The following is a 56876-nucleotide window of genomic DNA, read 5'->3' on the forward strand; positions in this document are numbered from 1 at the left end:
AATGTCACTGACATCCATAAATTGATCCAAAGGAATTCTCAACCAGACCAAAAAGCCTGGACGAGGATAAAATTTGGCATTTGACAAGTGCACGCTGTTGAGTTCTCAAGGAACGGACGCTCCTGCCTTCCAGCCTCTCGGCCTTCTCTGCAGGGCAACCTGTTCATCTTACCCCCTCGATGGGAGCACAGTCAAATCGCAGCGGGCGTTCTTTCGAGACGCACACAGCCTTCGACTGCTCCGTGGTGGAGGAGGCGAACCCTTCCTTCGACCCGGAGGTCGTGCCGCGCCGATGCGAGGCTGGAAGGATCTTGTTCTCCGCTTGAGGGGGGCGGGACTCTCAGTCCCGCGCTCTTCCCTGTGGGGCGAACAAGTAATACTTTACGTGCGATCCCCCCATCCGTCGAATCCAGCCCGCACCCCGGGCGTGTCGCACCCCACAACCCGCAGAAAACCGCGGAAGAAGGCCGATGGCTGCTCGGGCATGCGGCTCGATCACGACAGGGACGCCACGAAGGATTCGGCCCCCGGCCGCTGGCGGGCGCGCGCGCGACGGGCTATCGTCCGCGCATGTCCTCCGATCCGCACGCGGGCCTCGCCCTGCTCTCCCGGCTGTGGGGAGAGCTTGAGCGACACCCTCGTGAGCTCGCGTCCATTGCCGCGGCGCGGCATCCGGTGCCCCTGCCTGCCCGCACCGACGTCGCAGGCCTCGCCTGGGCGAGCGTGGCCGCCGCATCGCTGGCCGCCGCACGCGCGGCGGGCGCCGCGAGCGTGGAGCTCGATCCGGATCGCATCGCCGTCGCCTACGCGAGCGAGAAGCACGGGCAGGTGGACGGGGCTGCCCCGACGGCGTTCGCGCCGCTGTCGGGCTTCTTCCGCACCGCAGACGGATGGGTGCGCACGCACGGCAACTATCCGCACCACGCGCGTGCCCTGCGTTGCGCGCTCGGCCTCGCACCCGACGCCGGGCGCGAGGCCGTCGCCGACGCACTGGGCACACGCGGCGCCGCAGAGGCGTCGGAGGCGATCGTCGCTGCCGGCGGGATCTGCGCCCCGGTCGCGCGCGAAGACGCCGTCGCCGACCGGGTGCTGCGCACGAATCCGCTGGTCACGATCACGCGCCTCGGCCCCGCCGACGCCGGCAGGTGGAGTCCGGACGCCCTCGATGCGCCGCTGCGCGGCATCCGTGTGCTCGATCTCACCCGCGTGATCGCCGGCTCGGTCTGCACCCGCACACTGGCCCTGCTCGGAGCCGACGTGCTGCGTATCGACCCGCCCGCGATGCCTGAGCCGCGATGGCAGCACCTCGACACCGGGCACGGCAAGCGCTCGGCCCTGCTCGATCTGGACGACGCCGCGGATCGACTGCGCTTGGACGAACTGCTGGCCACCGCCGACGCCGTGGTGCTGGGCTACCGCCCGGCGGGGCTCGCGCGCCTCGGCCTGTCTCCCGCCTCGCTCGCCGCTCGCAAGCCGGGCATCGTCGTCGCGCAGCTGTCGGCATGGGGCGCGGACTGGCCGGCCCGTCGCGGATTCGACAGCGTCGTGCAGGCGGCGAGCGGCATCTCGTGGATCGAGTCCGCCGACGGCCAGGCACCCGGCGTGCTGCCCGCGCAGGCCCTCGACCACAGCGCGGGCTACCTGCTGGCGACCGCCGTGATCACGCTGCTCGAGCGTCGGCGAGCCGAGGGCGGATCGTGGCTGGCGCACACGTCGCTGCGCCGCGTCGCGGCAGAGCTATGCGGGATGCCGCGCACGTCCGAGCCGGCACCCGCGGCATCCGTGGCCGCACCGGCGCGGCACCTGCAGACGTTCCGTGTCGCCGGGGCCCGGGTCACCACCGCCGCCCCGGCCGTGGCCTATGCAGGCGGGCCGACCGTGTTCGCGTCGCCTCGGCCGTGGGGGCAGGACGCACCCGCCTGGCTCTGACGCGCCCGGGCTCTCCCGGCGCGACCGCTATCGGACAGCCTCGCCTATCGCACCCGGGCGCGGCCTCGCACCGCCCGCACGACCTGCACCCCCACGCACAGCCCGAGCGTCGCCGCGCCCCACACCGCACAGGCCGGCGGGAGCACCGCATAGGCCAGATGCTGCGGTGTGAACGCGGGCGTGAAGCCGCCCGCGGCCGCATAGCCGAGGGCCAGCGCGACCACGAGGACCACCGGCAGCGCGGGCATCCACGCCACACGCACCCCTGCGGGGAGGAGTCGGTCGACGTGCGAACGCGAACGCCGACGCAGCCACAGCACCGCCCACACCGCGACGATCGCCAGACCCAGCACACTCGAGCCGTGCTGCAGCCACCGGTAGCCGTCGAGCAACCCCCACCGTTGGCTGAGCAGCGGCAGTGCCGCGACGCCCCAACGGCCATCGTGCGTGAACAGGTCCCACACGATGTGCGAGACGACGCCGAGCGCGAGGGAGACCGCCAGCAGCGCGATCGCGACCCCGCGCGACCGGCGCCCCGGCCCGTCGCTGCGCCCGCCGAACGTCTCGCCCGCGGCCGCCGCGGCGCCGGCATCCCACTCCCCCGGCAGCCGCGCTGCCAGCCACCCCGGCGAGAGCTCGCGCACGGCCGGGCGCACGGCGCACCGCCACACGAGCAGCAGCGCGAGCGCGAGCAGCATCGTCACCGGCAGCCATGCGAGGTCGTGGGTCCAGCCGTAGCGGATCGGCGTCCCGCGCACGAACAGCGGCAGGTCCGGCGTCATCGCGCCCACCGCGATCGCCGCCGGAACGAGCGGCGTGCGCAGGAACGGGAGCGCAACGACCGCGTGGCTCGGCGTGAACGGCATGAGCGCCTCGTCCCGCCCGCTACCGGCTCAACGACCGGCGCGGACGAACAGTCCCGCGAGCGTCTTCTTTCCGCGACGGAGCACCGACACCCCGCCCGGCAGCGCGCCCGTCACCAGCGCGCCCTCGTCCTCGACGCGCACGCCGTCGAGCGACACGCCGCCCTGGGCGATCGCACGCCGGCCCTCGGACAGCGACGAGACGAGGCCTGTCTCGACGAGCGCCTGCACGACGGTCGTGGAGACAGGCACCTCCGCATGCGGCAGCTCGACAAGCGCGCTGCGCAGCACGTCCGAGTCGAGCGATGTGAGGTCGCCCTGTCCGAAGAGGGCGTCGGATGCCGCGATCACCGCGGCCGTGGCATCCGGTCCGTGCACGAAAGCGGTCACCTCGAGGGCGAGCCTGCGCTGGGCCTCGCGGCGGAACGGCTCGGCGGCGACCAGGCGCTCGTACTGGTCGATCTCGTCGCGCGTGAGGAAGGTGAAGACCTTCAGGCGATCGACGACGTCGGCGTCGTCCTGGTTGAGCCAGAACTGGTAGAAGGCGTAGGGGCTGCACATCGCCGCATCCAGCCAGATCGCGTTGCCCTCGCTCTTGCCGAACTTGGTGCCGTCGCTGTTGGTGATCAGCGGCGTGCCGATGGCGTGCACGTGGACGCCCTCAACCCGGTGGATGAGATCGGTGCCGCTGGTGAGGTTGCCCCACTGGTCGCTGCCGCCTGTCTGCAGCACGCAGTCGTACGCGCGGTACAGCTCCAGGTAGTCCAGGCCCTGCAGGATCTGGTAGCTGAACTCGGTGTAACTGATGCCCGCCTCGGAGTTCAGGCGCGCGGCGACCGCATCTTTCTTCAGCATCGTGCCGACACGGTAGTGCTTGCCGATCTCGCGCAGGAAGTCGATCGCCGACATCGGCGCGGTCCAGTCGAGGTTGTTCACGATGCGCGCGGCGTTCTCGCCCTCGAAGCTGAGGAAGCGCTCGACCTGTGCGCGCAGGTACCCGACCCACTCGGCGACGGTCTCTTTCGTGTTGAGCGTGCGCTCGGCGCTCGGGCGCGGATCGCCGATGAGGCCGGTCGATCCTCCGACGAGCCCGAGCGGCTTGTGCCCGGCCAGCTGCAGGCGCCGCAGCAGCAGCAGCTGCACGAGATTGCCGAGGTGAAGGCTCGGCGCGGTGGGGTCGAACCCGCAGTAGTACGTGATCGGGGCTCCGCCGAGAAGGGCGCGCAGCGCCTGCTGGTCGGTGGACACATGCACGAGGCCACGCCAGACGATCTCGTCCCACACGTTCTCGAACGAGGGGTCGTTTGCCGGGGTGGTCGCGCTCACGACGGGCGTAGACACGCGTCTCAGGCTATCAGCGCGAGACAGAGGGGCCGGATGCCGCGACCGGCCGCACTCCGTCGCGGTGGCGCATTACCGTGCCTACCTGGATGGACTGCGTGAGCCGGCTGTGATCCGGATGGTGAATCGCTGGGAGATCACTGGATAATCCGCTGTGGTCTGACAACAGGTGTTAGATAAAGGTGTGCCCCACCCCGAGGGGCATCCCGTGGACCAGTCGCCCACCGAAGGCGACCCGGTACCCCTCCGGAGAGCGACCCGTCGCCGTAGCGGTTCGTCGAACCCCGGAAGCGCCCCGTCGCACTCCTCTGACGACCCGTCGTCACCGAAACGACGCCACGTCGGACGCACCTGATCGCGCGTCACTCCCGTGCGCAGCCACTTGGAGGTGCATTGTGCGCACCCAGAAGAAGAGGTCCCTGAGGGGACTGGTCGCTGCCGTCGCAGCGATCGGCGTCCTGCTGTCAGGCGGTATCGCCCAGACAGCGTATGCCGACGATCCACCACCGACCGATACGAGCTGGACGATCACCGCGTTCCAGTACCGCGCCACCGTCTCAGGCGGTCTGCCGACAGCCTCGGCCCCGGCCCCCGACGTGACGCAAGGGTATCCCGCCGCTCCGCCCGTCGGGTATCAGGCGACCTCGCCGACGGCGTCGCTCGTCGAAGCCGTCGGCGACGAGTCCGGCCAGACGCTGCAGCTGTACTGCATCGATCTCAAGACGGGCACGACGACCGGCAACATGTACCAGCTCGGAACGTGGGGCGACGCCGACGTCCCGAACTCCGCCTATATCGCGCAGCTGCTCGGGAACTACTTCCCGAACGCCGGCAGCCCCTCAGATGTGCCGGCAGTCCAGGCCGCGATCTGGTTCTTCAGCGACGGGTTCATCCTCGACGACTCGAACCCCGTCCTGCGGGCGAAGGTCGCCGCGATCGTTCAGGACGTCCTCGACCGGGGCCCTGCCCCCGAGCCGACTCCCCCGTCGATCGCGATCCAGGCCCCCGGGTCTACGACCATGTTCGCGGACCAGGCCGTCGGGCCCTTCGTTCCCGTGGCCAACGGTGACGTCACCGTCACCGTGGTCGGCGGGACCATGTGGACCGCCGACGGCGGCACCCAGATCGCCGACGGGACGACGGTGCCTGCGGGCACCGCGATCTATCTGCGGGCCGATCCCGGCCAGACCTCGAGCACCCTCACCGCGGTCGGCAGCGCGACCATCGCGGGCGGCACCGCGTTCCTGTTCACAAAGGGCGCGGGCGCCGCGCAGAAGCTGATCCTCGGCAGGAACGCCACGCTCACCGCGAGCGCGGAAGCCACCGCGACGTTCGTCCCGTTCGGCTCACTCGTCGTGGACAAGACGATCGCCGGTGAAGGCGCGGGACTGCAGGGCGAGGTCGTGCTCCACGTCTCGTACCCCGGATTCGAGCAGGACTTCGTGATCCCCGCGGGCACCGCCGGACCCACCACGATGCTGATCGAACGCGTCCCGCTGGGGACGGTCGTGACCATCACCGAACCGGCCGACGGCAGCAGCGTCGGGCTGAGCGTCGAGGTCACCGGTCTCCGACAGGTGCTGGTCGACACCGCCGAGGGCGCACACGCCGACGTGGTGAACACCTACACCCGCCAGTACGGCTCGCTCGTCGTCGACAAGACGTTCACCGGCGACGGCGCGGGACTGCAGGGCGAGGTCGTGCTCCACGTCTCGTACCCCGGGTACGACCGGGACATCGTGATCCCCGCCCGCACCACCGCAGCCGTCTCGACGCTGATCGAGAACGTGCCGCTGGGAACTGCGGTGACCATCACCGAACCGGCCGACGGCAGCAGCGTCGGGCTGAGCGTCGAGGTCACCGGTCTCGGACAGGTGCTGGTCGACACCGCCGAAGGCGCACACGCCGACGTGGTGAACACCTACACCCGCCAGTACGGCTCGCTCGTCGTCGACAAGACGTTCACCGGCGACGGCGCGGGACTGCAGGGCGAGGTCGTGCTCCACGTCTCGTACCCCGGGTACGACCGGGACATCGTGATCCCCGCCCGCACCACCGCAGCCGTCTCGACGCTGATCGAGAACGTGCCGCTGGGTACGCAGGTCACCGTGACCGAGTCCGCGAACGGCGCCCGCGACGGGCTGACCGTGAAGGTCACCGGCCTCGGCCAGACCTTGGTCGTCGCCCCCGAGGGCGCGCGCGTGAACGTCGTGAACACCTACGACACGCCCAAGCCGGGCACACTGTCCTGGACCGGCCTGGACGCCTTCGCGATCGGCGTCCCCGCCGCTCTCGCGGCAGCGCTGCTCGCCGCCGGCGCCATCGTGCTGGCCGTCAGGCGCAAGAAGGCCTGAACCGCGCGCCCGATCGCCGGATGCCCCGACCGGGCGTCCGGCGATCGGGGCTGCCCGGGCGTGGTCGAAGGTCATGTCGTCGGCTCGTGCGAGACTGACCGACATGCCCCTCGCGATTCCCGCCGACGTCGTCGCCGCGATCCTGTCGATCTTCCTCTTCCTGGCGCTGTGCGGCGCGCTGGCCCTCGTCACGCTCAGCCTGCGCCGGCCCCCGACGATGTCGCTTGCGATCGCGACCGGACTGATCGTGCTGTCGCTGGCCGTGGTGGCGGTGTCGCCGGTGAACGTGCCGACCCTGATGGGCTTCATCCTGGCTCTGCTGGGCATCGCGCTGGCGGTGCTCGGCGGAAACCCGCTCACCCGTCGGGTGCTCGAGATCGCCGCCCACGGCCGGGTGCGTGAGACACCCGACGGCGGGATCATCCTGAACGCCGCGACCGGCGACGAGCCGGGGCCCGCGCTGATGCGCGGCGGAACCGTGATCGGCTACCTCGAGCGACTGGCGTCGGTCGTGGCGATCCTCGCCGGCTATCCCGAGGCGATCGCCGTGATCGTCGCCGTGAAGGGAATCGGCCGCTTCTCGGAACTGGCGACCCCCGAAGCGCGCGAGAGGTTCATCATCGGCACCTTCGGGAGCCTGCTGTGGGCGTGCGTCGTCGGTGGGCTGGTGCGTCTGGCGATCTGGTGACGACCGAGACGGCGCCGGGTCAGCCTGTCATGGCGAGCAGCCGGTAGCCCTCGACCACGGCAGACCCGCCCGCGCTCGCGAGCGCCTGCGACACCGCGGACTGGGTGACGCCTTCGTCCTCGGCGAGGGCGCGCTGCGTGAGGCCCAGGCACCGCCCGTAGGCCAGGCGCCGTGTGCGCTCCGGCATGTTCGTGACGAGCTCGTCGCGCGCGAGCAGGTACGCGTTCGCCCGTCGCACGGCACCGGGGTCGAGGTCGCCGTCGACGGATGCCGCCACCCACGTCCGCAGGCCGGGAGCGCTGCGCCGCTGCATCCGTTCCACGGTCTCGATCGCGTCGCGCGCCGCCCACCAGCCGGGACCTTCGGAGATGTCGCCGGTCGCCGAGGGGATGGTCCCGACCGCTCCGATGCCGAGCCCGAATCGGCAGTCCAGGGGCGCCGGCAGCGCGAGCCGGAAGAGCAGGATCGCGGCGAGGGCGTGATCGAGCGTGCCGTAGACGCCCTGCAGCTCGTCGCCGACGATCGGGTGCAGCGCGGTCGTGGGCGTGGGCCCGGCATCGGTGATGGCGGCGACCGTGTCATCGAGCGCGCGCTGAGCGGCGACGCGGTCGGCGATACCGCGCGAGCCGATGATGTCGACGATCACCGCAACGGGCATGGGAACAGTGTATCGCTGATTTTTACTGAATATCAGCAGATCACTGATGTTCTGAAACGATAAGCCGAAGGCCGATCCGGCCGCTCACAGACCCAGCGCGTGAGCGGCCGTCTGCGCGCGCGCGATGAGCTCGGTGCGCTGCTCGGCGACACGGACGGGCGCGGTTCCTCCCGCGCCGTCGCGGCTAGCGACCGAACCCTCGGCCGTCAGCACGTCTCGCACCTCGGGGGTCAGGTGCGGCGACACCGCGGCGAAGTCCTCATCGCCGGCCTCGTGCAGTTCGATCCCACGGTCTTCGCACAGCTTCACGAGGGCGCCGGACACCTCGTGCGCCTCGCGGAACGGGATGCCGCGCTTGACGAGCCAGTCCGCGACATCCGTCGCCAGCGAGAAGCCCTGCGGCGCGAGCGCCGCCATCCGCTCCGTGTCGAAGCGCAGCGTCGCGATCATGCCCGCCACCGCAGGCAGCACGATCTCGAGCGTGCGGACCGAGTCGAACACCGGTTCCTTGTCCTCCTGCAGATCGCGGTTGTAGGCCAGCGGGAGTCCCTTGAGCGTTGCCAGCAGGCCAGCGAGGTTGCCGATGAGCCGCCCGGACTTGCCGCGCGCGAGCTCGGCGATGTCGGGGTTCTTCTTCTGCGGCATGATGCTCGAGCCGGTCGAGTACGCGTCGTCGAGTCGCACGAACCCGAACTCGCGCGTGTTCCAGATGATCAGGTCTTCCGACAGCCGCGAGACGTCGACGCCGATCATCGCAGCGATGAACGCGAACTCGGCCACGACGTCGCGTGCCGACGTGCCGTCGATCGAGTTCTCGGACGGCCGGGCGAGCCCCAGTTCGGCGGCGACGAGCTGCGGGTCGAGCCCGAGGCTGGAACCGGCGAGCGCTCCCCCGCCGTAGGGCGAGACCGATGCCCGCGCCGACCAGTCCCGCAGGCGCTCGATCTCGCGCACGAGCGGCCACGCGTGAGCCTGCAGATGGTGCGCGAGCAGGATCGGCTGCGCGTGCTGCAGGTGCGTGCGGCCGGGCATGATCGCGTCGGGGTGCGCCTCGGCCTGCGCGACCAGCGCGTCGATGATCCGCAGCAGGTCGCGCGCGATCGTGCGGGAGTGGTCCAGGAGGTACATCCGCACGAGCGTCGCGATCTGGTCGTTGCGGCTGCGCCCGGCGCGCAGCTTCCCGCCGAGCTCTGGCCCGACCTCGGCGATCAGCGCCGCCTCAAGCGCTCCGTGCACGTCCTCGTCGCCGGGAGCGGCCACGAGCGAGCCGTCCGAGATGCGCCGGGCCAGCGCGTCGAGCCCCGCGTGCATGCGGATGGCCTCGTCGTCGGTCAGATAGCCCGCGGCGGCGAGCGCCTTGGCGTGAGCGTGCGAGCCCGCGATGTCGTACAGCGCGAGCGCCCAATCGAAGTGGGTCGAGACGCTCAGAGCCGCCAGCTCAGGCGACGGCCCTCCCGCGAATCGCGCACCCCACAGCGCGCCCTTGTTCGTTCCGTCCTGCTTCTCGCCGCTCACCGCTCCAGCCTACCCAGCGACCCCCGAGCGTTCGGGCAGGTGAGGGTACCCTAAGCTGTCGGGCGTGACCCGAATCCCGACACCCGCCCCGAAGACCGGCGCCACGGCATCCCCCCGCTTCTTCTCGACCCGGACCCTGCTCACCCTCGCCGCAATCGGCGTGGCCGGCGCCATCGTGGTCACGCCGTCGGCGTGGCTGGCCCGGGGTCTGTGGGTGGCCGCGCCCATGCTGTACGGACTCGCGGTGGTGCCCTACGTGATCCCGGGGGTCATCGCTCAGTCCCTCGTGCGGCGCGGCGGCGCCGCCCTCCTCGTGGGGGTCGTGGCCGGAGTCGTCGCGATCCCGTTCACGGGAGGCATCGGAACGCTCACGCTCTTGCTGTTCGTGGCGGTGTTCCAGGAGTTGACGTACCTGATCACGCGCTGGCGCCGCTGGACGACGGCCCTGGCCTACCTGGCCGCCGCCGTGCTCACCGTCGCCTACGCCGCCTATTGGGCCGTCACCCTCAACGCCGAGGTGTTTCCCGGCTGGGTCAAGGCCGGCGCGATCGCCCTGCTCGCGGTGACGATCTTCGCCTCCACGACCCTCGGCCTGGTGATCTCGTCAGGGCTGCGCCGCGCGGGCGTCGGGCGCTGACGGTTCGCGCACGATGCGCGAGGCCCGATCGAACACCCACTCGAGCGGACCTCGCCCGATCAGCAGCGCCCACGCGGAGCATCCGACGATCGTCCACAGCGTCAGCGGGATGAACGGCTCCAGGTCCCGGAATCCCGTGAGGTCATCGGGCCGACCGAGCACCGCGGTCGCGACCCACGCCCACACCAGCAGCTGAACCGTGTAGGCGGTGAGCGGCATCGCGCCGACAGCGCGCAGCGGCAGCACGACCCACACGAGCACGGTGCGGCACACGAGCATGCTCGCCGCGATCACCGCGATCGCGAACCCGCCCGACCCGATCACCTCCAGCAGCCCGCTCGAGTGGGGCCGCGCAGTCCAGACCGCACCCCAGAACGAGAAGACCTCGGATGCCTCGTCCGCGCCGGTCGCGGCATCCGCACCGTAGCCGGCCACCGCGAGCACCGCACCCGACGCCAGCGCGATCAGCTGCACGCGCGTGCGCCGCAGGCCCGCGCGCGCGAGCCCCAGGCCGGCCACGACGAAGGCGATCCACACCGGGAACGGGTAGTGCCAACCGAGCACCGTCGCCACGGCCCGGCCCTCGTCGGTGCGCCAGAACGGCGCCGCGTCCAGCCACACCTGGATGAACGGCATGACGAGCGCGAGCGCACCGGCGAGCGGAAAGAGCACGCGCGCATCGAGCGCGGTCAGCGGCAGCGCGAGGAGGAACAGAATGCCGTAGGCGGGCAGGATCACGTAGACCGGGACCCCCGTCGCCCACAGCAGCAGACCCAGCACCCACAGAAGCAGCGCGCGGACGGCCAGACGCCCGCGGGCAGTGGCCATCGCCTCACGCGCGAGCGGCCGGGTGCCGCCGGTGACCAGGCCGATCGACACGCCGGCGAGCGTCGCGAAGAGGATCGACGAACGCCCGTTCACGATGTCGATCCAGGTGGCGGGAGTCCCCCAGTCGAAGGGTCCGCTGTCGGGCAGCAGGTGCGCGGCGAACATGCCGAGCACCGCGAGCCCCCGCGCGAGGTCGACTCCGGCCAGGCGCGCGGGACCGTTCAGGCGCCGCCAGTGCGTCGCGAGCGGGCGCGCGCCGGGACGCGCGGTGCGTTTGGTCTGGCTTGCCTCGCTCAACGACAGGGTCTTCCGCTCACCTTCGCCCCGCTGCGCGCCCGGGTCAGTCCTGCTGGCTCAGCAGCCAGACCAGCAGCGCCTTCTGCGCGTGGAGCCGGTTCTCGGCCTCGTCCCACACGACGCTCTGCGGACCGTCGATGACTTCGGCGTCGACCTCGTAGCCGCGGTCGGCAGGCAGGCAGTGGATGAAGATCGCCTCGCCCGCAGCCAGTGACATGATCTCGCTCGTCACCTTGTAGCCGCCGAGGTCGCGCAGACGTGCGAGCTTCTCCTCCTCCTTGCCCATCGACACCCACGTGTCGGTGACGATGACATCTGCACCGGCCGCGGCCTCGTTGGCGTCGGTGTACAGCGTGACCGACCCCCCGGTCCCGACGGCAAGGCGGTCCGCGTCGGCGATCACGTCCTCGCGCGGGGCGTAGTCCTCGGGCGAGGCGACGCGCACGTGCATCCCGGCGGTGACCCCGGCGAGCACGTAGGAGTGGGCCATGTTCGATCGGCCGTCGCCGAAGAACGTGAGGGTGAGTCCCTTCAACTCGCCCTTGTGCTCGCGGATGGTGAGCAGGTCGGCGAGCAGCTGGCACGGGTGGAAGTCGTCGCTCAGCGCGTTGACCACCGGCACGCGCGTGCCCCGCGCCATCTCCTCGAGCCCCGCCTGCGCATAGGTGCGCCACACGATCGCCGCGACCTGGCGCTCGAGCACACGGGCCGTGTCGGCCGGGGTCTCCTTGCCGCCGAGCTGGCTGTTGGCCGTCGAGATGATCAGCGGCGAGCCGCCCAGGTCGGCGATGCCGACAGCGAACGAGACGCGCGTGCGGGTCGAGGACTTGTCGAAGATCACGGCGACCGTCTGCGGGCCGGCGAGCGGCTTGCGGGCCCAGCGGTCCTTCTTCAGCTCGATCGCGAGGTCGAGGATCTCGCGCTGCTCGGCCTGCGTCAGGTCGTCGTCGCGCAGCAGGTGGCGGGTCATGCGCGGGCTCCTTCGGACTCGGCCGGCTCGTGCGCATTCAGCAGCACGGCGGACTCGACGGTGGCCAGCGCCGCGGCGAACTTCTGCGCGAACTCGTCGATCTCTTCGTCACCGATGTTCAGCGGCGGGGCGATGCGGATCGTGTCGTCGTTCACGGCGTTGACGATCAGGCCGTGCTGCTGGGCGGCTGCGGCCACGGACGCCGACACCGGATGCTTCAGCCCGATGCCGATGAGAAGGCCCTGGCCGCGGCATCCGGTCACAAGCGGCGACCCGATCGCCTCGATCGCCGCGCGCAGCTGCGGGCCGCGCTCGGCGGCGTTCTGCACGAGACCGGCGGACTCGATCTCGGCGAGCACTGCCGCAGCCACCGCCGTGCCGAGCGCGTTTCCGCCGAAGGTCGACCCGTGCGTGCCCGGGTAGAACAGCTCGCTGGCCGCGCCGAAGGTGATGAGGCCGCCGATCGGGAACCCGCCGCCGATGCCTTTGGCGACAGTGATCGCGTCGGGGGTGATGCCCTCGTGCTGGAACGCGAACCACGCCCCCGTGCGCCCGGCGCCGGTCTGGATCTCGTCGAGGATCAGCAGCGCGCCGTGCTTCTCGGTGAGTGCGCGCGCCGCGGCGAGGTACCCGTCGGGCAGCGGCAGCACGCCCGCCTCGCCCTTGATCGGCTCGAGGAACACCGCCGCAACGCGGTCGTCGATCGCCGCCTCGAGGTCTTCGATGGCCGAGTCGATGTGCTCGACGCCTTCGACCATGGGCTGGAACGGCTCCTGCATCGCCGGCTTGCCGGTGAGGGCGAGGGTGCCCATGGTGCGGCCGTGGAACGCGTTGCGCAGGGCCAGGATGCGCGGCTTCTCTGCCCCGCCGTGCAGCCGCGCGAGCTTGAACGCGGCCTCATTGGCCTCGGCGCCGGAGTTGCAGAAGTACACGCGCCCCTCGGGGCCGGTTCCCGCCAGGCGCTTCAGACGCGCCGCGAGGGCGAGCTGCGGCGGGGTGGCGAAGTAGTTCGAGACGTGCGCGAGCGTCGCGGCCTGCTGCGCGACCGCCTCGACGAACACGGGGTGCGCGTGCCCGAGCGAGTTCACCGCGACTCCGGCCAGGAAGTCGAGGTAGCGCCTGCCGTCGGCGTCCCACACGTGGGCGCCCTCGCCGCGCACGATGAGTGCGAGGCGGTCGCCCGCGTTGCGCACGAGGTCGCGCGCCACGTCCTCCTGCCAGCCGTCGGTCGTCTGCTGCTGCGGCACGTCGATCTGTCGGCTCATTGGGCCACCACCTCTGTTCCGATTCCCTTGCTTGTGAAGATCTCGACGAGCACCGAGTGCGGCACCCGTCCGTCGATGATCGCCGCCGTCTCGACCCCGCCCTCGACGGCGTCCAGGCACGCCTGCATCTTGGGGATCATGCCCGACTCAAGGGTCGGCAGCATCGCGCGGAGGTCCTGCGCGGTCAGGTGCGACACCAGCGAGTCGCGGTTGGGCCAGTCGGCGTACAGTCCCGGGACGTCGGTCAGCACGACGAGCTTGGCCGCGCCCAGGGCGATCGCGAGCGCCGCGGCCGCCGCGTCGGCGTTGACGTTGAGCGAGTGGCCCGGTTTGTCGAGGTCGGGCGCGATGCTCGAGACGACCGGGATGCGACCGGCGCCCAGCTGGTCGAGCACCGGCTGCGGGTCGACCTCGACCACATCGCCCACCCGACCCAGGTCGTGCTCCACACCGCCGATCACGACTCCGCGGCGGCGACCGCCGAACAGGCCCGCGTCCTCGCCGCTCAGACCCGTCGCGACCGGTCCGTGCGCGTTGATCTTCGCCACCAACTGCGGATTGATCTGGCCGGTGAGCACCATCCGGACGACTCCGATGGCCTCGGTCGAGGTGACGCGGTAGCCGCCCTTGAACTCGCTCGGGATCTCGAGCCGGTCAAGCATCGACGAGATCTGCGGCCCACCCCCGTGCACGACGACGGGCTTGACCCCGACGTACCGCAGGTAAGCGATGTCGGCGGCGAAGGCATCCTGCAGCTGGTCGCTGATCATGGCGTTGCCGCCGTATTTGACCACCACGATCTGGTCGCGGAAGCGCCGCAGCCACGGCAGCGACTCGATGAGGGTCGCGGCCTTGGCCGACGCCTCGCCGGGATCAGTCTCTTGCAGATCGGTCATGATGAGTACGCGCTGTTCTCGTGGACGTAGTCGTGGGTGAGATCGTTGGTGCGGATGATCGCCGACGCGTCTGCGGCCTTGAGGTCGATCAGCACGTGCGTCGCCCGCGGCGTCAGGTCGACCTCTTCGCGGGGCCGGTCCGGTCCCCCGTTCGAGCACACCCGCACGCCGTTCATCTCGACGTCGACCGAGTACGGGTCAAACTCCGCCTGCGTCGTGCCGATCGCCGCGAGCACACGGCCCCAGTTCGGGTCGTTGCCGAAGATCGCCGCCTTGAACAGGTTGTTGCGGGCGACCGCCCGGCCGACCTCGACCGCGTCGGACTCGGATGCCGCGTGCACGACCTCGATCGAGATGTCGTGGCTCGCACCCTCGGCGTCGCCCTGCAGCTGCACCGCGAGGTTCGTGCACACGTCGACGAGCGCGAAGCGGAACGCGTCGGGGTCGGGCGTCACGCCGCTGGCGCCGCTGACCATCAGAGTCACCTGATCGTTGGTCGACATGCAGCCGTCCGAGTCGAGGCGGTCGAAGCTCACGTGCGTCGCGGCGCGCAGGTGCGCATCGGCCTGGTCGGCGGTGAGCACGGCGTCGGTCGTGATGACGACGAGCATCGTCGCAAGGCCCGGCGCCAGCATCCCGGCGCCCTTCGCCATGCCCCCGATCATCCACCCGTCGCCGCGGAACGTGCTCGTCTTGTCGACGGAGTCGGTGGTCATGATCGCGCGGGCCGCGTCGGATCCGCCGTCGGGACTGAGCTCGGCGATCGCCTGCTCCGTTCCCGCAAGCACCTTCGCACGGAACACCTCGTCGCCGGCGCCGATGAGGCCCGTCGAGCACACGAGCACGTCTCCGGCGCTCACGCCCAGCAGCGCGGCCGCCTTCTCGGCGGTCTGATGCGTCGTCTGGAAGCCGAAGGACCCCGTGAAGCAGTTCGCGCCGCCGGAGTTCAGCACGATCGCCTCGACGACGCCGTCCTGGATGACCTGCTGCGACCAGATGATCGGGTTCGCCTTGGCGCGGTTGGACGTGAACACCGCCGCGCCGACCTTGAGCGGACCGCGGTTGACGACCACGGCGACGTCGGGCTTGCCGGTCGACTTCAGACCCGCCGCAACGCCGGCGGCCTCGAATCCCTGGGGCGCGGTGACGCTCACGGCGCGACTCCGTTCACGGTGAGGGCACGGCCTTCGGGGAGGCCGAGCGCGATGTTCATGGACTGCACGGCCGCGCCCGCGGTGCCCTTGACGAGGTTGTCGACGGCGGTCACGACGACCACGCGGTTCGCGGCGCGGTCGATCGCAAGCCCCATCAGGGCCGTATTGGCGCCGAGCACGTCGGCGGTGCGCGGGAACTGCCCCTCGGGCAGCAGCTGCACGAAGGTCTCGTCGCCGTACGCGGCCTCCCACGCGGCGCGGATCTCGTCGTCGCTCACCCCGGGCGCGATCGGCGCGGACGAGGTGGCGAGGATGCCCCGCGCCATCGGCACGAGCACGGGCGTGAACGACACGCGGATGCTCTCCTTCGGCGTGCCTTCGACGGGGGCGCTCGCGCTCCGCCGGGCCGCGGCGAGCGCCTGGCGGATCTCGGGGATGTGCCGGTGCACTCCGCCCACCGAGTACGGGTTCGCGGTGCCGAGGATCTCGCTGGCGAGCAGGTTCGTCTTGAGGCTCTTGCCCGCACCCGAAGGGCCGACGGCGAGCACCGTCACGATGTCGGACGGGTCGATCACGCCCGCCGCGACACCCGGCGCGAGGCTCAACGACACGGTCGACGCGTTGCAGCCGGGGGCGGCGATGCGCGTCGCACCCACGAGTCGCTCGCGCTGCTTCGAGCCGTTCACCGGCAGCTCGGGCACCCCGTACGTCCACGGATCGTGGAAGTCGCCCCCGTAGAAGCGATCCCAGTCCGCGACGGACTCGAGGCGGTGGTCGGCGCCCGCGTCGATCACGAGGGGCGTGTCGCCCAGCGCATCGGTGTACTGGCCCGACTGCCCGTGCGGGAGGGCCAGGAAGACGATGTCGTGACCGGCGAGGATGTCGGGAGTCGTCGGCTGCAGGGTGAGGTGCGCGAGCGAGCGCAGGTGCGGCTGGTGCTCGAGCAGCCGCTGCCCCGCGTTCGCGTGCGCGGTGACGGTGCGGATCTCGATGTCGGGGTGATCGGCGAGAAGACGGAGGATCTCGCCGCCCGCATAGCCGGAGGCGCCGGAGACGGCGACCGAATAGGTCATGCTTCAACCTTATTGTCTGGGGATCGGGGCCTGAGACGGGCGACACCCACGACGGCCGCTCGGGACCGGTTGCGGGGTCGCCTAGAGTCGGCGCTCGCCCAGACGGCGTCGGCGCACGGGAGCGGTGCTCGGAGCGAGCATCGCCAGTCCCACCGTGGCCGAAGGCATGGGGCGACGATAGCGCCTGGCGCCGGAGGTTGCCAAATCGCCGGCTCGAGGCATCCGCGCGTCCCGCTGATCGGCGATTCAGCCGATCAGCACGCGCTCGATCAGGTCGAGCTCTTCCGCGTGCGAGAGGCCCGCGCGTCGCTCGCGGTCGAGCCCGCGCGCCCGCTCATCGGCGAGCGTGCGCTCGAGCGTGTCGCGCAGCGCACGCAGCCGGCCGCCGCCGGCGCGATAGGCCGCGTTCGAGCGCGTCGCGGACCCGGGCAGATCGTCGGGCAGCCACAGCGGCAGCGACCGCGGCCCCATCCAGTGCGCGACTGCGCTCTCGGCGAGCAGGTCGGGATCCGCCGCGACCAGATCGCCGGTGTGTCCCGCGACCTCGCGTGCGAGAGCGGTGAACCCAGCGAACGACAGCGTGTCGCCGACCGCGTTCGCGACGACTGCGCTCCCGGTGCGGCCGACCTCGTGCACGAAGGCGGCGACATTGTCGACGTCGATCACCTGCACGCCGAGGCCGGGCACGTCGGGCACGAGCACCGGTCCGTCGCCCGCGAGGGCGAAGCGGCCGACCCAATAGCCGAAGCGATCCGTGGGGTCGCCCTCCCCGACGATGAGCCCGGGGCGCACGATCGCGGCCCGCTGCGCGAGCGCTGTGCGCACGGATGCCTCGGCCGCCGACTTCTCCCGGGCGTAGTCGTACTCGTCGCCCGGCGCCGCCGGCTCGGCCGTCGCCGCCGACTCGTCCGCCCCGGCGGTGGTGTCGTCGGCGTAGACCGAGACCGTCGAGACGTAGGTCCAGTGCGCGGTGCGCTCCGCGAGGGCCTCGACCGCCGCCGCGACGTGCCCCGCGCGGGAGGAGACATCGACGACCTCGTCCCAGTCGCGGGCCGCCGCCTCGTCGTATGCGCCGGGGTCGTCGCGGTCGGCCCGCAGCAGCCGCACCCCCTCGGGCGCGGGGCGTCCGCCTCGGGCAAGGCAGGTGACGGATGCTCCGGCCTCGGTCCATCGGCGCGCGACGCGCCCGCTCAGCCAGCCGGTTCCCCCGAGGATCAGCACATCGGTCATGCGTTCATCCCAGCAGACCGGCGCGGGCGCGGCATCCGTTTCCGCTCCTGGCGGACACGAGAGCCGCACCCTCGCGGGATCAGATCGAGAACGCCTTGATGCGCGCCAGGAGGTCGGGACCGGTGCGGTCGAGGGTCTGGCCGCCGATCGCGACGCCCGCCGCGATCACGCCCGCGCCCACGAGCGGACCGACCACGAGCGCGATCCATCCGAGCAGCGCCGACCCCGTCACGAGGGACACGATCGCCAGCCCGAGTCCCGGAGCGGCCAGCACCGTGCACAGGGCGAGCACGCCCAGCACCGCGATGCCGTTGATCCAGGTCTGCCCCGGGGCGGACTTGAACGGGCTGTCTCCGGACGCGGGCACGGGCACGACGATCAGCGCCGACGACACGGCGCCCACACCGTTGCCCACCAGCACCAGCGCGAGCGCGCCGCCGAGGACCGCGGGCAGCTGATGCCACGTGCCGGCGATCGCCGTCGTCACCAGAGCCACCGCGACCACTGCCGGCACGCCCACGGAGGCGGCGCCCAGCACGCGACCCCAGCGGTCGGCGCGACCCCGGATCCCTGTCGACAGGACCGAGGCGAACGCGGTGCCGTCGTAGGAGATGTCGGTGTAGCCGCCGATCGCGAGGACGAACGCCACCATGAGGGCGGATGCCCCGAACAGCCATCCGTCGACGCCGCTGGTCAACGCGAACAGAGCGGGGAAGATCGGCACGAAGATGAGCTGGCGCAGGTAGCGCGGGTCGCGCACCCACGAGGTGAGCGAGCGCGCCCACGTCGCACCCACCCCGCCGGTGGGAAGCACGCCGAACAGACCGAGCGCTCCGGGCTTGACCGTACGCGCCGCCTGATGCGGGGGCGAGGCCACCGAGGCTTCGAGCGCGCGACGCCACAGCAGCCACAGTGCCGCGAACGTCGCGACGGCGATCACGAGCTTGGCGAGCGCCGCCGGCCATTCCCCCGCGGCCACATCGCCGGGAACGGCCCACGCGGCACCGACCGGCGTCCAGCCGAGCACGGCGCCGGCCCGCGCGGCGAGCCCCGGCACATCGACGGCTGCGCCGAGCAGCGCGGCGGCGGCGGTGAAGATCGGGCCGGCCAGAACCACGAGCACGAGCACGATCGTGCCAACGATCTCGCGGCCGCGCCGATGCCCGCCGAGCCCCGACGACAGCGTCGTGGTGAGGCGACTTGCCACGACGCAGGTCAGCACCGCGAGCACGATCGCCGGAATCGCGGCGATCGCCGCCAGGGGCCACCGCACCCACAGCACGATCGTCGAGAGCGCCACCACGCCGGTGACGATCCCCGGCACGCCCGTCAGCCCCATCGCGGTCAGCGCGGTCATGACCTGGCGCCTCGACAGGGGGTAGGGCGCCAGGCGCCCGGCATCCACCGTCGCATCCGCCCCCGCGATCAGCAGCGGACCGATCACCCAGCCGAGCACGAGTGCGCAGCCGCCGACGACCGCGAGAGTGCGGGTCACGTCCAGGCCCTGCAGCAGGCTCAGCGCGACGAGGCCGGCGATCACGCCGATGACCAGCCACAACGCCCACAGGATTCCGAGGCAGAAGCCGACGAGCTGCCACGGGCGCCGGGCGAGCATGTTGCCCAGTATGCGGTACCGCAGCCTCAGGACTGTCGCAACCACTGCGGCCCCTCCGCTGTGTGACGGCCGCCGACGAGAGAGAAGAAGCGGTCCTGCAGGCTCTCGCCCGCGCGCACCTCGTCGAGCGTGCCCGCGGCCAGCACGCGGCCCGCGGACATGACCGCGACATGGTCGCACATGCGCTGCACCAGGTCCATCGAATGGCTCGACACCACGACGGTGCCGCCGGATGCCGTATAGCTGCGCAGCACGTCCTCGATGTTGGCGGCAGAGACCGGGTCGACCGACTCGAACGGCTCGTCGAGCACGAGCAGGCCCGGCGCGTGCACGAGCGCGCACGCGAGCGCGACCTTCTTCGCCATGCCGGCGGAGTAGTCGGCGACGATCGTGCCGGCGGCCTCGCGCAGATCCATCAGTGCGAGCAGGTCCGCGACGCGCTCGGCGATCTCGGGCCGCGGGATACCGAACATCATCGCCGTGTAGGTGATGAGCTGCTCGCCGGTGAGACGGTCGAACATCCGCACACCGTCGGCGAGGTTGCCGATCGTGCGCTTGGCCTCGACGGGCTGCTGCCACACGTCGATGCCGTGCACCCACGCCGCACCGGCGTCGGGGCGCAGGAGGCCGGTCGCCATCGACAGCGTCGTGGTCTTGCCGGCGCCGTTGGGCCCGACCAGGCCGTAGAACGATCCGGCGGGGACGGTCAGGTCGAGGCCCGCGACCGCGGCCCTCTCGCCGAACCTCTTGACGAGCCCCACGAGCTGCAGGGCGGGAATCTCGGATGCAACACTCATCATCCCGACACTAGCGAACCCGCCCGCCGCCGCCGTCACACGTGCGTGTCGAGGAACTCCAGCGTGCGCCGCCACGCGTCGGCCGCGGCATCCGGGTCGTAGCGGCTGCCGGTGTCGTTGAAGAACGCGTGCGAGGAGTCGGGGTAGACCACCGACTCGAACGCGACACCGGCGTCGGCCATCGCCTGCTCGACGCCGGGCAGCGCCTCGATGAGCGAGGGATCGTGGTGCCCGTAGAGCGCGAGGACCGGCGCCTGGATGCGGGCGATCGCCTCAGCGGCAGGCGCCGACCCGTAGAACGGCACGGCCGCGCGCACGCGGTCGTCTGCCGCGGCCAGGGCGAAGGCGTACGTGCCGCCGAAGCAGAACCCCGTCACCGCGACGCGCCCCTCCACCCCGGGCTGAGCAACGAGCCAGTCGACGGTCGCCCGAAGCGCCGCGACCCCCCACACGGCATAGTCGGGCGAGCGCATCGCTGTCATCGCGTCGCGCATTCGGGGCTGGGCGGCGACCCGGGCGTCCTCGTCGTCGCTGTTCATGATCGCGAACAGCTCGGCGCCGAGCGCGGGCTCGACACCGCCGTGGCTCAGGATGTCGGGCGCGGCGACCAGCCACCCTTCGGCCGCGTAGCGGTCGGCGACACCGCGGATGTGCTCGACGAGGCCCCAGATCTCGTGGACGAGCACGAGTCCGCCGCGCGGCGATCCGGCGGGGCGGGCGACGTAGACGTCGAACACGTCCGCGCCTTTGGACAGGGTGATGGTCTCGGACATGGCGCTCCTTCACGACGGCGGCGCACGGCGGGGTGCAGACAGAACGCTAACGCCGGGTGCGCCCCGAAAGGCGCACCCGGCGTCATTGAGCGGGAGACGGAGCCTATTCGCGCAGCACGGCGCCGAAGCGCGCGGACGCCGCCGCCACGCCCGCGAGCTTCGCGTCGGTCGCCTCGGCGGCGGTCAGCGTGCGATCGGCCGCGCGGAAGCGCAGCGCGAACGTGAGGCTCTTGGTGCCGTCGGCAAGGCCCGTTCCGCGGTAGTCGTCGACGAGCCGCAGCGACTCGAGCAGCTCGCCCGCGCCCTCGACGAGCGCCTGGCGCACATACGCGGCGGGCACGTCGTCGCCGACGACGACCGAGACGTCCTGCGTGGCGGCGGGGAAGCCGGACAGCGACGCGGCGACCACGCGCTCCCCCGCGAGCTGCAGAAGCAGGTCGAGATCGACCTCGGCGATGACGACGCGACCCGGCAGATCGGATGCCTCTGCCACCGCCGGCAGCAGCTCGCCGACGTAGCCCACCTCGGTGTCGCCCACAGACAGCACACCCGTGCGTCCGGGGTGCAGCGCCTTGCGCTCCCCCTGGGCGACGTCGATCGAGACGCCCGCGGCGGAGGCGATCGTGCGAACGGCGTCCAGCGCGTCGGCGAGGGACGCGGCGACCGCGGCCTGGCCGGGCTGCTTCGCGATGAGGTGCCCGGTCAAGAGCACGGCCACATGCCGCCGCTGCGGCGGGATCGACGCGTCGAGCTCGGCGAGGGTCGCGGCATCCGGCCGCACCGCCAGCGGCGGGACGAACGACGTGCCGTACCGCACCCCCGGCTCGGGCAGGAACACCGCGCCGGTCTCGAACAGCGCGAGGTCGGTGAAGCCGCGCGACAGGTTGCGGTGCGCGACCTGCAGCAGCCCCGGCACGAGCGACCGGCGCAGGAACGGAGCCTGCCCGTCGAGCGGATTGGCGAGCTTGACGCTCGGCAGGTGCTCGCCCGACGGCGACCCGTGCAGGTCGTTGTGCTCCGCGGTCGTGAACGGGAACGAGGGCGTCTCGACGTACCCGGCGGCGGCCAGCGCGTCCGAGACGCGGCGTCGGCCCTGCTGCGCGGGGGTGAGGCCTCGGCCCGACGGCGGAAGCGGCAGCACCGAGGGGATGCGGTCGTACCCCTCGATGCGGGCGACCTCTTCGGCGAGGGTCCACCTGTCGGTGAGGTCGGGGCGCCACGACGGCGGCGAGACCGTCCAGCTCGCGTCGTGCTCGTCGACCGTGCAGCCGATCATCTCGAGCGCTGCGACGATCTCGGACTCGGTGTACTCGACGCCGATGAGCGCGGCGACGAACGGCTTCGGCAGCTCGACCCCACGTGTCTCGAACGTGCTGTTCAGAGCGCCGCCCGCACGCGTGTCGGTTCCGCCGGCGTAGGCCGCCATGAGCTCGGCGACGCGCGCGGCAGCGACGAACGGGATCGCCGGGTCGACGCCGCGCTCGAAGCGGCGCGACGCCTCGCTGGGCAGCTTGTGCCGGCGGGCCGTGCGCGCGATCGACACCGTGTCGAAGGTGGCCGCCTCGATGAGCACGTTGCGCGTGGCATCCGTCATCTCGGTCGTGCCGCCGCCCATGACGCCCGCGAGCCCGATCGGTCCGGACGCGTCGGTGATCAGCAGGTCTTCGGGGTCGAGGTCGCGCACCTTGCCGTCGAGGGTCTCGAGCTTCTCGCCCACCGTCGCGCGGCGCACCGTGATGCCGCCCTGCAGCTTGTCGAGGTCATAGCCGTGGATCGGCTGGCCGAGCTCGACCATCACGTAATTGGTGATGTCGATCAGGATGCCCAGCGAGCGGATGCCGGCGAGGGTGAGCCGCGCGACCATCCACGCGGGGGTCGGCTTGGTCGGGTCGACGTCGCGCACGATGCGGGCGACGAACTCGGTCGCCCCGGCGCGACCGCGGATCGGGGCGGTGTCGTCGACGGCCACGGCGAACGCGGAGTCGTCGGACAAGGCGACCTCGGCGGCGGCCGTCGCACCCGGGTCGCGGAACGCCGCGCCCGTCGCGTGCGCGTACTCGCGCGCCACGCCGCGCACCGACAGCGCGTAACCGCGATCGGGCGTCACGTTGATGTCCACGGCGACGTCGTCGAGACCGAGCAGCGCGATCGCGTCGGTTCCCACGGGTGCGTCGATGCCGAGTTCGACGAGGCGCAGGATGCCGCTGTGCTCGTCGCCGAGCCCGAGTTCGCGCGCCGACGCGATCATGCCGTCCGACACATGCCCGTACGTCTTGCGCGCCGCGATCGGGAACGGACCCGGAAGCACTGCTCCGGGAAGGGTCACGACGACCTTGTCGCCGACGAAGAAGTTGCGCGCGCCGCACACGATGCCCCGGACGCCGCCCTGCTCGGCGCCGACGTCGACCTGACACCAGCGGATCGTCTTGCCGTTGGACTGCGGCTCCTCGACGAACTCGAGCACCTCACCCACCACGATGGGGCCGGCCAGCTCGAAGCGGTGGACGTCCTCCTCTTCGAACCCGACGGACACCAGCGCCGCGAGGACGTCCTCGGGCGCGGCATCTGCCGGAAGATCCACGTACTCACGCAGCCACGAAAGCGGGACGCGCATCACACCACCATCCCGAACTGCTCGCTGAAACGGATATCGCCCTCGGCCATGTCGCGCATGTCCTGCACGTCCGAGCGGAACATGAGCGTGCGCTCGATGCCCATGCCGAACGCGAAGCCCGAGTAAACCTCGGGGTCGATCCCCGCCGCGCGCAGCACGTTCGGGTTGACCATTCCGCAGCCGCCCCACTCGATCCAGCGCGCGCCGCCCTTGAAGGTCGGGTGCCACAGGTCGAGCTCGGCCGACGGCTCGGTGAAGGGGAAGAAGTTCGCGCGGAACCGCGTCTTGGCCTCGGGGCCGAACAGCACGCGCGCGGCGTGGTCGAGCGTGCCCTTGAGGTTCGCCATCGTGATGCCCTTGTCGATCACAAGGCCCTCGAACTGGGTGAACACCGGCAGGTGCGTCGCATCGAACTCGTCGGTGCGGTAGACCCGGCCCGGGCACAGCACGTAGATCGGCAGGTCGCGCTCGAGCATCGAGCGCACCTGCACGGGGCTGGTGTGCGTGCGCATGACGAGGTGGCGTGCGACCGGGTCGACGAAGAACGTGTCCTGCATCTGGCGCGCGGGGTGGTCCTCGTCGAAGTTCAGCGCGTCGAAGTTGAACCACTCGTGCTCGAGCTCGGGGCCCTCGGCGATCTCCCACCCCATGCCCACGAAGATGTCGGCGACCCGCTCCTGCAGGAGCGAGATCGGATGCCGCGCCCCGACGCGGGCCCGCGCCGCGAGCGCCGTGATGTCGAGGGTCTCGGCCTTGAGGCGCGCCACCGTCTCGGCCTCGATGATCTCGCCCTCGCGCGCCGCGAACGCCTGGTTCACGCGGGCGCGCGCCTGGCCGACGAGCTTGCCGAACTCGGCCTTGCGCTCGTTCGGCACGTCGCGCAGGCGCGCGTTGAGCGCGGCCAGCGGCGATCCCTCCCCCGCGTGGGCGGAGCGCGCGGCCTTCAGACCGGCGGAGTCGGATGCCGCGGCGACGGCGTGGAGCGCTGCCTGGACGGCGGCATCCACCGCCTCGGGCGTGATCTCGGAGTTCTGTGGTGCGTCGGACACGAGTACCGAGTCTACCGAGCGCGGCAGGCCCGCCAGGCGCGCCCCTAGACGACGCCGCCCGGGCCGCGATGCTCCGAGGCGCGGGCGTCGGCATTCGCCTCCGCAAGCCGGATCGCCGTCGTCGGGTCGACAAGTGCCGGGGCCGCGCCGCCGCCCTTCACGCGGCGTCCGCCGCTCGCGGTGCGCCGCGCAAGCCAGCGGGCGAACCACGACAGCGTGAGGTTGATCGCGAGGTAGATGGCCAGCGTGACGAAGAACAGCGAGAAGAGATACCGGTTGCCGTAGAAGCTCGCCAACTGGTTCATCGTCGTGCGGATGAGCTCGTGGTAGCCCACGATGTAGCCGAGCGACGTGTCTTTCAGCAGCACGACGAGCTGAGCGACGATGATCGGCAGCATCTGCCGGAACGCCTGCGGGAACTCCACCAGCATCTTGGACTGGAACTCGCGCATGCCGACGCTCAGGGCCGCCTCGCGCTGCCCGCGGGGAAGGGACGCCAGGCCGGCGCGCAGAGCCTCGCCGATCAACGTGCCGTTGTAGAGCACCAGGGCGATCACGACGGCCCAGAAGGCCCCGGTGGACGCGACCAGCAGGATGAACAGCATCATCAGCAGCACGGGCATGCCGCGCAGGAACTCCAGCAGCCACGCCGTGGGGACGCGCACCCAGCCGATCGCCGAACTGCGCAGCAGCGAGAAGACGATGCCGAGCGCGATGGCGCCCACCGCGGCGACCGCGGCCGCCTGCAGCGTCGCGATCGTGCCGCGACCGATCGCCCCCCACACCTCGGGGTCGGCGAAGATGTCCCAGCGGACGGGATCGAGGATCGCCGGAACGGGGACGCCGCCGGAAACCCGCGGCATCGCGAGGGTCCACACCACCCACGCGAGGACGCCCAGGATGACGACGCCTCCGACGATCGACGCGATCAGGGACAGCCGACGGGAACGGGGGCCGGGCGCGTCGAAGAGAACGCTCGATCCGCTCATCGGCGCACCACCAATCGCTTCTCGAGGTTGACGGCGAGCAGCCCGAGCGGAACGGTGACCACGAGGTACAGCGCTGCGGCCGTGACCAGGATGAGGATCACCATGTTGCCGTTCGCGTTCGCCAGTTCGCGCGTGGCGGCGAACAGTTCGAAGACGAAGAACCCGCCCGCGACCGACGAGTTCTTGGTGAGGGCGATGAAGACGTTGATCAGCGGCGGGATCGTCATGCGGAACGCCTGCGGCAGCACGACGAGCGAGACGGTCTGCCCGAACCCGAGTCCGATGCTGCGCGCGGCCTCGGCCTGCCCCTGCGGGACGCCGTTGATCCCGGAGCGCAGCGCCTCGGCGACGAAGGGCGACGTGTAGTACGCGAGTGCCGCGATCGCGAGGGGCACGAAGGGCACCCGCACGCCGAGGAAGGGCACCACGACCGTGAAGAAGAAGAAGACGAGGGTGAGGGGCGTATTGCGCGCGATCTCGGTCCAGAATGCGGCGAAGCCGCGCAGCGAGCCGACCGGAGAGATGCGCATCGCGGCGATGAGAGTCCCCAGCACGAGCGACAGCACGCCGGAAACGACGAGCAGCAGCAGTGTCATGCGGAACCCTTCCCAGAACACCGGGAAGAACGACAGGTACTGCTCCACTTCACCTCCTTTCGTCGTCGGCGATGCCGACGAGCCGATGGGCGGATGCCCCGGCCCGGCGCGAGCGGCCGGGCCGGGGCATCCCTTCGATCAATAGCGGTCGGGAGTCGGCGGCGAGACGAACGGCAGCACGGTGCCGGCCGTCTTGTTCCACGCCTCTTCGTAGCGACCGTCCTCGTAGATCTTCTCGAGGACGTCGTTGATCCACATGCGGAAGTCGGTGTCGTCCAGTGCGAGGCCGATGCCGTACGGCTCCTCGGTGAACGGCTTGCCGACGACCTTGAACTCGCCCTCGTTCTGCGCGGCGAGACCGGCCAGGATCACGTTGTCGGTCGACACAGCGACGACCTGACCCGTGCGCAGCGGCTCGAGGCAGTTCGAGTACGTGTCGGTGAGCACCGGCTCAGCGCCGATCTCGGCGAGCTTGGCCGCCGGCGTCGATCCGGTCACCGAGCACACCGGTTGGCCGACGAGGTCGTCTTCGTTCTCGATGTCGTCGTTGTCGGCGAGCACGAGGATGGACTGCCCTGCGAGGTAGTACGGGCCCGCGAAGGACACGACTTCCTTGCGCTTGTCGTTGATGGTGTACGTGGCGATGACGATGTCGACCTCGCCGTTCTGGATGAACGGCTCACGGTTGGCTGACACAGCCTCCTTCCACTCGATGTTGTCCTCGTCGATGCCGAGCTCTGACGCGATGAGCTTGCCGATCTCGACGTCGAACCCTTCCGGCACACCGGTGGGGCCCATCAGACCGAACAGCGGCTGGTCGAACTTCGTGCCGATCGTGATCGTGCCCGCCTCGTTCAGGGCGGCCATCGTGGTGCCTGCCTCGAACGTCGGCTCGGCGACCGGGGTGGTCGTCTCCTCGGAGGGGGCCTCTCCGGCGCCGGAGGCGCACGCGGACAGCGCCAGCGCACCGGCCGCGGCCAGTGCGATCAACGGAAGTCGCATTCGCTTCATGTCTTCGTCCTTTGCTGTGTACGGACCGCTCGTGGCGGTCCTCTCGGATCCCGGCCGCTGGGAACGGCGGGAGCTTCTCAGTGCTCGAGGATCTTCGACAGGAAATCCTTCGCCCGTGCGCTCTGCGGGTTCGTGAAGAACTCGTCAGGTGTCGCCTCCTCGACGATCGCGCCGTCGGCCATGAACAGCACGCGGTCGGCAGCCTTGCGCGCGAACCCCATCTCGTGCGTCACGACGATCATCGTCATGCCGTCGCCGGCCAGCCCGATCATGACGTCGAGCACTTCGTTGATCATCTCGGGATCGAGCGCGCTCGTGGGCTCGTCCATCAGGATGAGCTTGGGATTCATCGCGAGCGACCGTGCGATCGCGACGCGCTGCTGCTGGCCGCCCGAGAGCTGGTTCGGCATCTTCTTGGCCTGGTTCGCGACGCCCACACGGTCCAGCAGCTGCATCGCCTTCTCGTCGGCGTCCTTCTTCTTCAGGCCGCGCACACGGATCGGACCCAGCGTCACGTTCTCGAGCACGGTCTTGTGCGCGAACAGGTTGAACGACTGGAACACCATCCCCACGTCGGCGCGCAGGTGCGCGAGCGCCTTGCCCTCTTCGGGCAGGGGCTGGCCGTCGATGGTGATCGTGCCCGAGTCGATCGTCTCGAGCCTGTTGATCGCACGGCACAGCGTCGACTTGCCCGAGCCGGACGGGCCGATCACCACCACGACCTCACCACGGCTCACGACCGTGTTGATGTCCTTCAGGACGTGGAGCTCACCGAAGTGCTTGTCGACGTGGTCCACCACCACCAGGGGCTCGCCCCGCCGGACGTTGATGTTCGAAGTGCGCGGCGCCGGTGCCGGTGCATCAGGAGTCGCCATGACCTCAACCCTATGGGGACGTCTGACCCTCGGCCAACGATACGACACGGTCTTAACCGTTCCGTAACAGGGCGCGAACGTTCTGAGTCAGCGCAATCGTTCTGAGTCAGGATGCGGCGCGCTGAGCGAACGCCGTCTCGTACAGACACACGCTCGCGGCGGTCGCGAGGTTCAGCGACTCGGCGCGGCCGTAGATCGGCAGGCGCAGCGAGAGGTCCGCGAGCGCGAGCGCCTCGGGTTCGAGCCCGCGCGCCTCGTTGCCGAACAGCCACGCGGTCGGCTCGGCGAGCACGTCGCGCGACGTGAGGAAGTCCCCTCCGCCGACGTCGGCGGCGACCACGCGCACACCCGCGGCGTGTGCTCTTTCGACAGCGGTCGCAAGATCGACGCCGACAGCGACCGGCAGGTGGAACAGCGAACCCGTCGTGGCTCGCACGACCTTCGGGTTGTACGGGTCGACCGTGCGGCCGGTGAGCACGACCGCGTCCGCTCCCGCGGCGTCAGCCGCGCGGATGATCGTGCCGAGGTTGCCGGGATCGCGCACCTCCTCGCAGATCGCAACGAGACGGGGGGATGCCGCGAACACGTCGCGCACCGACGTCGGCGACTGCCGCGCCACGGCGACGATCCCCTGCGGGGTGACCGTGTCTGCCATCGCGTCGAGCACGGCCTCGGTCGTGAAGACGACCTCGATGCCCGCGTCGCGCGCGGCGTCGCGCACATCAGGGTGCCGTTCCATCGCGGTGGGCGTCGCGAACATCTCGACGACCGTGTCGGGCCGGTAGGCGACCACCTCGCGCGCCGCCTGCGGCCCCTCCAGCAGGAACAGCCCGGTCTCCTGGCGGGCGGAGCGCTTGGTCAGCTTCGCGACGGCGCGCACGCGCGGCGAACGCGGATTCTCGAGCACGCAGCCAGTCTAGGGTTCCGCGGGGCCGGGCCGAGGCATCCGTGGCGATCTTCTCGCGCCCTCCGGAGTACGCCAGAGGGCGCCCTCCGAACGGAGGGCGCCCTCTGGATCTCGATACACCGCCTTCGGCGGCACTCGATCACCGGCTCGATACACCGCCTTCGGCGGCGCCGGTCATCGAATGCGTCAGGCGCTCTTGGGCGCGTTCACGTCGGTCGGCAGCGCCTTCTTCGCGGTCGCCACGAGCGACGCGAACGTCTTGGGCTCGTTCACCGCGAGTTCGGCGAGCATGCGACGGTCCACCTGCACGCCCGCAAGGCCCAGGCCCTGGATGAAGCGGTTGTACGTGATGCCGTTCTGACGGGCGGCGGCGTTGATGCGCTGGATCCACAGGCGGCGGAAGTCGCCCTTGCGCTTGCGGCGGTCGCGGTATGCGTAGACGAGCGAGTGGGTGACCTGCTCCTTCGCCTTGCGGTACAGACGCGAACGCTGGCCCCGGTAACCGGAGGCGCGCTCGAGGATGACGCGACGCTTCTTGTGGGCGTTGACGGCCCGCTTGACTCTAGCCATTTCGTTTCGTTCCTATTCGTGCGTCGGCGCGCTCAGCGGCCGAGGAGCTTCTTCGCGACCTTGGCGTCGCCCTTGGCGAGGACCTGGTCCTGCGACAGGCGACGGGTGCGGCGCGTGGGCTTGCCTTCGAAGTTGTGGCGAAGGTTCGCCTGCTGCTTCATGAGCTTCCCGCTGCCGGTGACCTTGAAGCGCTTCTTGGCGCCCGAATGGGTCTTCTGCTTCGGCATCTCTTCTTCCTTCGTTTCACGTCCCGCCCAGGCGGGAGTCGGATCCCGCGGTGCGGGAGATCGTGGGGGCCTACTCCGAGGGAGCGGCCTCGGCGGCGGCGGGCGCCTCCGTCGCGGCGGGCGCATCGGCGCCGCCGGTGCGGGCCGAGCGGGCCGCCTCGCGGTTCGCCGCGCGCTGAGCGTTCTGCTCGGTCTTCACCTCGGACTTGTTCTTGTGCGGGGCGACCACCATCACCATGTTGCGGCCGTCGATCGTGGGGTTCGACTCGACCGTGCCGAACTCCGCGACGTCTTCTGCGAACTTGCGCAGCAGCCGTACGCCCTGCTCGGGGCGCGACTGCTCGCGACCGCGGAACAGGATCATCGCCTTGACCTTGTCGCCGGACTTCAGGAAGCCCTCGGCGCGCTTGAGTTTGGTGATGTAGTCGTGGGCTTCGATCTTCAAGCGGAACCGGACCTCCTTGAGGACGGTGTTCGCCTGATTGCGACGCGCTTCCTTGGCCTTCTGCGCGGCCTCGTACTTGAACTTGCCGTAGTCCATGATCTTGACTACGGGAGGCTTCGAGTTGGGGGCCACCTCGACGAGATCGAGGTCGGCCTCCTGAGCCAGGCGCAGCGCCACCTCGATGCGGACGACGCCGACCTGCTCACCCGCGGGGCCCACGAGGCGGACCTCGGGAACGCGGATGCGGTCATTGGTGCGGGGATCGCTGATGCGGAACTCCTCTTCGTGCGTTTTCGCGGCTCCGCGGCACAGGGTTGTACCGCGGGCGGAAGAGGGACATCCACCCGTCGCGGCGCCCAAACGCCGACTTGCTGCACCCTGCTCCCGATCCGTACTGGCTTCGGGGCTCCCGCGTGGCGGGACTGCCCCGTACACAGTTCGTGCGGGGCGGAGCGCGTGACCCGGTAGCCTGGAGCGGCAAGCGCGGGTGGGATGTGGATCCTCTTTCGTTCCGGAGCAGATCGCTCCGGTGCCCGCTGAAGTCTACCAGAGAGTGGCACGTGAACACGATTCAGGACGCCGGCGACAGCACCCCTCCCCAGAACGGCGCTCCCGACGCCGAGCGCATCGCCCAGTGGGAGGCGCAGGAGCAGGCCGCGGCGTCTGCCACCCGCGACATCGCAGACGTGCCCGCCGTCGAGGTCATCACGACCGCCGCCGTGCACCTCATGAGCGCCGCCGCGGTGAAGACCGGCCTCGCCGACGACCCCGCGACCCAGCTCGACCTCGACGAGGCGCGCAAGCTCATCAACGCCCTCGCCGGGCTCATCACCGCCGGCGCGCCCGAGATCAGCGACATGCACGCCCGGTCGCTGCGCGACGGCCTGCGCTCGCTGCAACTGGCCTTCCGCGAGGCCTCCGTGATCCCCGACCCGATCGGCAAGGGCCCCGGCGAGAAGTGGACCGGCCCGGTCACCTGACACCGCAGCGATTCCGGAGCGGATGCCTCAACCCGCGTCGTGCGTGATCCCCAGCGCCCGCGCGCCGCGGGCCACCGCATCGACCGTACGCCGCACCGCCTCGGCGTCGGTGCCGCGATTGCTCACGGCGAACCGCACCACCGTGCGGCCCTGCCAGCGCGAGGACGACGCCCACACCGTGCCCTCGGCGCGCAGCCACTGGCCCAGCGCCGCGGTCGCGGCGTCGTCGGGGGCGGCGAGGCACACCTGGGTGAAGACGACGTCGTTGAGAACCTCCAGCCCCGGGATGCGCCGGAAGCCGTCGGCGAGGCCGGCCGCAGCATCCGCCAGCCCTTCGACCAGCCCGATGACACCTCGCCGGCCGAGCGACCGCAGCGCCGCCCACACCGGCACGCCCCGCGCGCGCCGCGACAGCTCGGGAACGCGGTCGTAGGGGTCGGGGATCTCCTCGACCGCGGGCAGGTACGCGGCGTGCGCGCCCAGTGCGGCCGTCATCGCGGCGTCGTCTCGCACGATCGCCACACCGCAGTCGTACGGCACGTTCAGAGTCTTGTGCGCGTCGGTCGCCCACGAATCGGCCTCCGCGAGCCCCCGCACGAGGTGCGCGAGGCGCGGCGTCGCGGCCGCCCACAGCCCGAAGGCCCCGTCGACGTGCACCCACGCGCCCGCGTCGTGGGCGACGGTCACCGCTGCGGCGAAGTCGTCGAACGCGCCGGAGTGCACATCCCCCGCCTGCAGCGCCACGATCGCCTGCCCCTCGCCCTGCGCGAGGGCCCGCGCGAGGCCATCGACATCGATGCGCCCCTGATCGTCGGCGCCCACCGTCTGCGGCGCGCCGAGACCCGCCATGCGACCGGCGAGCACCATCGACGTGTGCACGGCCTCACCCGCCAGGAACCGGATCACGGGAGCGTGCTGCAGACCACGCACCGGATCGTGGCCGCTCGCGCGGATCACGGCGTCGCGCGCGGCGAGCAGACACGTGAGGTTGGCGCTCGTTCCGCCGGTCACAAACCCCACCCCGCTCTCGCGCGGAAGGCCGAGAAGGTCGAGGATCCATCGTGCCGCGGTCTCTTCCACCGCGGCGGTCGCGGGCGTCGGCTGGCGGGAGCCGGTGTTCTGGTCCCACGCCGACACGAGCCAGTCCGCCCCGAGCGCCGCCGGGTACGTCCCGCCGATCACGAAGCCGTAGAACCGCGGCGATCCCATCGCCATGAGACCCGGTGCGCTCACCGCCGCGAGCTCGTCCACCACGGCGACGGCGTCCAGCCCGTCGTCGGGGAGGTCGCGATCGAGCATCGAGAGGATGCCGTCGGCGTCCTGCTCCGGACGGATGGGCTGCTCGGCGACCGAGCCGAGCCACACGCGCGCGTGCCGCTGCGCGGCCTCCAGCACGGCCCGGTACTGGTCGTTGTCCATCCGCGCCTCCGTCCTCGCCTCTCGCAGCTGCGGGTCGCCGACTCCTCGCCGATCATCTGCCTCGGCGCGCGCGCATGCAAGGGGTGTGCGCCCCGCGCCGAGGCATCCGTCGCCTGCGTGTCCCGGCGACTCGGCGGGACGAGCGGCGCGAGGCCGCGACGCGCGGGGCGGATATCAGCCGCGGACGAGCTTGACCGTCAGCGAGTCGACGAGCACCGCGACGCGGTCGTCGGCGGCCCAGCGCTTCGCGAGGCGCTGGAGGACGCCGTCCAGCTCCTCCTGCGACAGCCCCGCCATCAGGTGCAGGCGCACGACCAGTTCCTGGCCGCGCAGGCGCGCAGTCGGGTCGCCCGGCTCGACCCCCAGATCGAGCACCGCCAGCTCCCCGGCGATGCTCGCCTGCAGGGCCGTGTAGACCTCCGGCGATGCGAACGAGGGCTCCCACGGCTGGCTCTGGGCGATCGCCCACACCGCGGGACGCCGCAGCACGAACTCAGTGCCGGAGCCGGGATCGATCACGACCAGGTCGGTGTCGTCGTCCGACGCCGACAGCGCCACGCGGATGCCCTCGGCGGGAACCGGGCGGGCCGAGGCATCCCATCTGCCCATCGCCTCGACCGAGGTGAACACCGGCAGCACTCGGCGCCCGTCGGGGGCGGCGACCGTCACGATCGACAGTTCCTGCGTCTTGTCGACGCGAAGGCCGGTCGGGCCCACGCCCTCATCGCCCTTCTCGGCGACGAGCGGGATCAGCAGTCGCGCCTCGCGGAACGCGTCGACGACCGCGACCTGATCGCCCACCCCCGCCCGGAACGCCTCGAGCGCCGCCAGCAGCGCCGGATCGGCCGAGCCGTCGTCGCCCGCATGCGGGTTGGAGCGGAAGCTGCGCCCCTCCCACGGCACGCCCGCCGAGTCGGCCGGCGGGTGGTCGTGATCAGGATGCTGCGGCTCAGCCTGCGGCGACATCCAGCGCCTCGACCAGCGTGAACGCGCCCGTGTACAGGGCTTTGCCGACGATCGCTCCTTCGACGCCGAGGGGCACCAGCTCGCGCAGGGCGGCCAGGTCGTCGAGGCTCGAGACCCCGCCCGACGCGATGACCGGCTTCGGAGTGCGCGCGGTGATCTCGCGCAGCAGGTCGAGGTTCGGACCGCGCAGGGTGCCGTCCTTCGTGACGTCGGTGACGACGTAGCGGCTGCATCCGGCCTCTTCGAGGCGCTTGAGCACAGTCCACAGGTCGCCGCCCTCGCGCGTCCAGCCGCGCGCCGCGAGGGTCGTCCCTCGCACGTCGAGCCCCACGGCGATGACGTCGCCGTAGCGGCTGATCACGTCGGCGGCCCACTCGGGGTTCTCCAGCGCCGCCGTGCCGAGGTTGATGCGAGACGCACCGATCTCGAGGGCCTGCTCGAGCGAGCGGTCGTCGCGGATGCCGCCCGAGACCTCGACCTGGACGCCCTTGACCTGCTTGATGACCTTGCGCAGCACGTGGGAGTTGCTGCCGCGCCCGAACGCCGCGTCGAGGTCGACGAGGTGAATCCACGACGCCCCCTGGCGGGCCCATTCCGCCGCCGCTTCGACGGGGTCGCCGAAGCTCGTCTCGGAGCCGGCCTCGCCTTGCGTCAGCCGCACGGCCTTGCCGTCGGCGACATCCACGGCGGGAAAGAGGATCAGCTCTGGCGTTGACGCGAAATCGTTCATGGCTCCTCGTGCGGCGGATCGAATCGGGGTGGCCGAACTGCCTCCCCCGATGGGCACGAGGTCAAAGGCTACGCCCGCCGAGCCCGCCGATCCAATTGGAGAGCAGGCGGATGCCGGCAGCACCCGACTTCTCGGGGTGGAACTGCGTCGCCGACAGCGGTCCGTTCTCGACCGCCGCCAGGAACGGACGGCCGTAGTCGCACCACGTGAGCGCGGGGCTCGGGAACGGCGGCATGACCTCCAGCAGCCACTGCTGGGCGGCGAAGGAGTGCACGAAATAGAAGCGCTCGTGCTCGATGCCCTCGAACAGCCGCGACCCCTCGCCGACCTCGACCGTGTTCCAGCCCATGTGCGGCAGCACCGGCGCGTCGAGCTCGGTGACCACCCCGGGCCACTCACCGAGACCCTCGGTGTCGACACCGCGCTCGACCCCGCGCTCGAACAGCACCTGCATGCCGACGCAGATGCCCAGCACCGGGCGCCCTCCGGCGAGCCGACGCTCGATCATCTGGTCGCCGCGGCTCGCCCGCAGCGCGTCCATGACGGCGCGGAAGGCGCCCACGCCCGGCACGACCAGCCCGTCGGCGTCGAGGACCAGCCCGCGATCGGAGGTGAGCCGGGCATCGGCCCCCGCGGCCTGCAGCGCCTTGACCGCGGAGTGCACATTGCCGGAGCCGTAGTCCAGGACGGCGACCAGCGGCCGGTCGGTCACAGCGCGCCCTTGGTGCTCGGGATCCCCTCGACGAGGGGATCGAGCGCCTTGGCCTGACGGAACGCGCGGGCGAACGCCTTGAACTCGGCCTCAGCGATGTGGTGCGGGTCGCGGCCGCCGAGCACCGTCACGTGCACCGTGAGCCCCGCGTTGAACGTGATCGCCTCGAACGAGTGCCGCACGAGGGAGCCGGTGAAGTGCCCCCCGATCAGGTGGAACTCGTAGCCCTCGGGTTCACCGCCGTGCACGAGATAGGGGCGTCCGCTGATGTCGACGACGGCCTGCGCGAGCGCTTCATCCAGCGGCACGAGCGCATCGCCGTAGCGCGAGATTCCCGCCTTGTCGCCGAGGGCCTCGCGGATGGCCTGACCGAGCACGATCGAGATGTCTTCGACGGTGTGGTGCGCGTCGATGTCGGTGTCACCCGACGCCCGCACGGTGAGGTCTGTCAGCGAGTGCTTGGCGAATGCCGTGAGCAGGTGATCGAAGAACGGGACCGTCGTGTCGATGCGGCTGCGGCCGCTCCCGTCGAGGTTCAGCTCCAGCTCGACCGACGACTCGCTCGTGGCGCGGCGCAGCGATGCGGTGCGCGGCGCGGACTGGCTCGTCATGATGCCGATCCTATCGACGCGAGGGCATCGAGAAACGCCGTGGTCTCTTCCTCGGTGCCCGCCGTCACGCGCAGGTGGTGCGCGATCCCCACGTCGCGGATCAGGATGCCCCGATCGAACAGCTTCTGCCACGCCACCCCGCTGTCTTCGACGCCGCCGAACAGCACGAAGTTGGTCCACGACTCGTAAGGCGTGTAGCCCAGCGCCTCGACCGTCGCCGAGATGCGATCGCGCTGGGCGACGATATCGTCCACCATCCGCAGCATCGTGGGGGCGTGGCGCAGCGCCGCAGTCGCCGCCGCCTGCGTGAGGGCGCTCAGGTGGTACGGGAGCCGCACGAGGCGGAGCGCGTCGATGAATGCGGGATCCGCGGCGAGGTAGCCGACCCGCGCGCCCGCGAAGGCGAACGCTTTGCTCATCGTGCGCGAGACGACGAGCCGCTCGCGGCCGGGCAGCAGCGTCAGCGCAGAGCGCTCATCACGAGGCGCGAACTCGTGGTAGGCCTCGTCGACCACGACGATTCCCGGGGCCGCGTCGTACACGGCCTCGATCACGTCGAGGTGCATCGGGGTGCCCGAGGGGTTGTTCGGCGCGCACAGGAACACGACGTCCGGCGCGGCGGCCTCGATCTGGGCCGCCGCCTCGGCGGGGTCGAGGGTGAAGTCGTGACCGCTCCTGCCCGCGACCCACCTCGCCCCGGTGCCCTGCGTGAGGAGCGGATACATCGAGTACGTCGGCGCGAAGCCGAACGCGGTGCGCCCGGGCCCGGCGAAGGCCTGCAAGATGTGCTGGAGCACCTCGTTCGAGCCGTTGCCGGCCCAGATCTGGTCGCGCGTGAGGCCGTGGCCGAGATAGCCGGCGAAGGACTCGCGCAGCGCCGTGAACTCGCGATCGGGGTAGCGGTTCACCTCGCGCAGCGCGTGGGCGAGCGCATCGACGATGTCGTCGGCGACGTCCTGCGGAACGGGGTGCGTGTTCTCGTTGACGTTCAGCGCCACGGGGAGGGGCGCCTGGGGGGCGCCGTAGGGCTTCAGTCCGCGCAGATCGTCGCGGAGGGGCAGATCGTCAAGGCTTACGCTCACCCCTCCCATCGTAGAGCGCCCGGCTCAGCGCGCCGACGAGTACGCAGCGGGGATCGCGAGCTCCTGCCCCGCGACGATCCCCACGCTGCCGAGCGCATTGAGTCGGACGATCGCGTCGACCACGTCGCGCGGATCGGACCCGGGCGCGACCCCTTCGGCGATCGCCCACAGCGTGTCGCCGGGCTGCACGGTCACTGTCTCGAACGTGCCGGCGGGCGCGCCCGCGTCGCGGGACGCCAGAGCGGCGCCCCCGCCGACGATGGCGGCGGCCAGGGCCACGGCGGCCGGGAGGGCCGCCAGAAGCGTGAGCACGCGCCGCCCTCGGGTGGTCAGGCGCAGGCGCGTACGCGGGGCGAGCGATGCGGTGGTGACGGCGAAGGTGCTCATGTGTTCCTCCCGACGGTGGCGAGAAGTTCGCACCCGACTCGCGGCCGGGCGGATCGGATGCGAACTTTCCTTCCGAACGTATCTTCGATTTGTGGAGACGTCAAGCCTGTCTGTCGAGCCCGTTCCTTCGAAGAGCGACACGCGCGTCGATTCGCGCGGATCGTCCCGTGATCGGATACGGTTTCGATAGCAACACCCCACCATCGACCTCCGACATTCGAAGACCGGTGCACCCCCGGGATTCGCTCGATGCGGCGCCGCATGCGGCGGGGTGAGACAGGAGCACCCACGATGACCGACGCGACCGCCGGACGCGACAAGCCTCAGACCCGTCGCCGCAAGAGCCTGAGCGACAAGCAGCAGGCGATCCTCGAGGTCATCCAGCGCTCGATCTCGCGGCAGGGCTACCCGCCGAGCATGCGCGAGATCGGCGACGCGGTCGGCCTCAAGTCGCTTTCGAGCGTGACCCATCAGCTCAACCAGCTCGAGCTGAGCGGCTACCTCCGTCGTGACCCGGGCAAGACCCGCGCCCTCGAGGTGCTGATCGACCTGCCCGGCGCCACCGAGAACCCGGCCGACAGCGCCCCGCCGGTCGGCGACGCGGCGCTGGTCCCGCTCGTGGGCCGCATCGCGGCAGGCGTTCCCATCACCGCCGACCAGCAGGTCGAAGAGATCTTCCCGCTCCCCCGCCAGCTCGTCGGCAAGGGCGACCTGTTCATGCTCAAGATCGTCGGCGAGTCGATGATCGACGCGGCCATCTGCGACGGCGACTGGGTCGTCGTGCGCGCGCAGAACGTCGCCGAGAACGGCGACATCGTCGCCGCGATGCTCGACGACGAGGCCACCGTCAAGACGTTCCGCCGCCGTGACGGCCACACGTGGCTGCTCCCGCGCAACTCGGCGTTCGAGCCGATCCTCGGCGACGAGGCGACGGTCCTCGGCAAGGTGGTCGCGGTCCTGCGGGCGGTCTGAGCGGCTTCTTCCCGGTCCCGTGGCGCCCTCTCCCGGGCTTCGCACCGCGCACCTGGCGCGCACATGTCGGTCCGCGCCGATAGTGTGAGCGTCATCGCCGGGGGGACGATCCCTTCGCCGGTCGCACGCTCCCTGCGTGTTCACGATCGAGGGGTGGGACCATGCCTTCTGAGATCGACGATCTGCGCGCCGAGATCGCGGCGCTTCGCGCAGACAACGATCGGCTGCGCACCGGGGGCACGCTTCCGGTCACCCCGATCACGCCCGCCGCACCGGGCGGCGCCTCCCGAGCGAACAAACGCGACGGGTGGCGTGCGCTCGTCTCGGCGGTGTGCATCGTGATCGCCGGCATCCTGGTCCCGATCTCGATCGTCGCCACCTGGACCCGCACCCAGCTCGTCGACGAGGCCGCCTTCGTGCAGACCTTCGCACCGCTCGCCGACGATCCCGACGTGCAGGCGCTCATCATCGGCGAGGCGACCGCCGCGATCGAAGACAGTCTCGACATCGAGTCCTTCACGAACGATCTGTTCGACGGGATCGCGACGCTCGATCTGCCGCCGGCGGCGCTGCGGGCTCTCGACCTGCTGCGCCAGCCCGCGGTCTCGGGCATCCAGAGCCTCATCGACACGACCGTCACCCGCGTGGTCGAATCCGACGCGTTCGCCGACGTGTGGGAGCGCGCGCTGCAGGTGAGCCATCGCGCCCTCGTCGCGACCGCGACCAACGACGGCACCGGCGCGGTCACGATCGACCAGGCCGGCACCCTAGGGATCCAGCTCGGTCCGATCATCGAAGAGCTCAAGCAGCGGCTGGTCGATCAGGGGATCACGTTCGCGGCGTCGATCCCACCGGTCACCCACACCATCGTGCTCGTGCAATCCGAGGCGCTCGCGCTCGTGGGCACGATCTACAGCCTCGCGGTCACCGTCGTCTGGTGGCTGCCCGTGATCGCGCTCGCGCTGTTGGTCGTCGGCATCGTCGTGGCGCGCCGGCGGTTCACCGCCCTGCTCGGCACCGGAGTGGCGATCCTGGTCGGCGCCGGCCTCCTGTGGATCGGGCTCGACAGCGGGCGGATCATCGTCTCGCTCAGCGCGCCGCAGCTCGGCCTGCCGCCGCGCGCGCTCGACGCGGCCTACGCGATGATCACGGCCGCGATGCGCGACACCACGATCGTGATCACGTTCCTCGGAGCCGTGATCGCCCTGGCGGCGTGGCTGGGCGGGCGCTGGGCGCCCGCGCGGCGGGTGCGCGCGCTGTCGGGGTCGCTCACATCGCGTGCGCGCGCGGGGCTTGCGAGGTGGGGCTTGGACACCGGCTCTTTCGGCGACTGGATGCACCGGCAGCGCGTGCTCGTGCGCCTGATGATCGTCGTGCTCGCGGTGCTGCTGCTCATCGCCCTGCGGCCCCTGTCAGTGAGCGACATCGTGCTCACGGTCGTTCTCGCCCTGATCGTCTGGCTCTGCGCCGAACTGCTCCAGCGCGAGGCCGACGAGACCGCCGCAGGCCACGGCGCTGGCACCGAGGCGCTCGGCGAGACAGAGACCGGGGCACAGGCCGAGGCCGCGACCCAGGCCGCACCCGAAGACGACGAGGCGGTGGAGGCCGCCGCTGCGCCCGCGGCATCCGTCCGCTCCGACGACAGCACGGTCACAAGCTGACGGTGGCAGCGGACGGTGTCGATGTCACTATGCGCATCGACATCGACCCAAGGTATGCATTTCGCCTGGCTGCGACGGGGGGCGTCCGGGCGTCGTAGGTTGGTCTCTTGTGGAGACGCTCCCCTACGGAACCTGGCCATCGCCGGTCACGGCCGCCTCGGTCGCCGCCGCCTCGCCGCGCATCGAAGGCGCACTGCTCGTGCGGGATCACGACGGCGGCGAAGAGGTGTGGTGGGGCGAGACCGTCCCGGCGGAGGGCGGGCGCACGACCGTGCGGCGCCGCCTCGCGTCCGGTGAGATGCAGGAACTGCTCCCCGCCCCGTGGAGCGCACGCTCACGCGTGCACGAGTACGGCGGAGGCGCGTGGACGGCGATCGATCGCGGACGCCTCGCGTTCGTCGACAAGGACTCGCAACGCGTGTGGGCGCTGCCGCCCGGCGGCGCCCCGCGTGCGCTCACTCCCCCCGACGACGACACCCGGTACGGGGGGCTGACCTGGCAGGGCGGGCTGCTCATCGCGGTGCGCGAGGTGCATCAGAATGCCGGCATCCCGCGTCGCGACCTCGTCGCGATCGCCACCGGCGAGCGCTGGAACGTGACCGACCTCACCGCCGACAGCCACTTCCTCGCCCAGCCCGCGCTCTCACCCGGCGGTCGGCACCTCGCCTGGGTCGCGTGGAACCACCCCGACATGCCCTGGGACCGCACCGAGCTGCGTGTGGGCCGCATCGAGGCGGGCACGGTCGTCGAGTGGACGACCGTCTCTGCCTCCGCGGCGACCGCGCCCCTGCAGCCGGCCTGGCTCGACGCCGACGACCTCGTGTACCTCGACGACCCGACCGGCCGCTGGAACCTATGGCGCATGCGCCTGGACGCCGAACTGGCCCACGCCCCGGTCGCGCCCGCAGACGCCGACACCGGCGGCGCGCTGTGGTCGCTCGGCGCGCGCTGGTACGGCCTGCTCGGCGACGGCCGCATAGCCGCCGTGCGCACGAACGGCCGCGACGAACTGGTCGTCGTCGATCCGGCCACCGGTGACGCCCAGACGCTCCCTTCCCCGGCGACGGCGGGCGTCACCGTCGAGCACACCGCGGGCACCCGCATCCTCGTGTCGGGATCGGGTCCCACCACCCCGAGCGGCCTATGGTTGCTCGACGCCGACCATCCCGAGCGCATCGACACGGTGCGCGGGGGCGAATCGCCGTGGGGTGTCGAATGGATGCCCCGTCCCCGCCCCGTGACCTACGAGGGGCCGCGCGGCCCGGTGCACGCGTTCGCCTATCCCCCTACGAACCCGATCGCCAGCGCTCCCGAGGGCGAACTGCCCCCCTACGTCGTGTTCGTCCACGGCGGGCCGACCTCGCACGTCGGGGGCGCGGCATCCGCCAAGATCGCGTATCTCACCAGCCGCGGCATCGGCGTGCTCGACGTCAACTACGGCGGCTCGACCGGCTACGGGCGGGAGTACCGCGAAAGACTGCGCGGACAGTGGGGGGTCGTCGACGTCGACGATGTCGCGGCGGCGGCACGAGGGCTCGGCGCCCAGGGCCTCGCCGATCCCGCCCGCATCGCGATCGCGGGCGGCTCGGCGGGCGGCTGGACGGTGCTGTGCGCGCTCACCGGGACGGACGCGTTCGCCGCCGGCATCAGCCGCTACGGGGTCGCCGACCTCCGGCGGCTGGCCGAAGACACGCACGACTTCGAGGCCCGCTACCTCGACGGCATGGTGGGGCCCCTGCCCCAGGCCGAGGCGCTGTACGTCGAGCGCTCACCGCTGTCGCGCCTCGAGCGGCTCACGACGCCCCTGCTCATCGAGCAGGGCCTCGACGACCTCGTCGTTCCCCCGTCGCAGTCCGAGGCGGTGCGCGACGCCCTCGCCGAGAACGGCGTCGCGCACGCCTACCTCACGTTCGAGGGCGAGGGGCACGGGTTCCGGCGCGCCGAGACGATCGTGGCAACGCTCGAGGCCGAGCTGAGCTTTCTCGGCCAGGTCCTGGGATTCGACCCGCCCGGAGTCGAGCGCGTCGAGCTCAGCTGACGGTCAGCCCGAGGGCAGGGCCGGCACCTCAGCCGCGCGCGAAGGGCGCGAGCCTCGCCGCGAGGTTCTGACCGACGCGCACGTGCAGCGCGGTGCCGTCCTCCTCGTGCTCCTGCGACAGGATGATGCCGTGCTCGTGCACGGCAGAGACGAGATCCCCGCGGTTGTACGGGACCAGCGCCCGCACCTCGACCTCGGGCAGCGGAAGCGTGCGCTCGATCTCGGCGCGAAGCTGCTCGATCCCCTCGCCGGAGCGCGACGACGCGAAAAGCGCGGCAGGCTCCAGCCCGCGCAGCACCAGACGCGTGTCGTCGTCGACGAGGTCGGCCTTGTTGAACACCACGATCTCGGGAATGCCGCGCGCGCCCACGTCGCCGATCACGTCGCGCACCGTGGCGAGCTGGGCGGCCGGATCAGGATGCGCCGCGTCGACGACGTGGATGATCACATCGGCTTCGCCGACCTCCTCGAGCGTCGAGCGGAACGCCTCGACCAGCTGGTGCGGAAGGTTCCTGACGAACCCGACCGTGTCGGTCAGCGTGTAGACGCGGCCGTCGGAGGTCTCAGAGCGCCGCACCGTGGCATCCAGCGTCGCGAACAGCGCGTTCTCCACCAGCACGCCCGCGCTCGTGAGGCGGTTCAGCAGGCTCGACTTGCCCGCGTTCGTGTACCCGGCGATCGCCACCGACGGGATCGTGTTGCGCTTGCGCTCGGCGCGCTTGGCGTCGCGGGCGGGCGCGAAGTCACGGATCTGCTTGCGCAGCTGGGCCATCTTCGTGCGGATGCGGCGGCGGTCGAGCTCGATCTTGGTCTCACCGGGACCGCGCGAACCCATGCCCGCGCCGCCGGCGCCCACCTGGCCACCGGCCTGCCGGCTCATCGAGTCGCCCCAGCCGCGCAGACGCGGCAGAAGGTACTCGAGCTGCGCGAGCTCGACCTGCGCCTTGCCCTCGCGGCTCTTGGCGTGCTGACTGAAGATGTCGAGGATCACGGTGGTGCGGTCGATGACCTTGACCTTCACGACGTCCTCGAGCGCACGGCGCTGGCTGGGAGCGAGCTCGGTGTCGGCGATCACGGTGTCGGCGCCGACGGCCGCGACGATGTCCTTCAGCTCCTGGGCCTTGCCTCGGCCGATGTAGGTCGCAGGATCCGGATGCGGGCGCCGCTGCAGCACCGCGTCGAGCACGACCGCGCCCGCCGTCTCGGCCAGGGCGGCAAGCTCTCGCAGCGAGTTCTCGGCGTCATCCTGCGCACCCTGCGGGTGCACCCCGACGAGCACGACGTTCTCGAGCCGCAGCTGCCTGTACTCGACCTCGGTGACATCCTCGAGCTCGGTCGAAAGCCCCGGCACGCGGCGCAGCGCCGCGCGCTCCTCGCGATCCCACTGCTCGCCGTCGGTGTCGGCGCCCGCAGCCGTCGCCGAGTCCTGCAGCGCCTGCGCGGCACCGAACAGCCGCACACCCGACCGGGGCTCGGCGTGCGCGAGCACGCGGTCGACGGGGTCGACCTGCGCCTCTTCGGTGGCACGGGGCGTGGTGGTGTCGGTCATTCGTTCCTTTCGGGGTGCCACAGCCGCGGCATCCGTAAACTCTAGCCTCCCCGGGTGAGAGACGACCCGCTACGCTCATGCGCATGCAGAGCGATCACTACTTCAGTGCGTCGCCGGCGAGTGCCGAGAATCTGCGTCGGATCCGCGTCGTCCTCGCCGGACGCGATGTCGAGGTCACGACCGCGGGCGGGGTCTTCAGCCCCGACCACATCGATTCCGGAACGGGCGTCCTGCTCGCGAACACTCCCGCGCCACCGCAGAGCGGCAACTTCCTCGACCTCGGTGCGGGGTGGGGGCCGATCTCGCTGACCCTCGCGCTCCAGTCCCCGCACGCGACCGTGTGGGCGGTCGACGTCAACGAGCGGGCACTGGACCTCGTCAGGCGCAACGCCGAGGCTCTCGGGCTCAGCAACGTCAACGCCGTGCAGCCGAACGGTGTTCCCGACCACGTCGAGTTCCGCACGATCCGCTCCAACCCGCCCATCCGCGTGGGCAAGAACGAACTGCACGGCATGCTCGAACGCTGGATCCCGCGCCTGGCCGAACGCAGCGACGGATGGTTCGTCGTACAGCGCAATCTCGGCTCCGACTCGCTGCAGCGCTGGCTCGCGGCGACGTTCGAGCACGGCTACTCCGTGTCGCGGGCGGCGACCGGTCGCGGCTTCCGCGTCATCAAGGTGCGCCGCCACGGTGTGCCCCCGACCGATCCGGTCGACGTCATCGGCTGAGTGACCTCGCGCGGGTGCGCGCTCGCGCGTCAGGCGAGCGAGAACTCGCCCGAGAACACCAGCGACGCGGGACCCGACAACAGCACGTGCTCGCCGTCGGCATCGCGGCGGACGCGCACGCCCAGCGTGCCGCCGGGCACCTCGACGCTCCACCGGTCGGGGGCGCCATCGCCCGCCCAGTAGCGCACCGCGAGCGCCGCCGCGGCCACGCCCGTGCCGCAGCTGAGGGTCTCACCGACGCCGCGCTCGAACACGCGCATGCGCACCGACCCGACGGCGCCCCGCACCAGCGGATCGCTCGGCACGACGAACTCGACGTTCGCGCCATGCGGCGGCACGGGGTCGAGGATCGGCTGGGCGAGCAGATCGAGCGCCTCGAGCTCGGCGAGCGAGCCGAGGGCGACGACCACGTGCGGATTGCCGACGTCGATGCCCTGACCCGGGCGCGCCACATCGAGTCCGCGCGCCCGCACGAGCACGTCGGGCTCGCGCCGCCACAGCCCCAGGTCGACCTCGAAGCCGTCCTCGGACAGGGTCACCGTCTTCACACCGGCGCGCGTGCCGATCGCGAGGGACTCCCCCGGCGCGAGGGTCGCAAGACCCGCCTTGAGCAGGTACCGCACGAACACGCGCACGCCGTTGCCGCACATCTCGGCCTTGGTGCCGTCCGCGTTGCGGTAGTCCATGAACCATTCCGCGGCCGGTGTCGCGGCGCCCTCGGCGGTGCGCGCGGAGCGCACCACGCGCAGGATGCCGTCCGCGCCGATCCCGAAGCGCCGGTCGCACAGCACGGCGACCTGATCCTCGGTGAGGTCGATCTCGGCGTCCGGGTCGGCGACGATCACGAAGTCGTTCCCGGTGCCGTGACCCTTGGTGAACGCGATGGTGCGGGGCATCCTCCAATCCTACGGACGCCGCCGGCTACTCGTCCGCGATCAGGCGCTTGCCCGTGGCCCACGTGTCGAAAGGCTCGTACCCGAGCGCGTCGTAGAACCCGCGCGCCGCGTGGTTCTCGGGCCTCACCATGAGCTGCACCTTGGGGCATCCCATCGCCTGCAGGCGATGCTCCGCCTCGGCGACGAGCCGGCGCGCGATGCCCTCGCCCCGGCGGCCCGGGTCGCTCGCGAGGTAGTAGAGCCAGCCCCGATGCCCGTCGTAGCCGGCCATCACCGAGCCGACGACCGTTTCCGCGTCGTGCGCGACGAGGAACAGCTCCGGCTGCACCGCGAGCTTGCGCTCGATGTCCTTGTGCGGGTCGTTCCACGGCCGCGTGAGCCCGCTCGCGTGCCACAGCGCGATGACCGCGTCGGAGTCGGAGCGGTCGAAGGTGCGGATGCCGATGCTCACCCACCCGAGTCTGCCAGGCGAGCGGCCGCCGCCATGCACGGCAAGACCCGGGTGCGCAGGCGGCAATACGCGCCGGAAGCGCGGCGGCCGCGGGTCGCAGGGCTCAGGCGCCGTCCAGCGCGAGCGCGGGCACCGTGCCCGGCTCGACCCAGCGCAGACTGGCGTATCGGCGGAACCACGACACCTGCCGCCGGGCGTACCGCCGCGTCAGCGCCTGGGTCTCGGAGATCGCCTCGGCCTCGCTCTTCTGGCCGCCCAGCTGCGCGAGAGCCTGCGCGTAGCCGATGGCGCGGCGCGCGGTGACCCCGCGCTCGAGCCCTGCCGCGCGCAGCCGCGCGACCTCGTCGACGAGGCCGTCGCGCCACATGCCTTCGACGCGTGCGTCGAGTCTGGCAACGAGCTCGTCGCGCGGCACCTGCACCCCGACGAGTCGGGTGGACGGATGCCACAGCGAGGGCTGGTCCGGAAGCGCCGCGCCGTGCGTCGCCTCACCCTGTGCGAGCACCTCGAGGGCGCGCACGATCCGACGCCCGTTGCGCGGGTCGATGCGCTCGGCGGTGCGCGCGTCCAGCTCGCGCAGCCGCGCGAACAGCACTCCGGGGCCGTCCGCGGCAAGCTCCGCCTCGAGCCGCGCGCGCAGCGCGTCATCGTGCGGCGGGAAGCGGAAGTCGTAGATCACACTCGACACGTACAGCCCCGAGCCTCCGACGAGGATCGCATCGGCCCCGCGCGCGTGGATGCCTGCGATCGCGCCGCGCGCGGCATTCTGATACCAGGCGACGGCCGCCTCGTCGGTCACGTCGAGCACGTCGAGAAGATGATGACGGATGCCTCGCCTCTCGCCCTCGGGGAGCTTCGCGGTGCCGATGTCCATGCCGCGGTACAGCTGCATCGCGTCGGCGTTGACGATCTCGGCCGGTCGCCCGCTCGCGGCGAGCGCCTCGGCGAGGTCGAGCGACAGCGCGGTCTTTCCGGTGCCGGTGGCGCCGACCACCGCCCACAGCCGCGGCCCGGTCATCGCCCGCTCCGTCGTGCTCGCTGCGAGCGCTGCAGTCTGATGCGACCGCTGCGGAAAGAAGCGCAGCGCTCGCACCGAAGTGGCGCGCTCGTGAGGCGAGGGGGTGCGGGCGACGGCGCTGCGGATGCCATCGGACGAGCGTTACCCGCCGATGCGGAGCGTCGGAAGCCCCAGCGACACCGAGCGCGCCGCACCGGCCTCGCCGGCGGGCGCCGGAATGGCGCACGACTCGGCCTGCGAACGGTCCCACGCGTCGCCGGCGCGCGTGCGGCGGATGCGCAGGGGCGCTCCGTCGGGCGAGTCCGCGAGGAGGTGGAAGGGCGCGGCGTGCGTGACCACCACGCTCACCACGTCACCGGGGCGCGGAAGGTCGCTTCCCGCCGGAACCTCGAAGTGCACCAGCCGGTTGTCTTCGGCGCGTCCGGTCAGACGGTGCGTCGCGGCGTCTTTCTTGCCCTCGCCGGTCGACACGAGCACTTCGAGCGTGCGCCCGAGCTGACGCTGGTTCTCTTCGAGCGAGATGCGGTCCTGCAGCGCGACCAGCCGGTTGTAGCGCTCCTGCACGACGGACTTGGGCACCTGGTCGGCCATCGTCGCAGCCGGAGTCCCCTCGCGGATCGAGTACTGGAACGTGAAGGCGCTCGCGAACCGGGCCTGCTCGACGACGCGCATCGTCTCTTCGAAATCTTCGTCGGTCTCGCCGGGGAAGCCCACGATGATGTCGGTCGTGATCGCCGCGTGCGGGATCTTCGCGCGCACGCGGTCGAGGATGCCCAGGAACCTGTCGCTGCGATACGAGCGGCGCATCGCCTTGAGGATTCGGTCGCTGCCGGACTGCAGGGGCATGTGCAGCTGCGGCATAACCGACGGGGTCTCGGCCATCGCGTCGATCACATCGTCGGTGAAGGCGGCGGGGTGGGGGCTGGTGAAGCGGATGCGCTCGAGCCCCTCGATCTGGCCGGCGGCGCGCAGGAGCTTGCCGAACGCCTGGCGGTCGCCGAACTCGACACCGTAGGAGTTCACGTTCTGGCCGAGCAGCGTGACCTCGACGGCGCCGTCGTCGACGAGCAGCCGGACCTCGTTCAGGATGTCGCCGGGGCGGCGATCCTTCTCTTTGCCGCGCAGGTGCGGCACGATGCAGAACGTGCAGGTGTTGTTGCAGCCGACCGAGATCGACACCCAGCCGCTGTAGATCGAGTCGCGTTTCGTCGGCAGCGTGGACGGGAAGACCTCGAGTGCCTCGAGGATCTCGAGTTCGGCCTCTTCGTTGTGACGGGCGCGTTCGAGCAGGCTCGGGAGGGACCCCATGTTGTGCGTGCCGAACACGACGTCGACCCACGGCGCCTTGTCGAGGACGGTCTGCTTGTCCATCTGGGCGAGGCAGCCGCCGACGGCGATCTGCATGCCCTCGTGCTTGTCTTTGCGCGCCTTGAGGTGCCCGAGCGTGCCGTACAGCTTGCCGGCGGCATTGTCGCGGACGGCACACGTGTTGATCACGACGATGTCGGCCTCTTCGCCGTCGTCTGCGCGCACGTAACCGGCGCTCTCGAGGGAACCGGAGAGGCGCTCCGAGTCGTGGACGTTCATCTGGCAGCCGAAAGTGCGCACCTCGTACGTGCGCACGCGGCCGTCGGCGCCGACCGCCGCCTGGGAGGGCGAGATGAGCGTCGGGGTGCTGGACGGGGAGGTCATGATGTCAGCCATTCTACGAGCCGGTGCTGTGAGCCCGGCCCCGTGCCGCACGACCACCCGAGACCTCGCTGTGCGGCGCCGGTCAGTCAAACCGCACGCCGTGCGACGGCGCCGCCGCCTCATCGAGTGCTGTGCGCGCCGCGGTGAGCGCCGCAGAGCCCCCGTACCCGCGCCGGGCCAGTTGCCCCACGAGGCGACGCAGTGCGGTGTCGCGATCGAGCGCGCGCAGCGACCTCGCCTTGCCCCGGGCGAATTCGAGCGCGCGTTCGGCGTCGTCGTCGGGCAGCGTCGCCAGCGCGGCGTCTGCGATGTCGCGCGGGATGCCGCGCTTGGCCAGCACCTGCGCGATCGCCTGCCGCCCCTTGTTCTGACGATCGACGGCGGTGTGCACGAGCTGATCGGCAAGCGCCGCGTCGTCGAGGTAGCCGAACCCTTCGAGCCGCTGAAGGAGCGCCTCGGACTCGCCCTGCGACAGCTGATGCTGACGCAGGGCGGATCGCGCCTCGGCGAACGAGAGCGAGCGCGCGCGCAGCTTCTTGAGCAGCGCCCGCTCGGCGAGCTCGACGAACTCGTCACGATCCGTCTCGGCGAATGCCGGATCACTCGAGGCGTCGCGCGATCGGTCGGTGCCTCCCTTCGCGTGCCAGTCCCGGTCGCCCGGGCTGGCATCTGCGATCGGGGCGCCGACGAACAGCGGGATCACGGGGGCGAGCCGGTCGCCGCTCTCGGCGTCCGGCTCGCTCTCGCTGTCGGTGAATCGGACCATCAGGCCGGACGGCGTGCTGCCAGCTCGTCTGCCGTCGACGCCTCGACGACACGTGCCACTCCTACGCCGAGCTTCTCCTTGATCTTCGACTCGATGTCGGCCGCGACGTCTTCGTTCTTGAGCAGGAAGTTGCGCGCGTTCTCTTTGCCCTGCCCGAGCTGCTCGCCGTCGTAGGTGTACCACGAGCCCGACTTCTTCACGATGCCGTGCTCGACGCCGAAGTCGATGAGGCTGCCCTCGCGCGAGATGCCCGTGCCGAAGAGGATGTCGAACTCCGCCTGCTTGAACGGCGGCGCCATCTTGTTCTTGACGACCTTGACGCGCGTACGGTTGCCGACGGACTCGGCGCCGTCTTTGAGGGTCTCGATGCGGCGGATGTCCAGGCGCACCGACGCATAGAACTTGAGCGCCTTGCCGCCGGCGGTTGTCTCGGGCGAGCCGAAGAACACGCCGATCTTCTCGCGCAGCTGGTTGATGAAGATCGCGGTGGTCTTCGTCTGGTTGAGACCACCCGTGAGCTTGCGCAGCGCCTGCGACATGAGGCGGGCCTGCAGACCCACGTGGGTGTCGCCCATCTCGCCCTCGATCTCGGCCTTGGGCACGAGGGCGGCGACCGAGTCGATGACCACGAGGTCGATCGCCCCCGAGCGCACGAGCATGTCGGCGATCTCGAGCGCCTGCTCGCCGGTGTCGGGCTGCGAGACGAGCAGCTGGTCGATGTCGACGCCCAGCTTCTGCGCGTAATCGGGGTCGAGCGCGTGCTCAGCGTCGATGAAGGCGGCGATGCCCCCCGCGCGCTGCACGTTGGCGATCGCGTGGAGCGTGAGCGTCGTCTTGCCCGACGACTCCGGACCGTAGATCTCGATGATGCGGCCACGCGGCAGACCGCCGACGCCGAGGGCGACATCGAGCGCGATCGAACCGGTGGGGATGACTTCGACCGGGGCGCGCTCGTCGCTGCCCAGCCGCATGACCGAGCCCTTCCCGAACTGCCGGTCGATCTGTGCGAGGGCCGATTCGAGGGCCTTCTCGCGGTCGGCGGGTGATGGCATGGGATGCTCCTTCTGATCGCGGTCCGTCGCCTGCAGGCTGTCGCGCCCCGCCCACGGCGGGAGGGATGCTGCGACAAGGCGGTTGGTGTCGTGGACGCTCTCCACCGTAGGGATGGGGTCCGACATCCGGATCACGCCCCTCTCGATCTGTGGACAGACACCCGATCGACACCAGCTGTGGAGGAGCCTATCGACTCATCGAACAGATCTTCGAGTCCGACACGCCGCTCGTGTCACCATCCGAAGAACTCCACGGATCGGCTGAAGCGTCAGTGCCGGCGCTGCTCGAGCCGCCCCACGCCGTAGCGCCGCTCGGCGGGCACGTCCATCTCGTCGCAGACGGCCAGCCACACGTCGCGCGCGGCGACGCCTGCCGCCAGCGCCTCCGCCGCGGTGCGTCCGCCCATCGCGGCGAGGGCCAGATCGGTGCGCACCGCACCCGCGCCAGCACCGAACTGGTCTGCCATGGCGCGGTCGAACTCACTCAGGCGCATCGCCGCACGGGCTCCTGTGACCTCGGATCCGAAACGAAGGGGTTGCCGCGCCTCACCGCAGCGACAGCTCGGGGCCGACCTCGGCCATCAGCTCGTCGGGAACGACGTCGGGGAAGGTCTGGATGCCCTCGAGAACCGAGATGCGATCACCGACCTCGCGCATGATCGTGGAGATGGGGACGCCGAGGGCTTCGGCGACGGACGCGAGGATCTCGCTGGACGCCTCTTTCTGACCCCGCTCGACCTCGCTGAGGTAGCCCAGGGCGACGCTCGCACGGCTGGCCACCTGACGAAGGGTACGGCCCTTCTGCTGGCGGAAGTCGCGCAGGACTTCGCCGATCTCGTGTCGCACAAGGATCATGTTCGTCCCCTCCTCACATGCAATCCCACCGTGTCCGGGTGGACAACAGTACAGCACCCGGTTGACGACAATCTAATCCCGTGCGCTGTGGAATGGGTGGGAATCGCCGAATGTAACCGAGCCGAAACCCGATCTGTTCCCGTCCGGTGGCCGCGCTTCTCACAGCCGCAGCAGGCATTCGGCGAGGGCCCGCTCGGCGCACTCGCGCCGGATCGCGGCGCGATCACCCTCGAGGAGGAACTGGTTCGCCGTGGCGCCCGCGGGCGTCGCCACCCCGATCCACACGGTGCCGACCGGCTGGCCGTCCTGCGGCTCGGGCCCGGCGACCCCCGTCGTCGCCACGCCGACGTCGGCGCGAAGAAGGCTTCTCACCCCCTCCGCCATCTGGAGCGCGACCTCGCCGTCCACTGCGCCACGTGCGGCGAGCAGTTCGGCATCCACTCCCAGCACGAGGCGCTTGACCTCGGTCGCATAGGCGACCACTCCCCCGCGGACGCTCGCCGACGCCCCCGGGACGTCGATCAGCGACGACGCGACGAGCCCGCCGGTGAGCGACTCAGCCACCGCGACGGTCCAGCCTCGGTGGGCCAGCGCCGCGAGCACGGCGGCCGCCACCGGACGCGTCACTGCCCGGCCTTCTTCTTCCGCCCGGCGCGCACCTCGGTCACGACGTAGTCGATGCCGCTGGCGATCGTGAGGATGACCGCGATCGCCATCGTGATGCCGTTCACCCACCAGATCCACTCGCCGACCAGCGTCCACAGCGGCGCCAGCGCGAACGAGAGGGCGACGCCTTGCATGAGCGTCTTGAGCTTGCCCATCCACGCCGCCGCGAGCACGTGATCGCTGACCACGACGAACCGGTACACCGTGATGCCGACCTCACGCACCAGGACGATGGCCGTGACCCACCAGGGAAGCTCGCCCAGGATCGAAAGGCCGATGAACGCGAAGCCGGTGAGCACCTTGTCGGCGATCGGGTCGAGGAGCTTGCCGAGGTCGGTGACGATCTCGAACCTTCGCGCGAGGTAGCCGTCGATGCCGTCGGTGGCGATGGCGACGATGAACAGGGCGGCGGCCCACCACCGCAGCGCCCCGTCGGCCCCGGCATCCGCCAGCAGCAGCCAGAGGAAGACCGGTGCGCAGAGGATGCGCACGATCGTGATCGCGTTCGGCAGCTGCCGGGGGATGGCCATGGACCCGAGCCTATTGGAGGCGGCGAGCACCACTCGGGATCACTCGCGGCCGGTGAGCCCCCACGCGTCTTCGTCGCCGTCGGTCTCGACGATCGGATACCCGTCGAACTGAGAGTCGGCGGCATCCGCACCGTAGGGATCGTCGGCGGCGTTCGGCGCGGCCTCGACCGCAGCGGGCACCTCGTCACCGCGGAGCCGGCCCAGCACCGTCGGCAGCTGCTCCACGCTCACCAGCACGTCGCGCGCCTTCGAGCCCTCGGACGGGCCGACGATCTCGCGAGACTCGAGGAGGTCCATCAGGCGCCCGGCCTTCGCGAAGCCCACGCGCAGCTTGCGCTGCAGCATGGAGGTCGATCCGAACTGCGATGACACCACCAGCTCGGCCGCGGCCAGCAGCAGTTCGAGATCGTCGCCGATGTCGGCGTCGACCTCTTTCTTGGCGGCGACGGCCTGAACGTCGGGGCGGTATTCGGGGAGCGCTTGGCCCTTGACGTGCGCGACCACCCGCTCGATCTCGATCTCGCTGACCCAGGCGCCCTGCACGCGCACAGCCTTGGACGCGCCCATCGGCAGGAACAGTCCGTCGCCCTGGCCGATGAGCCGATCCGCGCCGGGCTGGTCGAGGATGACCCGCGAGTCCGTCACGCTGGTCACCGCGAACGCCAGACGCGACGGCACGTTCGCCTTGATGAGCCCGGTCACCACGTCGACGCTCGGACGCTGAGTCGCCAGGACCAGATGGATGCCGCTGGCCCGGGCCAGCTGCGTGATGCGCACGATCGACTCCTCGACGTCGCGCGGCGCGACCAGCATCAGGTCCGCGAGCTCATCGACCACGACGAGCAGGTAGGGATAGGGCTTGAGCACGCGCTCACTGCCCGTCGGGACCTGAATCTCGCCGGCGACGACCGCGCGGTTGAAGTCGTCGATGTGGCGGAAGCCGAACGACGCGAGGTCGTCGTAGCGCATGTCCATCTCTTTCACGACCCATTGCAGCGCCTCGGCCGCCTTCTTGGGGTTCGTGATGATGGGGGTGATGAGGTGCGGCACGCCTGCGTACGACGTCAGCTCGACCCGCTTCGGGTCGATCAGCACCATGCGCACCTCGGAGGGCTTCGAGCGCATGAGCAGGCTCGTGATCATGGAGTTCACGAAGCTCGACTTGCCCGAGCCCGTCGAACCGGCCACCAGCAAGTGCGGCATCTTCGCGAGATTCGCCACGACGAAGCCGCCGCCGACGTCCTTGCCGACCCCGATGGTCATCGGATGCGTCGACCGCACGGCCGCGTCGGATCGCAGCACGTCGCCGAGCGTCACGATCTCGCGGTCGACGTTCGGGATCTCGACACCGATCGCGCTCTTGCCCGGGATCGGCGCGAGGATGCGCACCTCGTTGGAGGCGACCGCGTAGGCGATGTTGTTCGTGAGCGCCGTGATCCGCTCGACCTTGACGCCCAGCCCGAGCTCGATCTCGTACTGCGTCACGGTCGGCCCGCGCGAGAACCCGGTCACGCGCGCGTCGACCTGGAACTGGTCGAGCACGTGGGTGATCGCGCGCACCGTGTCGTCGTTGGCCTGCGAGCGCGCCTTGTGCGGTGTGCCCGCGGCCAGGGCCGAGACGGACGGCAGGTGATACGGGGCGTTCAGCGACGTGCGCGCGCCCTCTCCTCCGAGGCCGGACAGTCCCGGCAGAGTGCCGTCGTCGTGAGGGTCGGCGACGTCGTCCCGCAGAGAGGTCGCGTTCTTGGCCGCGCGGGGCACCGGGGGCGCGATGGGCACGATGACCTCGGTCGAGGCATCCGTCGCCGGCGGCGCGATCGCCTGCTCGAACCCGCCCTGCGACGACCCGGGCGGCAGCAGCTCGGTGAGGTCGTGGCTGCCGAGCGCTCCGTCTGCGTCCTTCTCGCGACCGGTCTTGTTGCGCCGCCACCAGGGCAGCGAAGGGTCATCGGTCTCGTCGGCGGACTCGGCCGCAGCCGGTTGCTCGTGCCGGGCCTCGGCCCCGAACATCCAGTCGTACAGCTCGCCCAGGCGCCGGCCGATGCGGTTGGGCGGGGTCTTGGTGAGAATCAGGATGCTGAGCGCGGCGATCAGCGAAAGCGCGATGTAGGCGCCGACGGCGGTGAGCAGCAGCGCGACGGGCTCGGCGATCATCCAGCCGAACAGGCCCCCGGCCTGGCTGAGCGCGGGAAGGCCCTGGACCGGCTGCGGACGGCCGCCCGCGACGTGGCAGAAGCCGGCGACCGTGACCACGAGCAGGCCGAACCCGATGCCGATGCGACCGTTGTCGTGCACGGAGGACGGATGCCGGAACATCCAGCCGGCCAGCAGCATCAGCATCACCGGCAGCACGAAGGCCTCGCGCCCGACGAGGGCGCCCGCCGTGTAGGCCGAGACCGTCGCGGCGATCTCGGAGCCGATGAAGAACCACTCCACCACGGCGCCGGCGACCGCCAGCAGCACCAGGAGGAACGGGAAGCCGTCGCGACGCTGGTCCTTTTCGAGGGTCTCGGGTCCGAACGCGCGGAAGAGGCCGCCGGTGGCGTGCGCGAGTCCCAGCCACATGCGCACGATCAGCGCCGGCCGCTCGGCCTCGCCCACATAGCGCTTGGGTGCCGGCGCGGGCTTCGCCGCCGGCTTCGATGCCGCGGGCTTGGATTCCGCGGGTTTCGACCCGCGCGCGGACGACCCTTTCGCGGGCGCGCGACCATTCGTGGTCGGACTGGTGCTCCTGGCCATCCCTCCACGGTAGGCGTCCCCGCCGACATCGCGAGGTTGCCACGCGGCGGGCTCAGCGCAGACGCTTGACCATCGTGTCGCGGCCGGGCGCGCTCTGGGTGACCGCGAAGCCCTCGCTGCGATACAGCGTGGTGGCGAAGTTGCCGCGCTCGACGCTCAGGCTGATGCGCGCGTAGCCGGCCGCGCGTGCGTGGTCGTCGAGGCGCTGCAGCAGCGCACGCCCTACGCCGTGCGCGCGCCACAGCGGGCGCACGCCGATGATGAGCTCCGGCACCCCGGTGCCCACGTAGCCGAATCCGGGATCGCTGCGCGGCAGCATCCGGTACCAGGCGGCGCCGATCGGCTCGCCCTGCTCGTCGACGGCCACGAACCCCGCGTCGCCGGGGCGCATCCAGCCCGCGACGTAGCGCACATGGTCAGGATGCGTCATCACCTCGTGCCGAGGGCGCGCGGTGCCCGCACGCCAGTTCGCCGCCTCGACGACCATGTCGCCGAGGAAGACCCCGTCGGCCGGCATGGCCGATCGAAGGTGGTACACCGACATGCGCGAACCATACCGGCGGCACGTTACGCGCCTGTTTCGCGCCGCCCAGAGTCCGCGCCCTGCCCGCTACGCCTCGATGACGAGCGGCACGATCATCGGCCGCCGGCGCAGCGACTGGTTCACCCATCGGCCGATCGTGCGGCGCACGACCTGCGACAGCGCATGCGGATCGCGCACGCCCGCCAAGGCGGCCTCCGAGAGCGCCGCGGCGATCTTGGGCTTGACGCTCTCGAACACCGTGTCGTCCTCGGCGAAGCCGCGCGCGTGGATCTCGGGGCCGGAGATGACCTTGCCGGTCGCCGCGTCGACGACGACGATGACCGAGATGAAGCCCTCCTCCCCCAGGATGCGGCGGTCTTTCAGGTCGGCCTCGGTGATCTCGCCCACCGTGGACCCGTCGACGTACACGAAGCCCAGGTCGAGCTGGCCGACGACGGATGCCTCGCCCTCGCGAAGATCGACCACCGTGCCGTTCTCGGCGATGATCGTGCGGTCGGGGTCGATGCCCGTGGACTGCGCCAGCCGCGCATTGGCCATCAGGTGCCGGTACTCGCCGTGCACCGGCAGGACGTTGCGGGGCTTGAGGATGTTGTAGCAGTACAGCAGCTCTCCCGCGGCGGCGTGGCCCGACACGTGCACCTTGGCGTTGCCCTTGTGCACGACGGTGGCCCCGTGCTTGGTGAGTCCGTCGATCACGCGGTACACAGCGTTCTCGTTGCCGGGGATGAGGCTCGACGCGAGGATGACCGTGTCGCCCGGGCCGGGCTCGATCTCGTGGTCGAGGTTGGCCATGCGGCTGAGCACGGCCATGGGCTCGCCCTGCGACCCGGTCGACATGTAGACGATCTGGTCCTCGGGGAGGTCGCGCGCCTTCTTGTAGTCGATCAGCACGCCCTCGGGCACCTGCAGGTAGCCCAGATCCTCGGCGATCGTCATATTGCGCACCATGCTGCGGCCCAGGAACGCCACGCGGCGGCCGTGCGCGGCGGCAGCGTCGATCACCTGCTGCACGCGGTGCACGTGGCTCGAGAAGCTCGCGACGATCACGCGGCGCGGCGCCTGGCCGATCACCTGGTCGAGCACCGGGCCGATCGAGCGCTCGAGCGGCGTGAAGCCGGGCACGTCGGCGTTGGTCGAGTCGACCAGGAACAGGTCGACGCCCGCCTCGCCGAGCCGCGCGAACGCGCGGAGGTCTGTGAGCCGCCCATCGAGCGGGAGCTGGTCCATCTTGAAGTCGCCGGTGGCCAGGACCGTGCCCGCCGGCGTGCGGATCGCCACGGCGAGGGCGTCGGGGATCGAGTGGTTCACCGCGACGAACTCCAGCTCGAACGGGCCGGCGTTCTCGATCTGCCCCTCGGCGACGGTGAGGCTGTACGGCTTGATCCGGTGCTCCTTGAGCTTCGCCTCGGTGAGGGCGAGGGTGAGCCCCGAGCCGATGAGCGGGATGTCGCTCTTGAGCTTGAGCAGGTAGGGCACCGCACCGATGTGGTCCTCGTGGCCGTGCGTGAGCACGACCCCGACGATGTCGTCGAGCCGGTGCTTGATGGGCTCGAAGTCCGGCAGGATCAGATCGACCCCGGGCTGATGCTCCTCGGGGAACAGCACTCCGCAGTCCACGATCAGGAGCTTCCCGCCGTACTCGAACACGGTCATATTGCGTCCGACC

The 56876-nt window shown here is 70.9% G+C and carries 54 protein-coding genes (1 of these 54 running past the window's edge); 9 read left to right on the forward strand and 45 right to left on the reverse strand.

The genetic code is table 11. The features are described from left to right. Positions 1–570 precede the first annotated feature (570 nt). Positions 571–1929 carry a CoA transferase gene (locus tag AB1K54_RS04305; RefSeq protein ID WP_371201483.1) on the forward strand — a complete coding sequence of 453 codons (1359 nt, stop codon included), beginning with the start codon at positions 571–573 and terminating at the stop codon, positions 1927–1929. Positions 1930–1973: 44 nt separating this feature from the next. On the opposite strand, the gene AB1K54_RS04310 is transcribed toward AB1K54_RS04305, so the two are convergent. Both AB1K54_RS04310 and tyrS read right to left on the reverse strand, forming a co-directional pair. Continuing rightward, a complete protein-coding gene (locus AB1K54_RS04310; RefSeq protein ID WP_371201484.1) occupies positions 1974–2795 on the reverse strand; it encodes a DUF4184 family protein in 822 nt (273 codons plus the stop codon). A gap of 27 nt (positions 2796–2822) precedes the next feature. Next, entirely contained in the window at positions 2823–4133 is a 1311-nt protein-coding gene (gene tyrS / locus AB1K54_RS04315) for a tyrosine--tRNA ligase (RefSeq protein ID WP_371201485.1), read from the reverse strand. Between the two features lie 395 nt (positions 4134–4528). On the opposite strand from tyrS, the gene AB1K54_RS04320 reads away from it, so the two are divergent. Further along, positions 4529–6487 (forward strand): thioester domain-containing protein, encoded by a 1959-nt coding sequence (locus tag AB1K54_RS04320; protein WP_371201486.1) that lies wholly within the window; start codon positions 4529–4531, stop codon positions 6485–6487. 103 nt (positions 6488–6590) lie between these two features. Continuing rightward, on the forward strand, positions 6591–7175 hold the full coding sequence (locus tag AB1K54_RS04325) for a hypothetical protein (protein WP_371201487.1): 585 nt from the start codon (positions 6591–6593) through the stop codon (positions 7173–7175). A gap of 19 nt (positions 7176–7194) precedes the next feature. Here AB1K54_RS04325 and AB1K54_RS04330 read toward each other — a convergent pair whose 3' ends face one another. Together AB1K54_RS04330 and argH are read right to left on the reverse strand one after the other, a co-directional pair. Further along, positions 7195–7833 (reverse strand): SatD family protein, encoded by a 639-nt coding sequence (locus AB1K54_RS04330; protein WP_371201488.1) that lies wholly within the window; start codon positions 7831–7833, stop codon positions 7195–7197. A gap of 84 nt (positions 7834–7917) precedes the next feature. Next, the gene (gene argH, locus AB1K54_RS04335; RefSeq protein ID WP_371201489.1) at positions 7918–9348 is read right to left on the reverse strand and encodes an argininosuccinate lyase; all 1431 of its coding nucleotides are present in this window, start codon (positions 9346–9348) and stop codon (positions 7918–7920) included. A 64-nt stretch (positions 9349–9412) separates the two neighbouring features. Between argH and AB1K54_RS04340 the strand changes: the two genes are divergently transcribed. After that, a complete protein-coding gene (locus tag AB1K54_RS04340; RefSeq protein ID WP_371201490.1) occupies positions 9413–9985 on the forward strand; it encodes an ECF transporter S component in 573 nt (190 codons plus the stop codon). On the opposite strand, the gene AB1K54_RS04345 is transcribed toward AB1K54_RS04340, so the two are convergent. The 20 genes from AB1K54_RS04345 to infC all read right to left on the reverse strand — a co-directional run bounded on the left by AB1K54_RS04345 (position 9953) and on the right by infC (position 30436). Beyond that, a complete protein-coding gene (locus tag AB1K54_RS04345; RefSeq protein WP_371201491.1) occupies positions 9953–11110 on the reverse strand; it encodes a heparan-alpha-glucosaminide N-acetyltransferase domain-containing protein in 1158 nt (385 codons plus the stop codon). The two genes, AB1K54_RS04340 and AB1K54_RS04345, sit on opposite strands and share 33 nt — an antisense overlap. A 43-nt stretch (positions 11111–11153) precedes the next feature. Next, entirely contained in the window at positions 11154–12080 is a 927-nt protein-coding gene (gene argF, locus AB1K54_RS04350; RefSeq protein ID WP_371201492.1) for an ornithine carbamoyltransferase, read from the reverse strand. Next, on the reverse strand, positions 12077–13345 hold the full coding sequence (locus tag AB1K54_RS04355) for an acetylornithine transaminase (protein WP_371201493.1): 1269 nt from the start codon (positions 13343–13345) through the stop codon (positions 12077–12079). Before AB1K54_RS04355 ends, argF begins: the two co-directional genes overlap by 4 nt. Then, on the reverse strand, positions 13342–14241 hold the full coding sequence (argB, locus tag AB1K54_RS04360) for an acetylglutamate kinase (protein ID WP_371201494.1): 900 nt from the start codon (positions 14239–14241) through the stop codon (positions 13342–13344). The genes AB1K54_RS04355 and argB overlap by 4 nt, the downstream gene beginning before the upstream one ends. Further along, positions 14238–15395: a bifunctional glutamate N-acetyltransferase/amino-acid acetyltransferase ArgJ gene (gene argJ, locus AB1K54_RS04365; protein WP_371201495.1), complete on the reverse strand. Its 1158-nt coding sequence runs from the start codon at positions 15393–15395 to the stop codon at positions 14238–14240. The genes argB and argJ overlap by 4 nt, the downstream gene beginning before the upstream one ends. Continuing rightward, the gene (gene argC / locus AB1K54_RS04370; RefSeq protein ID WP_371201496.1) at positions 15392–16468 is read right to left on the reverse strand and encodes an N-acetyl-gamma-glutamyl-phosphate reductase; all 1077 of its coding nucleotides are present in this window, start codon (positions 16466–16468) and stop codon (positions 15392–15394) included. Before argC ends, argJ begins: the two co-directional genes overlap by 4 nt. Positions 16469–16714: 246 nt before the next feature. Further along, positions 16715–17698, reverse strand: coding sequence for an NAD-dependent epimerase/dehydratase family protein (locus AB1K54_RS04375; RefSeq protein WP_371201497.1), 984 nt, complete (start codon positions 17696–17698; stop codon positions 16715–16717). Between the two features lie 79 nt (positions 17699–17777). After that, complete coding sequence (locus tag AB1K54_RS04380; protein WP_371201498.1) at positions 17778–19358, reverse strand: hypothetical protein; 1581 nt, start codon at positions 19356–19358, stop codon at positions 17778–17780. Continuing rightward, positions 19340–20113, reverse strand: a complete 774-nt coding sequence (locus AB1K54_RS04385) for an ABC transporter ATP-binding protein (protein WP_371201499.1) — start codon at positions 20111–20113, stop codon at positions 19340–19342. The genes AB1K54_RS04380 and AB1K54_RS04385 overlap by 19 nt, the downstream gene beginning before the upstream one ends. 32 nt (positions 20114–20145) lie before the next feature. Then, positions 20146–20883: a dienelactone hydrolase family protein gene (locus AB1K54_RS04390; RefSeq protein ID WP_371201500.1), complete on the reverse strand. Its 738-nt coding sequence runs from the start codon at positions 20881–20883 to the stop codon at positions 20146–20148. 103 nt (positions 20884–20986) lie between these two features. Beyond that, positions 20987–23497, reverse strand: a complete 2511-nt coding sequence (gene pheT, locus AB1K54_RS04395; RefSeq protein ID WP_371201501.1) for a phenylalanine--tRNA ligase subunit beta — start codon at positions 23495–23497, stop codon at positions 20987–20989. Then, positions 23497–24546, reverse strand: a complete 1050-nt coding sequence (pheS, locus tag AB1K54_RS04400; protein WP_371201502.1) for a phenylalanine--tRNA ligase subunit alpha — start codon at positions 24544–24546, stop codon at positions 23497–23499. The genes pheT and pheS overlap by 1 nt, the downstream gene beginning before the upstream one ends. 44 nt (positions 24547–24590) lie before the next feature. Continuing rightward, positions 24591–25535: an amino acid ABC transporter permease gene (locus AB1K54_RS04405; RefSeq protein WP_371201503.1), complete on the reverse strand. Its 945-nt coding sequence runs from the start codon at positions 25533–25535 to the stop codon at positions 24591–24593. Beyond that, positions 25532–26179, reverse strand: a complete 648-nt coding sequence (locus AB1K54_RS04410; RefSeq protein WP_371201504.1) for an amino acid ABC transporter permease — start codon at positions 26177–26179, stop codon at positions 25532–25534. The genes AB1K54_RS04405 and AB1K54_RS04410 overlap by 4 nt, the downstream gene beginning before the upstream one ends. Before the next feature lie 90 nt (positions 26180–26269). After that, positions 26270–27142: a glutamate ABC transporter substrate-binding protein gene (locus AB1K54_RS04415; protein WP_371201505.1), complete on the reverse strand. Its 873-nt coding sequence runs from the start codon at positions 27140–27142 to the stop codon at positions 26270–26272. 77 nt (positions 27143–27219) lie between these two features. Beyond that, complete coding sequence (locus AB1K54_RS04420) at positions 27220–28017, reverse strand: amino acid ABC transporter ATP-binding protein (RefSeq protein ID WP_371201506.1); 798 nt, start codon at positions 28015–28017, stop codon at positions 27220–27222. A 106-nt stretch (positions 28018–28123) separates the two neighbouring features. Continuing rightward, positions 28124–28924, reverse strand: coding sequence for a TrmH family RNA methyltransferase (locus AB1K54_RS04425; protein ID WP_371201507.1), 801 nt, complete (start codon positions 28922–28924; stop codon positions 28124–28126). Between the two features lie 186 nt (positions 28925–29110). Continuing rightward, on the reverse strand, positions 29111–29494 hold the full coding sequence (gene rplT, locus AB1K54_RS04430) for a 50S ribosomal protein L20 (RefSeq protein WP_371201508.1): 384 nt from the start codon (positions 29492–29494) through the stop codon (positions 29111–29113). Between the two features lie 32 nt (positions 29495–29526). Next, a complete protein-coding gene (rpmI, locus tag AB1K54_RS04435; RefSeq protein WP_179490915.1) occupies positions 29527–29721 on the reverse strand; it encodes a 50S ribosomal protein L35 in 195 nt (64 codons plus the stop codon). Between the two features lie 70 nt (positions 29722–29791). After that, positions 29792–30436, reverse strand: a complete 645-nt coding sequence (infC, locus tag AB1K54_RS04440; RefSeq protein ID WP_371201786.1) for a translation initiation factor IF-3 — start codon at positions 30434–30436, stop codon at positions 29792–29794. Between the two features lie 290 nt (positions 30437–30726). Here infC and AB1K54_RS04445 point away from each other — a divergent pair, with 290 nt between their 5' ends. After that, positions 30727–31146, forward strand: a complete 420-nt coding sequence (locus AB1K54_RS04445) for a DUF1844 domain-containing protein (RefSeq protein ID WP_371201509.1) — start codon at positions 30727–30729, stop codon at positions 31144–31146. Between the two features lie 27 nt (positions 31147–31173). On the opposite strand, the gene AB1K54_RS04450 is transcribed toward AB1K54_RS04445, so the two are convergent. The 7 genes from AB1K54_RS04450 to AB1K54_RS04480 form a co-directional block, all read right to left on the reverse strand. Continuing rightward, complete coding sequence (locus AB1K54_RS04450; RefSeq protein ID WP_371201510.1) at positions 31174–32565, reverse strand: aspartate aminotransferase family protein; 1392 nt, start codon at positions 32563–32565, stop codon at positions 31174–31176. A 174-nt stretch (positions 32566–32739) separates the two neighbouring features. Next, positions 32740–33531 carry an SseB family protein gene (locus AB1K54_RS04455; protein WP_371201511.1) on the reverse strand — a complete coding sequence of 264 codons (792 nt, stop codon included), beginning with the start codon at positions 33529–33531 and terminating at the stop codon, positions 32740–32742. Next, positions 33515–34261, reverse strand: coding sequence for a bifunctional 1-(5-phosphoribosyl)-5-((5-phosphoribosylamino)methylideneamino)imidazole-4-carboxamide isomerase/phosphoribosylanthranilate isomerase PriA (priA, locus tag AB1K54_RS04460; protein WP_371201512.1), 747 nt, complete (start codon positions 34259–34261; stop codon positions 33515–33517). The genes AB1K54_RS04455 and priA overlap by 17 nt, the downstream gene beginning before the upstream one ends. A 61-nt stretch (positions 34262–34322) precedes the next feature. Next, positions 34323–34973, reverse strand: coding sequence for an imidazole glycerol phosphate synthase subunit HisH (gene hisH / locus AB1K54_RS04465; protein ID WP_371201513.1), 651 nt, complete (start codon positions 34971–34973; stop codon positions 34323–34325). Beyond that, complete coding sequence (hisB, locus tag AB1K54_RS04470) at positions 34970–35584, reverse strand: imidazoleglycerol-phosphate dehydratase HisB (RefSeq protein ID WP_371201514.1); 615 nt, start codon at positions 35582–35584, stop codon at positions 34970–34972. The genes hisH and hisB overlap by 4 nt, the downstream gene beginning before the upstream one ends. Then, positions 35581–36666, reverse strand: coding sequence for a histidinol-phosphate transaminase (locus tag AB1K54_RS04475; protein ID WP_371201515.1), 1086 nt, complete (start codon positions 36664–36666; stop codon positions 35581–35583). Before AB1K54_RS04475 ends, hisB begins: the two co-directional genes overlap by 4 nt. A gap of 24 nt (positions 36667–36690) precedes the next feature. After that, entirely contained in the window at positions 36691–37053 is a 363-nt protein-coding gene (locus AB1K54_RS04480; protein WP_371201516.1) for a LysM peptidoglycan-binding domain-containing protein, read from the reverse strand. Between the two features lie 291 nt (positions 37054–37344). On the opposite strand from AB1K54_RS04480, the gene lexA reads away from it, so the two are divergent. The 3 genes from lexA (at position 37345) to AB1K54_RS04495 (ending at position 41724) form a co-directional block, all read left to right on the forward strand. Then, the gene (lexA, locus tag AB1K54_RS04485) at positions 37345–38025 is read left to right on the forward strand and encodes a transcriptional repressor LexA (RefSeq protein WP_371201517.1); all 681 of its coding nucleotides are present in this window, start codon (positions 37345–37347) and stop codon (positions 38023–38025) included. 161 nt (positions 38026–38186) lie between these two features. Beyond that, a complete protein-coding gene (locus AB1K54_RS04490) occupies positions 38187–39686 on the forward strand; it encodes a hypothetical protein (RefSeq protein ID WP_371201518.1) in 1500 nt (499 codons plus the stop codon). Positions 39687–39795: 109 nt separating this feature from the next. Beyond that, positions 39796–41724, forward strand: a complete 1929-nt coding sequence (locus AB1K54_RS04495; RefSeq protein WP_371201519.1) for a prolyl oligopeptidase family serine peptidase — start codon at positions 39796–39798, stop codon at positions 41722–41724. A 28-nt stretch (positions 41725–41752) separates the two neighbouring features. Here the strand turns inward: AB1K54_RS04495 and hflX are convergent, their stop codons facing one another. Beyond that, a complete protein-coding gene (hflX, locus tag AB1K54_RS04500; RefSeq protein ID WP_371201520.1) occupies positions 41753–43273 on the reverse strand; it encodes a GTPase HflX in 1521 nt (506 codons plus the stop codon). An 83-nt stretch (positions 43274–43356) separates the two neighbouring features. Here hflX and AB1K54_RS04505 point away from each other — a divergent pair, with 83 nt between their 5' ends. Beyond that, positions 43357–44001, forward strand: a complete 645-nt coding sequence (locus AB1K54_RS04505) for a class I SAM-dependent methyltransferase (protein WP_371201521.1) — start codon at positions 43357–43359, stop codon at positions 43999–44001. A 29-nt stretch (positions 44002–44030) separates the two neighbouring features. Here AB1K54_RS04505 and dapF read toward each other — a convergent pair whose 3' ends face one another. From dapF to AB1K54_RS04570, 13 genes are all read right to left on the reverse strand, one after another. Then, entirely contained in the window at positions 44031–44897 is an 867-nt protein-coding gene (dapF, locus tag AB1K54_RS04510) for a diaminopimelate epimerase (protein ID WP_371201522.1), read from the reverse strand. 25 nt (positions 44898–44922) lie between these two features. Further along, a complete protein-coding gene (locus tag AB1K54_RS04515; protein ID WP_371201523.1) occupies positions 44923–45348 on the reverse strand; it encodes a GNAT family acetyltransferase in 426 nt (141 codons plus the stop codon). A gap of 103 nt (positions 45349–45451) precedes the next feature. Then, a complete protein-coding gene (miaA, locus tag AB1K54_RS04520) occupies positions 45452–46366 on the reverse strand; it encodes a tRNA (adenosine(37)-N6)-dimethylallyltransferase MiaA (protein WP_371201524.1) in 915 nt (304 codons plus the stop codon). Between the two features lie 141 nt (positions 46367–46507). Further along, positions 46508–48058, reverse strand: a complete 1551-nt coding sequence (gene miaB, locus AB1K54_RS04525; RefSeq protein ID WP_371201525.1) for a tRNA (N6-isopentenyl adenosine(37)-C2)-methylthiotransferase MiaB — start codon at positions 48056–48058, stop codon at positions 46508–46510. 82 nt (positions 48059–48140) lie between these two features. Continuing rightward, positions 48141–48824: a regulatory protein RecX gene (locus tag AB1K54_RS04530; RefSeq protein ID WP_371201526.1), complete on the reverse strand. Its 684-nt coding sequence runs from the start codon at positions 48822–48824 to the stop codon at positions 48141–48143. Next, complete coding sequence (gene recA / locus AB1K54_RS04535) at positions 48824–49876, reverse strand: recombinase RecA (RefSeq protein ID WP_371201527.1); 1053 nt, start codon at positions 49874–49876, stop codon at positions 48824–48826. Before recA ends, AB1K54_RS04530 begins: the two co-directional genes overlap by 1 nt. Before the next feature lie 269 nt (positions 49877–50145). Continuing rightward, positions 50146–50370, reverse strand: a complete 225-nt coding sequence (locus tag AB1K54_RS04540; protein ID WP_371201528.1) for a DUF3046 domain-containing protein — start codon at positions 50368–50370, stop codon at positions 50146–50148. A 52-nt stretch (positions 50371–50422) separates the two neighbouring features. Then, positions 50423–50731: a helix-turn-helix domain-containing protein gene (locus AB1K54_RS04545; protein ID WP_371201529.1), complete on the reverse strand. Its 309-nt coding sequence runs from the start codon at positions 50729–50731 to the stop codon at positions 50423–50425. A gap of 159 nt (positions 50732–50890) precedes the next feature. After that, on the reverse strand, positions 50891–51358 hold the full coding sequence (locus AB1K54_RS04550) for a CinA family protein (RefSeq protein ID WP_371201530.1): 468 nt from the start codon (positions 51356–51358) through the stop codon (positions 50891–50893). Continuing rightward, complete coding sequence (gene pgsA, locus AB1K54_RS04555) at positions 51355–51927, reverse strand: CDP-diacylglycerol--glycerol-3-phosphate 3-phosphatidyltransferase (RefSeq protein ID WP_371201531.1); 573 nt, start codon at positions 51925–51927, stop codon at positions 51355–51357. The genes AB1K54_RS04550 and pgsA overlap by 4 nt, the downstream gene beginning before the upstream one ends. A gap of 39 nt (positions 51928–51966) precedes the next feature. Then, positions 51967–54666, reverse strand: a complete 2700-nt coding sequence (locus AB1K54_RS04560; protein WP_371201532.1) for a DNA translocase FtsK 4TM domain-containing protein — start codon at positions 54664–54666, stop codon at positions 51967–51969. Between the two features lie 52 nt (positions 54667–54718). Continuing rightward, entirely contained in the window at positions 54719–55210 is a 492-nt protein-coding gene (locus tag AB1K54_RS04565; RefSeq protein WP_371201533.1) for an N-acetyltransferase family protein, read from the reverse strand. A 66-nt stretch (positions 55211–55276) separates the two neighbouring features. Continuing rightward, positions 55277–56876: the 3' portion of a ribonuclease J gene (locus tag AB1K54_RS04570; protein WP_371201534.1), read on the reverse strand. It continues 77 nt past the right edge of the window; 1600 of the gene's 1677 nt are visible here — the last part of the coding sequence; the start codon falls outside the window, past its right edge; its stop codon occupies positions 55277–55279.

Source organism: Microbacterium sp. BWT-B31 (assembly GCF_041379855.1).
Classification (GTDB): domain Bacteria; phylum Actinomycetota; class Actinomycetes; order Actinomycetales; family Microbacteriaceae; genus Microbacterium.

What these genes read in the sequence shown, in the direction of transcription:
- AB1K54_RS04305 (WP_371201483.1), top strand. Translation starts at nt 571, where the DNA reads ATGTCCTCCGATCCGCACGCGGGCCTCGCCCTGCTCTCCCGGCTGTGG.
- AB1K54_RS04310 (WP_371201484.1), bottom strand. Translation starts at nt 2,795, where the DNA reads ATGCCGTTCACGCCGAGCCACGCGGTCGTTGCGCTCCCGTTCCTGCGC.
- AB1K54_RS04325 (WP_371201487.1), top strand. Translation starts at nt 6,591, where the DNA reads ATGCCCCTCGCGATTCCCGCCGACGTCGTCGCCGCGATCCTGTCGATC.
- AB1K54_RS04330 (WP_371201488.1), bottom strand. Translation starts at nt 7,833, where the DNA reads ATGCCCGTTGCGGTGATCGTCGACATCATCGGCTCGCGCGGTATCGCC.
- argF (WP_371201492.1), bottom strand. Translation starts at nt 12,080, where the DNA reads ATGACCCGCCACCTGCTGCGCGACGACGACCTGACGCAGGCCGAGCAG.
- AB1K54_RS04355 (WP_371201493.1), bottom strand. Translation starts at nt 13,345, where the DNA reads ATGAGCCGACAGATCGACGTGCCGCAGCAGCAGACGACCGACGGCTGG.
- argB (WP_371201494.1), bottom strand. Translation starts at nt 14,241, where the DNA reads ATGACCGATCTGCAAGAGACTGATCCCGGCGAGGCGTCGGCCAAGGCC.
- argC (WP_371201496.1), bottom strand. Translation starts at nt 16,468, where the DNA reads ATGACCTATTCGGTCGCCGTCTCCGGCGCCTCCGGCTATGCGGGCGGC.
- AB1K54_RS04375 (WP_371201497.1), bottom strand. Translation starts at nt 17,698, where the DNA reads ATGACCGATGTGCTGATCCTCGGGGGAACCGGCTGGCTGAGCGGGCGC.
- AB1K54_RS04385 (WP_371201499.1), bottom strand. Translation starts at nt 20,113, where the DNA reads ATGATGAGTGTTGCATCCGAGATTCCCGCCCTGCAGCTCGTGGGGCTC.
- AB1K54_RS04390 (WP_371201500.1), bottom strand. Translation starts at nt 20,883, where the DNA reads ATGTCCGAGACCATCACCCTGTCCAAAGGCGCGGACGTGTTCGACGTC.
- pheT (WP_371201501.1), bottom strand. Translation starts at nt 23,497, where the DNA reads ATGCGCGTCCCGCTTTCGTGGCTGCGTGAGTACGTGGATCTTCCGGCA.
- AB1K54_RS04405 (WP_371201503.1), bottom strand. Translation starts at nt 25,535, where the DNA reads ATGAGCGGATCGAGCGTTCTCTTCGACGCGCCCGGCCCCCGTTCCCGT.
- AB1K54_RS04415 (WP_371201505.1), bottom strand. Translation starts at nt 27,142, where the DNA reads ATGAAGCGAATGCGACTTCCGTTGATCGCACTGGCCGCGGCCGGTGCG.
- AB1K54_RS04420 (WP_371201506.1), bottom strand. Translation starts at nt 28,017, where the DNA reads ATGGCGACTCCTGATGCACCGGCACCGGCGCCGCGCACTTCGAACATC.
- rplT (WP_371201508.1), bottom strand. Translation starts at nt 29,494, where the DNA reads ATGGCTAGAGTCAAGCGGGCCGTCAACGCCCACAAGAAGCGTCGCGTC.
- rpmI (WP_179490915.1), bottom strand. Translation starts at nt 29,721, where the DNA reads ATGCCGAAGCAGAAGACCCATTCGGGCGCCAAGAAGCGCTTCAAGGTC.
- AB1K54_RS04450 (WP_371201510.1), bottom strand. Translation starts at nt 32,565, where the DNA reads ATGGACAACGACCAGTACCGGGCCGTGCTGGAGGCCGCGCAGCGGCAC.
- AB1K54_RS04455 (WP_371201511.1), bottom strand. Translation starts at nt 33,531, where the DNA reads ATGTCGCCGCAGGCTGAGCCGCAGCATCCTGATCACGACCACCCGCCG.
- priA (WP_371201512.1), bottom strand. Translation starts at nt 34,261, where the DNA reads ATGAACGATTTCGCGTCAACGCCAGAGCTGATCCTCTTTCCCGCCGTG.
- hisB (WP_371201514.1), bottom strand. Translation starts at nt 35,584, where the DNA reads ATGACGAGCCAGTCCGCGCCGCGCACCGCATCGCTGCGCCGCGCCACG.
- AB1K54_RS04480 (WP_371201516.1), bottom strand. Translation starts at nt 37,053, where the DNA reads ATGAGCACCTTCGCCGTCACCACCGCATCGCTCGCCCCGCGTACGCGC.
- lexA (WP_371201517.1), top strand. Translation starts at nt 37,345, where the DNA reads ATGACCGACGCGACCGCCGGACGCGACAAGCCTCAGACCCGTCGCCGC.
- AB1K54_RS04490 (WP_371201518.1), top strand. Translation starts at nt 38,187, where the DNA reads ATGCCTTCTGAGATCGACGATCTGCGCGCCGAGATCGCGGCGCTTCGC.
- hflX (WP_371201520.1), bottom strand. Translation starts at nt 43,273, where the DNA reads ATGACCGACACCACCACGCCCCGTGCCACCGAAGAGGCGCAGGTCGAC.
- AB1K54_RS04505 (WP_371201521.1), top strand. Translation starts at nt 43,357, where the DNA reads ATGCAGAGCGATCACTACTTCAGTGCGTCGCCGGCGAGTGCCGAGAAT.
- dapF (WP_371201522.1), bottom strand. Translation starts at nt 44,897, where the DNA reads ATGCCCCGCACCATCGCGTTCACCAAGGGTCACGGCACCGGGAACGAC.
- miaA (WP_371201524.1), bottom strand. Translation starts at nt 46,366, where the DNA reads ATGACCGGGCCGCGGCTGTGGGCGGTGGTCGGCGCCACCGGCACCGGA.
- miaB (WP_371201525.1), bottom strand. Translation starts at nt 48,058, where the DNA reads ATGACCTCCCCGTCCAGCACCCCGACGCTCATCTCGCCCTCCCAGGCG.
- AB1K54_RS04530 (WP_371201526.1), bottom strand. Translation starts at nt 48,824, where the DNA reads ATGGTCCGATTCACCGACAGCGAGAGCGAGCCGGACGCCGAGAGCGGC.
- recA (WP_371201527.1), bottom strand. Translation starts at nt 49,876, where the DNA reads ATGCCATCACCCGCCGACCGCGAGAAGGCCCTCGAATCGGCCCTCGCA.
- AB1K54_RS04540 (WP_371201528.1), bottom strand. Translation starts at nt 50,370, where the DNA reads ATGCGCCTGAGTGAGTTCGACCGCGCCATGGCAGACCAGTTCGGTGCT.
- AB1K54_RS04545 (WP_371201529.1), bottom strand. Translation starts at nt 50,731, where the DNA reads ATGATCCTTGTGCGACACGAGATCGGCGAAGTCCTGCGCGACTTCCGC.
- pgsA (WP_371201531.1), bottom strand. Translation starts at nt 51,927, where the DNA reads ATGGCCATCCCCCGGCAGCTGCCGAACGCGATCACGATCGTGCGCATC.
- AB1K54_RS04560 (WP_371201532.1), bottom strand. Translation starts at nt 54,666, where the DNA reads ATGGCCAGGAGCACCAGTCCGACCACGAATGGTCGCGCGCCCGCGAAA.
- AB1K54_RS04565 (WP_371201533.1), bottom strand. Translation starts at nt 55,210, where the DNA reads ATGTCGGTGTACCACCTTCGATCGGCCATGCCGGCCGACGGGGTCTTC.